Here is a 55935-nt window from a genome sequence, read left to right as displayed (position 1 = left end):
GGCGGTACGTTGAGAGAGATCGGGTGTTGCAGTCCGCAATTGACCCGGACGCGCCCTTCAGGTCCGACCTCGGTCACGATTCCTTGTCTTGACGACCCCGAACCGGTAGATTCGGAGCCGGTCTGTGACATGGCGCGGAGCGGCGGTAAGATGCCCGCGTACTCCAGTTCGTCCCGCATCCCCCACGCCTCGTTGCGGAGGTACGGGGGCGTTGCGGCGTACCGCAACACGATGCTGACGAACCCGCCGTCAAATCGCCCGGTTTCCCCATCCCGATCGGGATAGACGACCAGGCGATCGGCCCGGAAGATCGTCGCCGCACGGGCGACGTATCCAAGTTTGCGAGTTGCCTCGCGTTTGTCCTCGGCTTCCCGGCAGATTGACGACGGCACGAGTACGCTGACAGTCATACCGAAACGCTTCGACGCCGCGTCACTAGACTGTAGCGATGTATTGCGGAGAGGGTCTTAAAAGAATAGCGGATTCGATCCCGGCTGTGAACGCCTCACACCCCCGAATTCGTGCTGAACGGACACACATTCGTCCTTGATAACTGGTTGCATTCGATATCCGCGCAAGCCGGAGGGATTTGCCGGATATTCGCTAGATTTATCAGTGTAATTACTCGAGAATCGGCATGCTGCGGCATGCCGAAGGCGGGTCGATTCGCAACCCTTATACATCCGTCCGGCAGTAGATATGAGTGCAGCAGGGCGCTGGTAGTGTAGTGGTATCACGTGACCTTGCCATGGTCACAACCTGGGTTCAAATCCCAGCCAGCGCATTTCTCTGAACACAACATCGCGAGCGTTGCGTAGCAACGCGAGTATTCGTGGTCAGAGAAATCGTCCTGGGTTTGAACGAGAGAAGTCGCAGCCTGTGAGCGAACGAAGTGAGCGAGCAGGACCGTCTTCGCGTTGTTCAAATCCCAGCCAGCGCCCTTCTCCAACGACCAATTCCGGAGCATCGATCGCGTCGGCTCGAGCCGAGTCGCTACTGCCCCGATGCAGCCGAGCGAACCGTCAGCACGGGGATCGGTGACGTTCGTACGAGGTGCTCGGTGACGCTCCCCAGAAGGTATCGCTCGAGACCCGTTCGTCCGTGCGTGCCGACGGCGACGAGATCGACGTCGTGATCCTCGATGTACGAGCGGATCGCTCGAGGAATCGACGGGCCGTATTCGACCGCCTCGGTCACCGACCCGACGCCAGCGTCGGTTGCGAACGCCGACGCGTCCTCGAGGATGTCGGTTGCGGTATCCTCGATCATCGTCGCCTGGATATCGCTCCGAACGTCGACGCCGAGACTCGTGGTCTCGATCGCCGACAGGAGGTGCAACGTTGCACCGTCCGCGTTCGCGATATCGGTTCCGACCTCGAGCGCGTCCCTCGCACAGTCGCTCCCGTCGGTCGGAACCAGGACGTTCCGATACGGATAGGTGACCGAGTCGTCGGTCGGCCTGATCGTTAGGACGGGGACATCGGCTCGTCTGACGACGCGTTCGGTCGTACTCCCCAGCAGGAATCGCTCGAGGCCCCGGCGTCCGTGGGTCGGCATGACAACGAGATCGATGTCGCGCGAGTTCGCATAGTCGACGATCGTGCTGTAGGGCTCGCCCTGGCGGACCTCAGTAACGACAGCTACTCCGCGCTCTTGTGCCCGATCAGCGGCATCTCGAACGATCCGCTCGCCGTCTCGTTCGAGGACATCGACGACGTCACCTTGAACCCTGACAACGCTATCTTTCGTCGTATTCGCGACGTTGAGGATGTGAACCGTCGAATCGTGGGCGGTGGCGATATCCAAGAGGTGGTCGAGCGCGTTCGATGCACCCTGACTCCCGTCGGTCGGAAAGAGGATCTGCGGGAACATAACGGTCTGTCTGACCCCGGGTTACTCTCGAACGTCGAGCGTTCCCTCGTCGGCCGTGCGGGCGTCGCGCCACCAGACGAGTTCGAATTCGATGCTCTGTTTGGCTTCGGTGTCCCCCTCCGACCAGTCCGATTCGCCCTCGAGCTTGAACGTGACCGTCTCCGTCGGGTTCAGGTCGACCGTAGCGCCACCGAGTTCGAGCGTTACATCGTCACCGCTATCGAGTTGATCGGCCAGGTTTCGGAGGTATCGGGCGATTTCCGCCCGTGACTGTTCCGCTTCGGTTTCGAGTTCACCCATGCGAACTAACACGTCGAAGACGGGTATAAACGGAGGGGGACTGCCCACGATGGGAGAGTTTCGGTGCGACGGGTTCGATTCGCTCGGACGGATTGCGTTATGGATTCCCGTCGCAACGGCGACCGTCCTTCGGGTGGGCCGTCGCCGACTGACAGCGGTCCGTCTCAGTCGATGAGTACCGATTCCGGTTCGTCCGTCGAGTCGCCGCTCGCCTCCGCCAGATCCGTGAGGGCCAGTTTCAGGTTCCACTTGTTGGCCTTCCAGAAGGCGTCGAAGATAACGCCGAGAAGGGGGACGGAGCCGATGACGGCGTCGATGCCGACGTTCGCGAGCATCCGAGCGAGCGTCGACCGGGAGACGCCCATTCGAGCGGATTCAGCCACGAGATACAGCGAGACGACCGCTGCTGCGGTATCGCCGGCCCCTGGGAGGATCCCGACGATCGGGTCGAGTCCGATCTTGAAGTCCGTCCCCGGGACCCGGACCCCTTCGTCGAGGGCGTGCGCGACGACGCGCATCCGCTCGATCGCCGCCTCATCAACGGCGGCGGGGAGGTCATCGCGAAGTTTCTCGAGTTCCGAACTGAAATCGTCCGTTGAACCGGTTGCCATATTGTCGGATTGGGTGCGTGTGTGGATAAGCCCGCGGGCGGCCGTGGCAAGCGGTTCGCAGATCGATCAGTCGCCATCGCCATCCGAATCGGTCCGAGAGTCTCGTGGCCTTCACAACCGGTTGGAGCGCTCGATCCAGTACACACGAATCACGTCTGTAGGGGTCGACTATCGAAGCCCCCCGTTCGAACAACCACCTCCACTGGCGAGTGCGACGAAGCGGCCCGTCACGCGGAGGTCGGGGAAGCGAGATCGCCGCGACGGGAACTGTACTATGGAGTGAGGGGTCGAGTTTGACCGGAAATAATCGATTGTCGTTGCAAAAGCTCGTATTGTCGCGAGTGTCATCGCTGTGACGCTGGCGATGAGACGCGCAACCAGCCGCTAGCAGTGGTATTTGACGTATTATACTAATAGAGGATGGTATCTCACATATACATACTATTGTCGGCGACGAGTGGCTTTTATACTATGAGTAACTACAGTCTAATACACGATTGAACGATCAGATATAGCAATGCAAACTGAACTCTCACCCGCAGACGGCACGGACGATCTCCAGTACGACCAGCCAAACGATCGGTACGTCTTCCACCACGATGTCGACGGCACCGCCACCATTACCACCACGATCGTCCACGCGCTCGCATCGATCGCGGACACCGACGTCTCGCAGGGGGAATTCTCCCTGTACGATAGCGTCGACCCGGACGCACTCGACCGTATCTTCAGCCAGAAGGCGGACGGCTCCGATCGTGCGGGCGGCCACGTCGCGTTCACCGCCCTCGAGCACGAGGTGTACGTCTACGCGAACGGCGACGTCATCATCTACCCGCCCGCGGAGACGCCCCGGACGCCGACCACGAACTGACCGCCGGCGGTCACTGCCCCGATCCCGGTCCCACTGGTCGTTTTTCTCCGCACACACTGCCGACTGACCGTGAGCACCGCATCCGTTCGGCGCTCACGAGCAGTTGACGGAAACCCGGTGAGATGATCCGTCGAACGCGGTATTTAGGTTCCGCCCGGCTATCAGTGGTCCGTATGACGGTAGTCGCACTACTGAGCGTCGCACCAGTAATCGAGGACAGCATGGCCGACGAGGTCGCGAAGGCCGTCGACGCCCTCGAGGCGTACGACGTCACCTACGAGACGAACCCGATGGGAACGGTGATCGAAGCCGAGACGACGGACGAACTCTTCGCGGCCGCGCAGGCGGCTCACGACGCCGTCGATGCCGACCGCGTGAGCACGGTCCTGAAAATCGACGACAAACGGACGCGGGACGTCGACGCCGCGGAGAAGGTCTCGGCCGTCGAAGAACAGCTCGGGCGACCGGCCCGAAATCGCGAGATGTGAGACGAGGCCGTCTGTCGGAACCGCAATCCGAGGTACAGAACAGGGCAGTCCTGTCAGACACCGGTCAGACACGAACTGGCAAACGGTTTTACTACGGAGGGTGAATTCGGTGCCATGGAAAGTCTCAATCGAATGGCGATCGAGTTGGTCGACGAGGCCCTCGACTACGCCGAGGAGTTGAATATCGGGGGCTACGACCTCGAGAACGAATCGACGGTACTCGACTTCGGCCTCGAGTTCGACGGCGGTATCGAGGCCGGGCTCCTGTTGACCGAAATTCAGACGGCGGGGATGGCGACGCCGAGCTACGAACTCGGCGAGCTCGGCGACGCGTCGATCCCCTTCGTCGAGCTCTCGACGGATCAGCCGGCGCTCTCGTTGCTGTGTTCCCAGAAGGCGGGCTGGGAGGTACTGACCGAGGACTTCGAGGGGCTCGGCAGCGGTCCCGCTCGGGCGCTGGTGGCCGAAGAGGAGGAGTTCCGCCGCATCGGCTACACCGACGCATTCGATCTGACGGCGCTGGCCATCGAGACGGAGGCGGATCCGACCGAGTCCGTGGCCGAGCACGTCGCCGAGCGCGCCGAGGTCGAGACGAGCAGCGTGTTCCTGCTGGCTTATCCGACCGCGAGCCTCACGGGGAGCATTACGAACGCCGCCCGCGCGGCCGAACTCGCGACCTTCCGGCTCTCGGAACTGGGCTACGACCCGCTCGACATCGTCTCCGCGACCGGGCGTGCGCCCGTCGCGCCCGTCGCGGGTGACGAGCGGACGGCCATCGCGCGGACGAACGACGCGATTGCCTACGGCGGGCGCGCACACCTCACGGTCCGCGAGGACGCCGATATCTTCGACTCGGTGCCCTCGAGCGCCGCCGAGGATCACGGCCGGCCGCTCGGCGAGGTCTTCGACGACCTCGAGTGGGATTTCTCGGAGGTGCCGTCGGATCTCTTCGCGCCCGCGGCGGTGACGATCGACGTGATCGGCGGGCCGACGTACGTCCACGGCGAAACGGACGAGGACCTGCTCGTCGACTCCTTCGACCTGTAGCCGTGCGATTCAAGCCGGTCCCCGAACCGCCCGCGGATCTCGCCGCGGTCGAGACAATCCGCCGCACCCTCCCCGCGGCCGCCGGCGACGCCGACGACTGCTGTCAACTCCTCGTCGACGAGACGCCCCTCGAAACGCGCGACGAGGCGGCGACGTGGCTCACCTTCCTGCGCGCGCTCGAGCTCGCGACCGAGGAGCCGGCGGGCTTTCGCCGCCGTGATCCAGGCTCGAGTGCGGAGACCGATTCGGACACCCCATCAGCGCTCGAGCCCGACCGGCTCCGTCGAGCGTTTCGAGAGCGGGTGGACGGAGCCGACGCAGTGCTTTCAGCGCTCGAGCGAGCCGACGGCTCGCTGACCGCTAGTGAGATTGCCACAGCGGTCCGCGAAGAGCGACGACAATCCGGTGAACGTGGACGGCGTCCGATCCGCGCCGAAGAGAAGCAGCGCGAACGGATCGAACGGCTGCTCGAGTGGGCCGTTCTGCTCGATCTCGCAGAGAAGACGGAAGACGGGTATCGATCCGCGCCCACGCGTGGGTAGGCGCGGGAAGAAGACCCTATTTGTCGGAGAGGCGGCCGGGCGACCACTCGCCGTCGAACTTCTGGTGCGTGAACGGTTTCGCGTCCTCGCCGGCGTAGGTGGCGACGAGCTGGCCGTCGCCCTCGAGGTGGTACTTGTAGGTGGTCAGTCCCTCGAGGCCGACGGGGCCGCGGGCGTGGATCTTGCCCGTGCTGATGCCGACCTCGGCGCCGAGACCGAACCGGTAGCCGTCGGCGAAGCGGGTCGAGGCGTTGTGGAAGACGCTCGCGGAGTCGAGACTCCGCATGAAGGTGCTCGCGCGCGCTTCGTCCTCGGTCACGATCGACTCGGTGTGCTTCGAGCCGTGGGTTGTGATGTGATCGATCGCGGTCTCGAGCGAGTCGACGATCCGGATCGAGACGATGAGGTCGCCGTACTCCGTGTCCCAGTCCGCATCGGTCGCGGCCTCGACGTCGACGATCTCGCGGGTGGCCTCGTCGCCCCGAATTTCGACGTCGGCGGTCTCGTAGCGGTCCGCGATCGCGGGAAGGAACGCCGTGGCGATATCGTCATGGACCAGCAGCGTCTCGACGGCGTTGCAGACCGCGGGGTACTGTACCTTCGCGTCGTAGGCGATGTCTTCGGCCATCGAGAGATCGGCCTCGTCGTCGACGTAGACGTGGCAAATTCCCTCCGTGTGGCCCAGCACTGGAATGCTCGTGTTGTTCTGGATGTAGCTCACGAACTCGGAGCTGCCCCGGGGCATGAGGAGGTCGATCGCTCCGTCCATCTCGAGCAGGGCGTCGACGTCCTCGCGGGCCTCGACGTGCTGCGCCCAGCCGTCGGGGATGTCGGCGTCGGCCGACGCCGCGGCCGTTTCGATGATCTCGAAGAGGATTCGGTTCGAGTGCAGGGCCTCGCTTCCGCCCTTCAGAATGACCGCGTTCCCCGATCTGAGTGCGAGCGCGGCGATCTGGACGAGCGCGTCGGGGCGGGACTCGAAGACCGTCCCGACGACGCCGATCGGGGTGGCGACCTTGTAGAGCTCGAGGTCCTCGTCGAGTTCCCGGGCCGAGAGCGTCTTTCCGAGCGGGTCGTCCTGCCCGGCGACGCTGCGGACCATCTCCGCGATGCTCTCGATCTTCGACTCGGAGAGCTTCAGTCGATCGACGAGGGCTTGCGTGTACTCGCCCTCTGCGAGTAGCCGCTCGCCTTCCTCGACGTCTCTCTCGTTTTCCGCGAGGATCTCGTCGGTTCGCGCTTCGATCGCGTCGGCGATCTCGTGCAGCGCCCCGCTCCGCTCCGCGTCGGACAGTTTCGCGAGCTCGAGGGCCGCGGTCTGTGCTTGCTCGACGTCTCGTTGGATGTCGGTCTCAGTCATCGCGCACACCGTTGATGGGAAGGAATAGGGTCCCCACGGGCTTGGCAGTAGCGATCTTCGCGAGGACGTCGGGCTCGGTTGACTTCGCGATGACGGCCGGAATTCCGTGCTCGCTGACGTCGCGCGCGCCCTCGACTTTCGTCTGGATGCCGCCGAACCCGTCGGACGTGCTCTCGGAGATAATCTCCTGGACCGTGTCGTAGTTGGTGCCGACCGCTTCGATGCGTTCGGCGTCGGAGTCGTGCTTCGGGTTGCCGGTGTAGACGCCGCCGACGTCGGTCAGCGTGACCAGGAGGTCTGCGTCGATCCCGATCGTCGTCGCCGCCGAGAGCATGTCGTTGTCGCCGATCCGGATCTCCTCGGTCGCGACCGCGTCGTTCTCGTTGATGATCGGAACGACGCCCCACTCGAGCAGCGTCTCGATCGTGTTCCGGAGGTTCGTGAATCGCTCGGGGTTCTCGAGGTCGTGTTGGGTCAGCAGTAGCTGGGCGACCTTCCGGTCGTAGCGCGCAAAGCTCTCGGTGTATCGGTGCATGAGGTGGCTCTGCCCGACGGTCGACAGCGCCTGGGACTCCTCGACGGTGCCGGTCGACGCCCCGACCCGGCCCGTACCGGCCCCGATCGCACCCGACGAGACGAGGATGACCTCCTTGTCGCGAGAGAGGAGGTCCTCGAGGTCGTCGACGAGCTTGTCGAGTTTCTCGTCGTCGAGATTGGAATCCGCGTCGGTCAGGGAGTTCGTCCCCGCCTTGACGATCACGCGGTCCGCATCGGCCGCCAGCCGTCGCGCCTCGTCGACGGCCGACTCCTCGAGTCCCTTACGCATCGTCCTCACTGTCGAATTCGGCCGCGAGTTCAGCCGAGCGCTCTTCGGCCGCCGTCACCGCCGCGGCGACGTCGGCGTCGGCGTCGCTGTCCCAGAGGACTTCCATCCCCTCGATGGTCGTCCCGTTGGGCGAACAGACGGCGTCGATCAGTTCCTCGACGCTCCGGTCGGCCCGGAGGACGGTCTCGGCGGCCCCCTTGAACGTCTGGGCGGCCAGCGTCTCGGCGTCGTCGGGCTCGAGGCCGCCCTCGACGCCCGCGTCCGCCATCGCCTGGATGAGATAGAAGACGAAGGCCGGGCCGCTCCCGTTGACGGCGGTCGCGATGTCCATCTTCGCCTCGTCGATTTCGGCGAACTCACCGACGTCGTCGAGCAGTTCTCGCACCTCGTCGGTGACGCCCTCGGCGGTCACGGCGGCGGCCATGTCCCCCGTCTCGGCCGCGAGATTCGGCATGATCCGAACGACGTTCGCGTCGGTCCGCGCTTCGACGTAGTCGGTGGAGACGCCCGCGGCGATCGAGAGCAGCGTCTGCTCGGGCGAGAGATCCAGCTCTTCGAGAACCGCGCCGACGATATCCGGTTTGACCGCGACGATCACGACGTCGGCCTCGGCCGCCTCCGAAACGTCCGAGGTCGTTCGATCGACGTAGTCGGCGACCGACTCGAGTGCCTCGGGATCGAGATCGCACGCTGTCACCGTGTGGTTCCCGGCCCGCCAGAGCCCCTTGATCAGGGCGCTCCCCATGTTGCCACAACCGATAACGCTCGTCTGTACCATCTTATCTAGGGTGTGGAGGCGAGGCGGACATACCAACTTTGGTTTCGATCGGCCGCCGCGATATCGATCGGTCCGCGTCTTCGCTCGAGGTTACCGGTGACCGGCGACCTTTAAAGAAGACCGCGTTTCCGAGGGGTCACGCTGAGGCGTCTCGGTCGCGACGCTCCGGTAGAGATCATGCGTGGTGTTTCCTCACAGGCGACGGGGCGACCGGGACGGGGCGATCGCTCGCTCGAGACGATAGCGCGATGCGATCGGCCCGCGACGGAGGGGCGATGATCGGCGATGCAGACGGAATACTACGATCGGGAGCGGTACGATGTCGGTGACGCCGTCCTCGAGCGCCACCGTTCGGCGGCGGAGACGGTCCTCTCGCGCGATCGGTACGGCCACCTGATCGACGGCAAATGGGTCGATGCCGCCGACGGCGAGGAGGGACGGGCGATCGACGCGACCACGGGAGAGCCGCTCGCGACGGTCCAGGTCGGCTCCCCAGCGGATGTCGATCGGGCCGTCGAGGCCGCGCGGGCAGCGTTCGAGGGAAGCTGGGGCCAGCTCTCCCCCAGACAGCGCGCCGACCGCCTCGCGGAGATCGCCGACCGACTCGAGGATCGCAAGACGGAGATCGCGAAACTCGACAGTCTCGAGGCGGGGAAGCCGAACCTCCACGCGCTGTTCGTCGACTGCGAGGTGTTGATCGAGCAGTTCCGCCACTTCGCGGCGCTCGCGCGGTCGACCGACGAGGGCCGGGTCGTGCCGACGGGCGACGAGAAACACGTCTTCACGCGCCGGGAACCGTACGGCGTCGTCGGCGCGATTTCCGCGTGGAACTTCCCCGCGATGTTCGTCGCGTGGAAGCTCGGCCCGGCGCTGGCGACCGGCAACGCGGTCGTCCTCAAACCGTCCGAGCGGGCTACGCTCTCGTCGCTCGAGGTCGCGCGGGTCTGCGATCGCGTCCTCCCGCCGGGAACGGTCAACGTCGTCACCGGCCTCGGCGAGGACGTCGGCGCGGCGATGACCGCGCACGACGATATCGACAAACTGAGCCTGACCGGCTCGCACGCCTCGGGCGTCGCCACCCTCGAGAGCGCCGCGCAGACGATCACGCCGACGTCGCTCGAACTCGGCGGGAAGAGTCCGAACATCGTCTTTCCGGACGCCGACCTCGAGCAAGCGATCCTGGGGACGATCGTGAGCATCTTCTTCAACTCGGGACAGCAGTGTACCGCGGGGTCACGGCTGTACCTGCACACGGAGATCCGCGAGGAGTTCCTGGACCTGCTCGAGAGCACCGTCGACAACCTCGGCGTCGGCGACCCCCTCGCGCCGACGACCGACGTCGGGCCGATGATCGATCACACCCACCAGTCGTCGGTTCGCGAGTACGTCGACGACGCCGTCGCCGAGGGCGCGACGCTGCACATCGGTGGCGAAAACGCCGCGGTCGACGACGACCTCGAGGGGGCTCCGTTCGTCCAGCCGACGGTGCTCACCGACGTGGGCGACGACGACCGCGTCGGCTGCGAGGAAGTGTTCGGTCCCGTCCTCTCCGTCTTCGAGTGGAGCGACCGCGACGAGGTTCTCCGGCGAGCCAACGACACGTCGTACGGGCTCGCCGCGGGTGTCTGGACGGCGGATCTGAGCACGGCTCACGAGTTCGCGGCCGAACTCGAAGCCGGGACGGTCTGGATCAACACCTACAATGACCTCTTCGATCCGGCACCCCACGGCGGCTACAAGGAGAGCGGCACGGGCCGAGAGCTCGCCGAGGAGGCGCTCGAGGACTACTCACAGGTGAAGACGGTCAAAGTGAACCTCGGCGGCGTTCCGAAGATGGGCTGAACGCCCGGTTTCGGCGGAACTCGGTTCCGGCGAGACTCGGTTTCGATGCGGTCAGGGTCGACCGGAATCCGCTCCGGATTGCCTCCGAAACGGCGATCGGACTCCCTCTCAGCGACAGCCTTCGCAGAGTATATAATTATTAATCATTATATTTATGGCAGAGGCCGTCGTTCGAGTAGCCGTGAAAGCAGTAGTCTTCCAGGGTGCGAACGAGCCCCTCGAGATTCGGGACGTCGATCGACCGGAGTGCGAGGAAAACGGCGTCGTCGTCGAAACCGAAGCTTGCGGCATCTGTCGGAGCGACTGGCACGCCTGGCAGGGCGACTGGGACTGGATCGGGTTGATGCCCACGCCAGGGCTGATCTTCGGACACGAGCCCGTCGGCCGGGTCGTCGAGGTCGGCGACGGCGTCGAGCGCTTTAGCGAGGGCGACCTCGTCACGAACCCGTTCAACCTGAGTGACGGGACCTGTCCGTACTGTCGGGAGGGTCGAGCGAACATCTGCGAGAAATCGGTGCCGATGGGCTTCGTCCCCTTCCAGCAGGGTGCGTTCGCCGAGGAGTACCCCGTCCGGAACGCCGATCAGAACCTCGTGACGGTCCCCGAATCGGTCGATCCCGCCGAGGTCGCGGGGCTGGGCTGTCGGTTCGCGACCGCGTTCCACGGAATCGTCCACCGCGTGGACGTCACCCCCGGCAACTGGGTCGCGGTCCACGGCTGCGGCGGCGTCGGCCTCTCCGCGGTTCACATCGCCAGCGCGCTGGGCGCGAACGTCATCGCGATCGACGTCGTCCCAGAAAAGCTCGAGTTAGCTCGAGAGCTCGGTGCGATCGAGACGGTCGACTCCGAGCGCGTCGACGACGTTCCCCAGACCGTCAAGTCACTCACCGAGATGAGCCGCGGCGTGGACGTCTCGATCGACGCGCTCGGGATCGCGGAGACGGTCCGGAACTCGATCGACTCGCTCTGCAAGGGCGGCCAGCACCTCCAGATCGGGATGACAACGTCCGAGGAGGGCGGTGACGTTTCCGTCCCGGTCGATACGATGGTCACCGACGAGCGCGAGTTCTACGGCTCCTACGGGATGCCGCCCAACGAGTACGACGACATCTTCCGGATGATGGACGGCGGGAAGATCGATCCGGGGAAGATCGTCACGGAGACCTGCGCGCTCGAGGACGTTCCCGACGTCATGGACCGACTCGGCGAGTACGAGACGATGGGGATCCCGGTCTGCACCGAGTTCTGAACCGGTTGATATCGCTCGAGTCGTCTCATCCGAGACGCGCGACCGGCCTGTAGATACATACGAACGGCTCTCGAACCGAGACGGTATGGCCGCAATCGAACTCGAGGGACTCACGAAGGACTACGGGGAGGTGCTCGCCAACGACGATGTGACGTTCGACGTCGAGCGGGGGGAGATCTTCGGCTACCTCGGCCCGAACGGTGCGGGGAAGACGACGACGATCCGGACCCTGCTGGGGTTCATTTCGCCGACCGCCGGCTCGGCGCGGCTGCTGGGTCGCGACATCACCGACGAGGGGGACCTCCTCGAGGCCAAGCGGCGACTCGGCTACCTTCCCGACAGCCCGGCGTTCGACGAGACGGCGACCGGGCGCGAGATCCTCGAGCTGCACGCGTCGATCAAGGGCGACGAGCGCAGCGGGGAACTGCTCGAGCTGTTCGACCCGCCGCTCGATCGGCCGGTGCGGGAGTACTCCCGGGGGAACGTCCAGAAACTGGGGCTCGTGACGACGTTCATGCACGATCCCGAGCTGGTGATCCTGGACGAGCCGACGAGCGGGTTAGATCCCCTGTTACAACAGCGGTTTGCGAAGTTCCTCCGCGCTGAACGAGAGCGCGGGCTCACGGTGTTTTTCTCCTCGCACATCCTGAGCGAGGTGCGAAAGCTGTGCGACCGCGTCGGCGTCATTCGGAACGGGCGGCTCGTGACCGTCGAACCGGTGGAATCGCTCCTCGACAGGAGCGGCAAGTTCGTCCGCCTGCACGCCGCGGAGTCGATCCCGAGTCGCGCCCTCGAGATCGACGGCGTCCACGGTCTCGAATCCGAGCGCGGTGCCGGGTCGAGCGCCGGAACGAGCGCCGGATCGAGCGACGGGACCGAATACGCGTTCACGTTCACCGGCGATATCAACACCCTGCTCGAGCGACTTCGGGAGTACCGACTGCTCGATTGCACGATCGAGGAAGCGCCCCTCGAGGAGGTTTTCATGCGGTTTTACGGCGACGAGGGGACGGACGCCGGCTCAGCTGCTGGCGATCGAGTCCCCGCCGGTACCGGCGCGGCGGACGACGGTGTCGGGGGTGACGGCGATGTTTGAACTGACGCGATACGACGGTCGTCATCGGGTTCGCGGGGGAATCTATCTCTCGATCGGGTTGTCCCTGCTCGCCGCGATGGTCATCTGGGTGTACCCGTCCTTCGAGGCCGAGGTCGATCTCGATCAGCTGCTGGCCGCCTATCCGGAGCCGATCCTGCAAGTGATGGGCGTCCAGACGATGGCGAGTCTGGGCGGCTTCCTCTCGTTCGAACTCTACACGTTCGGGTGGATCATCCTGCTCGGCCTCTATCTGGCCTACGCCACGGCGGGGGCGATCGCCGACGACGTCGATCGCGGTCGCATGGACGTCCTGTTGTCGATGCCGATCTCTCGATCTCGAGTGGTCGCCGAGCGCTTCGCCGCGATGGCCGTTCCGATCGTCGGCGCGAACGTGCTGCCACCGATCGTCGTCTACGTCGGCGCGCGACTGATCGACCACCCCCTCGCCGTCGCGGACGTGCTCGCGGTCCACCTGCTTTCGATCCCCTATCTGTTCGCCTGCGCCGGGATCGGCCTGCTCGCGTCGGTCGTCTTCGACCGGGCCGCGATCGCCCAGCGAGTGGCCCTCGGCGTTACCTTCGCGCTGTTTCTGTCGGAGTCGCTGTTGTCCGGGACTGACGCCGAAGCCGTCGGGGCAATCGCACCCATGCGCTACTACGATCCGAACGCGATCCTGCTCGAGGGGACCTACGACCTCGCCGGTGCGGGGGTTCTCGTCGCCATGACTCTCGGCCTCCTGATCGCGGCCCAACTCTGGTTCAGCCGGAGCGACATTCCGTGAGACTCGCGGAGCCGACGGCCGCGGTTCTGATTCACGTCCCGGCAGTCCGATTCGCTCGGTCGATACGACCGCACCGCGCCTCGGCCGAGTCAGCTGACTTCTCCGATGCGCTATTACGAGCCGTCCACCAACGGTCGGATGATGCGTTCCACCGAGTGGTTGCAGCGCCACCAGCTCCTCGTCTACGCGGTCGCGGTCGCACTCGCCGTCGGGATCGGTGTGGGGCAGCCGTCGGCTGCGCCGCTCTTCGAGCGACTCATCACCCCCGTTCTGGCGGTGTTGCTGTACGCGACCTTCCTCGAGATCCCGTTCGGCCGGTTTCGCGATGCGTTCACCAACGGTCGGTTCATGGCGGGGGCGCTCGGACTGAACTTCCTCGTCGTCCCGGTCGTCGTCTACGGGCTCACCCGGTTTCTCCCGCGTGACCCGGTCGTCCTCGTCGGCGCGTTCATGGTGTTGCTGACGCCCTGTATCGACTACGTGATCCCGTTTACGGAGCTCGCCGACGGCGACGCCGAGCAGATCACCGCCGCGACGCCGGCGCTCTTGCTCCTGCAGTTGCTCCTCCTGCCGCTCTACCTCTGGCTGTTCATGGGGAGTCGGATCGCGACGGTCGTCGATCCCGAACCGTTCCTCGAGGCGTTCCTCTTTCTCATCGCCCTGCCGCTGACGCTCGCGTGGCTCACCGAACTGGGTGCGACGCGCTCGGAGATCGCTCGCGGATGGCAGTCGGCGATGGGGTGGCTTCCCGTCCCGATGATGGGCGCGACCCTGCTGGTCGTGATCGCCTCACAGCTCCCCCGCGTGCAGGATTCGATCGGGCGGATCGCGGCGGTCGTCCCGGTCTACGTCGCGTTCCTCGTCGTCATGCCGATCGTCGGCCGAGTCGCGGCCGGCGTGCTCCGACTGGAAACCGGTGAAAGCCGCGCGCTCGTCTTCACCGCCGTGACGCGGAACTCGCTGGTCGTGTTACCGCTGGCGCTCGCGCTCCCGGCGGGCTACGAGCTGGCACCGGCGGTCGTCGTCACGCAGACGCTCGTGGAACTGACGGGCATGGTCGTCCTCACTCGAGCGGTGCCGGCGTGGCTCGTCCCGGAACCCCCGGGACCGAAATCGGCCCCTGCTATCGCACCGGACGAGTGACTCGCGCGTTACGGCGACCGGCCGTCCGGGTACACCGTGTGCTCGATGAGCGTCTCGACGCCGCGCCGGAACCGTTCCGAGGTCGCGTTCGGCGAGATGTCGAGTCGCTCGCCGAGCTCGGCGAGCGAACACGACCGCGGGATGTCGAGGTAGCCGGCGTCGACGGCAGCGACGAGCGCTTCACGCTGCCGGTCCGTGACCCCGTACTGCAAGCGAGAGCCGTCAGTGAGCACGTTCCCGTCTTGCAACTGCTGAAGTTCGACACCGATGTCCCGATCAACGAAGAAGGCGTGAAACCGCTCGAGCGCCTCGTCACTGGGGAACGCGGCGCGAAAGAGCCATCCCTCGTGCGTCGCGGTCACCTCCCGTAAGACACTGGCTTCTTCGATCACAGTCGGATAGACGCTCGCCTGCTCCCCGTCGTCCGTCAACTCGAGTTGGTAGAGCCGGCGACCGTCGAACTCGACCACCTGCAAGGGGGGTTTGACGGTCGGATCGGCCTCGAGGCCCGCGTCGAACGCAGCCATCTCATCGTCGCCGTCGACCCAGACGAGCATCTGGTGAGTCTCGTCTCTGGTAATATCTGACTGTTCCCACGTCACTTTCGTATTCGGAGCGCGCGACAGCGTCTCTCGGAGAATAGGGTAGTCGATCACGAGCGTCGCAAGTAGCATCGCCATGAGATATCACTGATACGTGTCAGTAGCGCTTCTCAGTTTCGGCCCGGATCCTGACGAACGATCGTGACCGTCGTAAAAATGCCGTGAATACTTACGCCTCGCCCCTATCCGATGGGACCGTTACTTGGGAGGTAATGACTGACCAAGACGGAGCGGAGAGCGAGGACCCCGCCCCGATCGATTCGTCTTTTACCGCGTTGAGTGATCCCTCCCGTCGGTCCCTCTGTCGGTACGCGATGCGGACGGAGACGGAGCGCGTTTCGTCCGAGGAACTCGTCGACTACGTCGTCGAACGAGCACCAGAGCCGGTCGCGGCGGACGCCGACCGGCAAACCATCGCGTTGGAACTCCATCACGTCCATCTGCCGAAGCTGGCCAACGCCGGACTGATCGAGTACGATCGGCAAAATGACGTCGTTCACGTCGATCGCGCGACGATCGCGGACCGCCTCGAGCGAGCCCGTGACACGATCTCAGATTTACAGGACGCGTAAGGTATCGGGACGACGACGTCAGACCACGTCGCCGCGCACCGTCACGCCGTCCTGTCGCTCGCGCCAGGCATGGAGCTCTGTGGCCGCCGCTTCGGACTCGTCACCGTCCAGCCCGAGCATCTCGAGCGCCGCGGAGAGCGTCGGCAGGGCGAGCTCGCTCTCGCGGAGCTTCCGGAACGCCTCCTCGCTTCTGGTGCCGTCGGCCCAGAGACAGACGCCGCGGGGATCGAGCAACTGCGTGTAATCGTCGCGCAACTGCGCCCCGCGAAGCCGCTGGGTCACGTTGTCCTCGAACGACGAGTTACAGACCTCGAGGTGGATCGGCTCGTCGTCCCCGAGGAGGTGGGCCGCGAGACACTGCTCGGGGGCGGCGTGACCGTTGGCGTTTGCCCGCAGGTGCTGGGGGTACTCGCGAGCCCAGTCGGCACGGACGGTCTTGCCGACGCCCTCGATGCCGTGGGAGTTCCGAAACTGAGTCTCGGGATCCGATTCGTCACCGTCCGCGCTCGAGGCTGATGGCTCGCTGTCGTCGCGCAGGAGGATGTCCTTCGTCACGTAGACGTCCAGTCGCTCGACGGGATCGAGGCCGAGCGCCACGTCGCCGAGGGCCCACACCTCGCGAACTGGCACCGGCATCCGCTCGTCCTCGACGGCGTCGACCAGCCCCTCGAGACGGTCGACCGCGCGCTCCCGTTCGAATCCACTCATTACGCGATTCTGGGGTCTCGAGTCGCAAAACGGTTTCCCGTTCGCGCCTCGGTGCCCGACGGAGGAGCCGAATGGACGCGGCCAGAGTCCGTGCGTTTACGCTCCTTTGGATCGGTCCGTCGTCACGTAGACGGCCTTCCGGACGGTCGCGTGAACGGTCCCGTCCCCGTCGACGAGTTCGACCGTGTAGTGGCGATCGACGGAATCGGGTTCCGCGGCCGCGAGTTCGGCGCGAATCGCCTCGATCTCCTCGTCGGTTATCGAAAACGTTGCGTACAGCGTCTCCCGACCGGGCTTCTTGAACCGGATCTCGGCCTCCCTGTCCCAGACGACGTAGCCGTCGCCGAGGTTCTTCAGCAGCATCATCATGTAAAACGGGTCGACGGCGGCGTACATGCTCCCCCCGAAGATCGTTCCCACGTAGTTCTTCGTCCGCCAGTTCAGCGGGAGCTTCACGCGGACCTCCGTCCAGTCGGGAGCGATGTGGGTGACGCGAGCACCGGTTCCGCGGTAGGCCGGAAAGAGGTTGAACCCGATCCGATAGAGACGGGCGCGCACTGACTCGAGCATGTCCACTTCTTGCAGGGGTCGCCGAAAGCCGTTTACAAACGCCGAGCACGTGTTCGACCGTTGGATCCGACGCTACCGGCACCACTTGTTTGACATCCTCACCACGGCTAAGGCCGTGGGATTCCTCCCGTGGGGGTCTCGGCTCATGCTACCACCACGTGAGCGACTTTCTCCTATGCGTGGATACTCCGGTTTGTGTGCTCCTCGTTGGGACGGTGAGAGTGTGATGTCTCCGACCATGAATGGTCGTCCCACTTGAGGCACACGGGCCGTGCCATCGGCCGGGCTACAGTTTCGTGCCGTTGACGAGACACAAAGTGTCTCGTTCGCCAATCAAAACTCGGAGAGTTCTGATGACGTCTCAGGAACGTTTCGCTCGCTACGAGGTCCGCGTGACCCTCGAAACCGCAGGGACATGTGAGCGTATCTTGGTGCCGAGTCGTGTCCTCGGTCGAACCGCAGTTCGGACACATCTGCGACGTCCAGGCTTCCGAGCGAACCTCGACCGTGATACCGTACTCTTTGGCTGTACAGGCGAGGCGATCGATGAACTTTCGGAATGCCCAGAAATTGTGCAGTTTCTCGTTTGTTTGGACCGACCAATGTGTCTCGAGGATGTCGGTTAGGTCACCAACGTACACCGTCGAAACACCCTCGGCGTACAGCCGTTCGATCAGATCGCGGGCGAGCGCCTCTTGGGCGTGGTCGCGTCGTCGCGTCCGCTGTCGATGCAAGCGGCTGATCCGCTTGCTTGTTCGGTGCTGATCGTCCAACCTCGATTGGAACTCGGAGATTCGCTGTGTGGTTTCGCGAAACCGCTCGAACAGATCGCGACCTTCGTACAGGTACTGCTCGCCGGGCGTCGTTGTACAGGCAACGATGTTGTTCGCACCGATATCCAGAGCAGCCGATTCCTCGGCTAATGGTGAATCCAGTCGAGAATCGTCGACAGTAACTGGCTGAAAGGCCCTAAATTGGTCCGAACGTTTGTCGTAGTACAGTTCTAATCGGCCCTGCTTTCCGTCCCACTTTGGATCGCCAGCGACTTCGAGACGTAGGCGTTCGTAATACCCAAGCCCGTATTTCTCTTTCAGGTCCTAGCCGACCGGAATCTCGAGACGAGATCGATCTCCCATCTTGAGCGTGTACTGATCGTTGCGGATGTAGGTCCGCAACTCCCGGCCGTCGTTTTCGTTGCCCCAGTAACCAGGAGTTCGGGCATCTTCGCCGTTTTCTGTGGCAGCGAAGAATGACTTCCAGGCGCTCCGATTCTTCCGGATCACCTGTTGGGCAGTGGCGCTCCCGAGAACACCGACGTACTTCTTGCGGTAATCCTCGGTATCCCAGACGCTTTCGCCATCGAAGTACTGCTGGCGTCGTTCGTAGGTGAGCTCGTTCCAGAGACTAGCGGAAGCGTCCAACAGTTCGCGGAGCAGCTGCTCGTCCTGTTCGGAGCGAGCACGTACCGCGAGGTGTTGGTTCGCTTCATTCGCCGTAACGTCTATAACGTCTGTATGTCTATTAAGTCTTATACGTCCTAACATAGACCTCTCCCACGCAACGCATGGTCGTGTGAAAGACTTCGCCGAAGAACGGGATATTACGCTCACTGAGGCGTATGAACGACTCTTGAATGCAGGTATCGACGCCGCAGAGACCCCAGACGAGTCATAGCGATTGTTCGGTTCACTGTGCCTATCGCTTAGGCCCACGACTAACGTCGTGGGCTTCCGCTGTCTAATTGTCACACACGCAGATTTTTACCGTTTCCCGGCGAACGAAACCCCATGCGACACCGGATCTTCAACGAGGACGGCGACGAAGAACTCGTCTTCGTCATGGGCTGGGGCAACCGCTGGACCCACGAGAACGTCAGCTGGCTCGTCGGGCAGTTGACCGAGGCCGGCTATCGGGTCCACGCGTTCGAACTCCCCACGAACATCGATGACTTCAAAGCCGACTGGCTCGAGCCGGTCGCCGAGTACGTCCGCGACCTCGAGGGGTACCAACTGCTGGGCCACAGCGCGGGTGCGCTCGTCGCACAGGCCCTAGACGGCGCGGACAACCACGTCTACCTGAGTCCCTGGTGGGGGTACGGCGACGCGTTCCCGGAGCCGCTGCTCGAGGCGGTGGCGAAACTGCCGACCACGTTCCCGTGTCTCCCCGTCGGCGAGATGGATCGATCGGCGCTCGGCTCGAAGGCCACCGACCACCAGATCGCGACGACGCCGTCGTGGGTCTCCCCGGCGTTCGTCCGAGAGACGCGCCGCGCGCAGGACGAGCTACTGACGATCGATCACGACGCCGTCGTCTTCTGTTCGCTGCGGGATCCGGTCGTCAGCCTCCGGGCGATCGGCGAGCGCGTTCCCGCCGAACACGTCGTCCTGTACGACGGCGGCCACGAACTGTTCTCGTCCGGGAGCCGCGAGCGACACGTCGACACGCTGCTGGCGGCCCTCGCCGACGGTGCCGAAGCCGTCGAGGAACCCGAGGACGCGGACGAGGAACGACCGCAGGTTACCGCCTGAGCGAGTGGACCAACTGTAACGGTTTCCACACCGATCGAACGGTCCGCGGTTCGGAGAGCAACGTGAGCGAAAATCGCACCCCCGCCGTGCTCGCGTGTGCACTGCCGATTAGGGGCTCCGATACTGACCGCGGTCCCGATTACTCGAGGCCGTCAAGGTAACGTATCGCAGGCGGCGCGGTCGTAATACATCGTCGCGGACGCCCCGGCACCTCGCCAGACGAAACCGTGATTGGCGGGGGACGACAACGCCCCGCTAATGGACTGTAACCGGTGCAACGAGGAGGCGATCATGCACGCCGCGTACTCCGGAGACCACCTCTGTCCGGACCACTTCCGCGAGTCGGTCGAAAAGCGGGTACGTCGCCGGATCCGGCGGGACGATCTCGTCCCTCACGATATAACGCCGGAGAACCCACAGACCTGGGTTATCGGCCTCTCGGGCGGGAAGGACAGCGTCGTTCTCACGCAGATTCTCCACGAGACGTTCGACGAGGATCCCCGCATCGAACTCGTCGGCCTGACGATTCACGAGGGGATCGAGGGCTACCGCGACAAGTCGGTCGAGGCCTGCGTCGAACTCAGCGAGGAGCTCGGGATCCGCCACGAACTCGTCAGCTACGAGGAGGAGTTCGGCGTGCGAATGGATGACGTGGTCGAGGACGACCCCGAAAACATGGCCCCCTGTGCCTACTGCGGCGTCTTCCGGCGAGACCTCCTCTCGGAGTACGCCGAAGCGCTCGAGGCCGACCTCCTCCTGACGGGCCACAATCTCGACGACGAGGCCCAGACCGCGCTGATGAACGTCCTCGAGGGCGACGTCGAACAGATGGCGAAACACTTCGACGCCAGCCTCGGCCCGCTGGGAGACCGCGAGGAACAGGATGAGTTCGTCCCCCGCGCGAAGCCGCTTCGGGACGTCCCCGAGAAAGAAGTCGCTCTCTACGCCCACGTCAACGACCTCCCGGCTCACATCACCGAGTGCCCCCACGCCAGCGAGGCGTACCGGGGGGAGATCCAGCAACTCGTCTACGACCTCGAGGAGAACCACCCCGGAACCCGGCACTCGATCCTCTCGGGATACGAGGAACTGGCGGAAATCGCCGCCGAAAAGTACGCCGGTGACGACGGTGCCGACCTGCAGGAGTGCGTCGAGTGTGGGTCGACGACGACCCGAGAGGTCTGTCGAAAGTGTTCGTTACTCGAGTCGCTCGCCTGATCCAGTACGTTCGAAAACCTGCGCGTTTAGCGCGTTTACATCGCGTTTTCGTCGAATTTCCGTTCAGTGACTCGCCGCTCAGTCGTCGGTGGTCGAAAAAGATCGTTTCGGAAAGCGAGACGTGCTGACGGTTCGGGTGAGTGCCGTTAGCGAATCACGTCGACGCCGTTCTGTCGGTCGACGGTTTCGCGGCCGCCGTCGCTCTGCGCGCCGTATTCTTTGCCCGTCTTTTCGACGTTGTTGCTCGCGTCGAAGTCGGAATCGTTCAGGCCCTCAATGCTCTGTCGAGATTTGTCAGCCTGCTTCTGGGTGGTCGGTCCGAGCACCTGTGCGCTCTGGACGCCGGTCATGATCGCCATGACGCGAACCTTGCCCTTGTAGCTCTCCTGAATTCGGGCGCCCCAGATGACGTTTGCGCTGGCCTCGAGGCGCTCGGTAATGTTGTCCGCGATTCCCTCGGCCTCTTTCAGCGTGAGGTCGGGGCCGCCAGTGATGTGGACGAGCCCACCGGACGCGCCACGGTAGTCGACGTCCAGTAGCGGGTGGTTCATCGCGTCCTTGACGACCTCGTCGGTCTTGTTCTTGTCCTGGGTCTCGCCGACGAGCATCACCGCGACGCCGCCCTGGTTCATGATCGTGGACATGTCCGCGTAGTCCAGGTTGATCAGCGAGGGCTGGGTGATCGTCTCCGAGATACCCTTGACGGTTTCGGCGATGATCTGATCCATCACCGAGAACGCCTTGCCGATCGGCAGGTTCGGGACGTAATCGAGCAGTCGGTTGTTGTCGAGGACGATGATCGAGTCAGCCTGTTCGCGTAGCTTCTCGAGGCCTTCCTCGGCTTTCACCGTGCGGGCGCGCTCGACGTTGAACGGCGTCGAGACCATCCCGACGACGATCGCACCCTGCTCTTTGGCGATCTTCGAGACGACGGGGGCGGCACCCGTGCCGGTGCCACCACCCATCCCCGCGGTCACGAACACGAGGTCCGCATCGCCGAGGACCTCCTTGATCGTTCCCTGGGCCATCTCGGTCGCGCGCTCGCCCATCGAGGGGTCGCCGCCAGCGCCGAGCCCGTTCGTGAGCGATTTGCCCACGAGGATCTTCGTGTCGGCCTCGATCATCTTGAGGTGCTGTTTGTCCGTGTTGATCGCCACGGTGTCAGCACCGTCGACACCGATGTTGTACAGTCGGTTGATGGTGTTGTTACCGGCACCGCCCGCACCGACGATGACGATTCGGGGCTCCCCGAACTCGTCGTCATCGTCCATCGAGGCGTCCATCTCCCGGGCTTCTTCCTCCGCGTTCTCCAAGGCGTCCTGAACGATATCCTGCATCGTTACACCTTGGCCCAGTTGCGTTTGCCGGATTGGTCTGTGGGGCCGTCCCCTTGTTCATTTATCATCTCACGGACGGCCGACCGAATCGCTTCGCTCCGGTTCGGGAATTCGCCCGAGTCGACTAATTGCTCTACTTCATCGATCTGCTGTTTCGGGATTCGCAGTGTCACACGCTCCATGGTTGTATTCCCCGTTTGGGGTAAGACGGTGGCGCGCCCCTGTCAGACGCGGCGTGTCTTACGTTTGAACCGCCCGTCATCGGGCGATTTCCCGTCTTTTCGACGAGTGTAAGACAATCCGTCTTACGCGAATAACCCGATGTTCGGCATATATAATAAAGCTTTCGTCGACAGTGACTCTCTTCGTCTTACACCGGTCAGAACTGCGTACTGTCGGACTCGAGGACATCCGCCGCGGGCGTCCGACGGCCGCAGCTGGGACAGAACGACCAGTCGGATCGGACCTCGTCGCCACACTCACAGAACAATCGGCGGGAGGCCTTCTCGCCACAGTTGGGGCAGTACATGTGCTCGCCGTCGAGCCGGTCGCCACACTGGTTGCACTGCCGTCCGCTGTCTCGTCCGTCGGGGGACTGCGTCTCCGCGCGTTCGCGAGCCCCCGCCGTCTCCCCGTCGTTCGGAGTCGGATCGCGCGCACCGGTCTGGCGCTGTCCGCTCGACTGCGAATTCTGCTCGCCCGACTGGACCGCCGCCCCCTCGAGCGAGATGGAGACGTTGACGTCCTGTGGGTCGGGAGACGGCGTCGGATCGCGTGCGCGAGAGTCCACGCGATCGATGCCGAGTTCCCGGAGTCGATCGTCCACACGCGTGCGAATCAGTTCGTCGATCACGCCCGCCTGTACCCGGTCCGATTCCGGGCGGTCCTCGCCGCCTGCAGCCTCGTCGCTCCCCTCGAGGTACGATCTGAGCGCCTCTCGCATCGCTTCGCTCTTGGAGGCGTCGAGCTGCTCGAGTTGCTCGACGAGGTCGTCGTCCGCGCGGAACGTGATCTTGCTCATGGCCGAAGTACCTCCGTGTTATCACCCCTCCTATATCAATCATTCTGCCGTTCAGCCTCAGTTACACGTTCGTCCAGTCTCGAATAATAACCCTTATGTGTACCACGGCGGCTACGTTTGGGTGCCCGCCCTTAGCTCAGACTGGTAGAGCAGTCGACTGTAGATCGACTTGCCCCCCGTTCAAATCGGGGAGGGCGGACTTTTACTGCGACCAACACCGCGAGCGGAGCGAGCGGTCTGGTCGCAGTAAAAGTGATTCCCGAGCCGATTTTGAACATGGAAGTCGCACGCCCACGCAGCCGAGCGAAGCGAGGCGAGTCGGAACGTCTTCCATCTGTTCAAATCGGGGAGGGCGGTTTTCTCCTAAAAACGTCGTGAGCAGTGGAGGGCGGACTTCCGTCCTCGTCGATTCCGAGCAGCCACCGGATAGCCCGCATTCCTTCGATTTCAGCCCTCTCGAGACGGCCACAAATTCTGAACCGAACACGGATCGTATCGGGGTCCGCACCGTTCTCGAGGAGAATAGCAAACTCCTCGAGAGCGTGGGCTCCGATTCGGTGGGAACGAGGACCCTACTTGTCTGGGTGATCGTGCCGCCGATGCGGTATACCGACGGTTAGGACACCGTCAGCCGGGAGCGAACGCAGTCGCCTCGCGGTCCTCGCCGATTTTCTTTCGGTTGGGTTCCCGTTCGGTATCCGATCGACGGCCTGCAGCAACTCACTCGTCGATGAGTTGGTTCGCGCGGACGATGATATAGAGCAAGACGAGTCCGGTGCCGACTGCGAGGATGAACTGGCTCGCGAGCATGTACAGAAAGCCGAGTCCGGAGGTCAACCCCAAGAGGCCGCCAAAGACGGCCCGAAAGAGGAGCGGGACGAGAGCGACCAACACGATGGCTCCGATGAGTCTCGTCAGGGGGATCGCTTCTTCGATAAGCGGATCAGTATCGAGCTCTCCGGTGTCGGGATCGAAGAACGGTCTGGAGGGCGGCATCTGCTAGAGATGACTGTCTCGTGATAATATATTTTTCGACCGATAGTATCCGAGAGAGCCGCTTGTACTGATGGCGCTTCCGGTGTACAGTCGTATGACTCGCGCGCAGCGAACGCGTCTTACAGGCACTAAGTGAGAGGCGGATCGACCGTCGCTTCCGTCGTTTACACAGAGATTCCGAGTATTTCGTTTCCCACTCAGTGGCGTGACCCGTGCGGTTTCCAGAGCACTGCCAAGACCGGCCGGGGAGATTGTAACGTCTCGAGTCGCTGCTCCTCGCTACAGCGGTGGTCCGCCTGCTCGTCGTGAACGCCGTCGGACGCCGCGTTCGATCCGAACTCGAGTCGGCCCACCGATCGATCCCAGTGACGTCGCGGGCGAGTCGATGGTTCGGCAGTGTGCTCGAGTGGCTGTCGTAGCCGCCGGTCAATTCGCTTTTGGATATCGCCAACTCCAACAACGTATATAAGTGAGAGTAGAGCTATAATGGAACTTAGACTTCTGTCTACGTAGACAAGTATTCATCACCGTCCCTGAGAACCAATTCTTGCAACGAGCGTTCCAAGAATAACTAAAACCATCACAATTCCCCCTTTTGCTAGCAATGGATATGTAACATCGATTCTCCTTAGAAGAGATGATTGTAGACGGTAGAGGGGTTCTCCTTGACTAATAGCAGTAGTCGGATTGATAGTTGCAGATAGAATTAACAAGCCGGTGAACGCAACGGTTCCGCTTATAGCGAGAACGATAGCCCATTCGTCGAGTCCGCGCCTGTTCATAGAAGAGATGATGTAGTCAATAATAAAAATAGTTCTGAGGTTCTAAGTGACAATTTTAACATACCCAAAATATGTAGGAGTCAGACAAGATGTTCATTAACCACTCGTCGAATAGCATCGGAAATACTATATTTTCAGCTAGTATTGTCCAAGACGCAACCAATTGGAAACTGCAAACCTGAACAAGTAGAAGGTCACGACAGACGAGATTAGTCAACTACGGATAGCTACGACAATAATTCCTCGTTCAGGCGCCTGTGGACGTGACTGGCATTAGTTCCCCTCAGAGTCGAATTTTGATTCTTCGTTCTCGGTTGTCTCATCGACCAAGGATTCCGTTGCATCCTCACTTGTATCAAACTCGCCGTCGAGATACGCTTCGCCGCGCTCCGTAATTACATAGACGCCATTTCCGAGATGGGTAAGCAAATCGTGCTCTGCGAGCGTCCGAAGACGCCGAGAGATGTGGGATTTCGAAACCCGCACGTAGCCGCTCTCCTCGAGTTTCTTCGGCGAACCGGAGTCCTCGTTTCGAATGTACTCGAGTATACGGTCGTCCCAGATCGTCATCCATGACCCAGATTTTCGCATTCCTGTCTCCCTTACACCGTTTGCTCCCCTATTTGCCCCGTATAGTGCCTTTTAGACACGAGAATACATTTATGCAATATCAGGGCATTAGTGGCCAGTGTGGAGCGACCGACTTGGCGAGGATGACTCTCGTCAGTTAGTGAGACCGAACGGCGTTGCACCGCCGTCCGGCCGAAGCTCCGTGATCCACAATGAATCTCGAGCGTTCCGTGGGACAAAAATCCCACACACGGCAGGAGGTATCGCCAGCACAAAGATTTGGGGTTCGCCGTCGCTGTAACACTCGAGCCCCAACCCCCACTAACACCCCCTCGACAGCGCGGGAGGTGATCCCAATTGCTCCCTGACTCGCGACCACCGACGTGGATCGAACTCACCGCCTTCCAGCGCGACTGTCTCGAGGCCATCGCCCGCCGCGAGCGGACCGGACGGCCCTGCGACGAGCGCGGAATTATCCACGCCCTCGAGCGCCGGTATCCAAGCGTCACCCGAACCCGACTCGAGCCGAACCTGCGGACCCTCGTCGGTCGCGGCCTCCTCGCGAAACGCGCGGGAGCCGACGACCGGCCGACCTATGCCCTGACCGACGAGGGGCGCGCCCTTCTCATCCAGCGCGCCGAGCGCTTCGCGGTCACCTGCGGGATCGGTGCGACCGATCGCGACGCCGGGGCCGGAGCCACCTCGAGCGGACTCCGAAGACGGACACTCGAGACTCGAGACGAGAAGGCGAAACGGTGTCCCGACTGCGGCGCGACGGTGCCCGAACGCGATCCGCTGGTCGGCTGGTGGTGCTGTGACGACTGCGGGATCCTCCTCGACGACGACGGCGAGCGGCTGACGTGACGATCGACTGCCGTCGGCCGGCGCATTCGAACTCCGCCCGCCGTCCGGGCGGTCGAACCCATCTCGGAAGCTGACTACCACGGACACCAACCTGTACGCCCTCGTTTCAGCGCCGGTCCGGCGGACAGTGCATCCCTACTGCGGCGGAACGTTCTCGAGGAGACGACCGTCACACAACGCGATGGAGCGGCGCTGACGCTCGCATCTCGGAGTGGCTACCCGACCGTTGCCGTGACCGGGAACGGGGTTAACGGAGGTCTTTCAGGGGTAACCGGGTCGAAACAATGTGTCGGTGCGCCGTCCGCTGGCAGTGAGACCCCTGTGAGGATGTTCAACCGATCAGTTCAGGATTCGCGATCGCCGGCGAGGGACCGAACGGACGAGCGCGAATCGACGACGGCCGTTCGCCTCGAGGGAGTCACCCACCGCTACGGCTCGAGCGGGGGCCGGTTCCGATCGGGTGACGAGCGCACGGTGACCGCGCTCCGCGACGTCTCCTTCGACGTCCCGACGGGGACCATCGTCGGGCTCGAGGGACCCAGCGGCAGCGGGAAGTCGACGATCCTGCACGCGGTCGCGGGGCTACTGGTGCCGACGGAGGGCAGCGTGGAACTGCGCGACACCGACCTCGCGGCGCTGTCCGACGGGGAGCGAACCCGGATGCGGCGACACCACATCGGGATCGTGTTCCAGCGGTTCCACCTCCTGCCGTCGCTGTCCGCCCGCGCGAACGTCGCGTTGCCGCTCGTGCAGGCGGGCGTTCCTCGGTCCGATCGGCGGGAGCGCGCGACTGACCTGCTCGAGGCGGTCGGCCTGGGCGACCGCACCACGCACCTGCCCGGCGAACTCAGCGGCGGCGAGCGACAGCGGGTCGCGATAGCGCGGGCGCTCTCGACGGACCCGGACGTGATCGTCGCCGACGAGCCGACGGGCGAACTCGACACGGCGACCGGCGGGGACGTCCTCGAGCTCCTGACCGATATCGGGCGCGACCGGGCGGTGCTGGTGGCCTCGCACGACGCGGCCACGCTGTCCGTCGCGGACCGCGTCATCACGCTTCGCGACGGGCGGGTGGACGATGTCCGATGAGACCGACGAGTTACCCGAGGGCGTCGAGACGCGGCGACGAACGCGGTGGTCGGGCCTCGTCGGACTGACGCTCACGAGGTGGCGCCAGCGGGCGACGGGAACGACGGCGGGCCGGATCGCGTCGACCGTCGGTGCCGTCGCACTGACGATCGCGTTCCTGCTCGTCGTGACGGGCATCGCGCTGGCGCTGGCCGACGGCGGCGCGACGAGCAGGGACGACGCGGACGTCCGTATTACGCCGACCGAGGGGAGCACGCTCTCGTCCGTCGACGGGGTCGAAGGCCCCCGACTCGGAGCGACGAACGAACGGGCCGACACGATCCGCTCGCACGACGGCGTCGAGCACGCGTCGCCGGTGCTCGTCGAGACGGCCCGACTCGAGTCGACCGACGGAGACCCGCGGACCGTCCGTCTCGTCGGCGTCGTTCCCGACGGCGAATCGCGGACCGTCGCGGGACTGCTGACGGACCGCCTCGAGTCCGGCGATTCCCACTACGCGAACGGATCCTACGACGGCCCGCGCAACGGCGAGATCGTGCTCTCTCGCACCGCGGCCGACCGACTCGGCGCGTCCGACGGCGACGAACTGGCCGTCTCGAGGGGGCCGATGCGGTCGAACGAGACGGCGGTAACGGTGACGGTAGCGGCCGTGGGGGACGGCGGTGGCGGCGAGGGCGGTGAGGGTGGCGCTCCGGTCGCGCTCGCGCACGCGAGCGAACTCCAGTCGCTTTCCGGGGCCGCGGACGGCCAACTCGCCGATCGGGTGTTAGTCTGGGGCGAGACCGACGCCGCGCAGTCGGCCGCCACCGGCGCGTATCCCGACGCATCGGTCGAGGTCGCCGGGACCGCCGACCCCACCGCGCTGTTCGAGGACGGGCTGGCGTTCGCGACCAGCGTGATCGCGCTGATCGTCGGCGTGACGATCTGTGCCTCGTTCGTCGCGACGACCATGGGCATGACCGTCGACGAGGACCGACGGACGCTGGCCGTCCTCGAGTCGATTGGCGTCCCCACCCGCGGCCGACTTGCCGTCGTCGCGATCTCGACGGGGATCACCACGTTCGTCGGCTCGCTCGCGGGAATCGCCCTCGGCGCGGGGGGGATCATGGGCGTCAACGCGATCGCCAGCGCGACCATCGCGCCGGGGGCAGTCGCCCAGTTTCATCCGTTGTTCGTCCCGTACGCGATCGCCGTCGCCCTCCTCTCGGGACTGGTCGCCGTTCCCTACCCGCTCGCGGTGGCCGCGCGAACGTCCGTCCTCTCGGAGGTGGGTCGATGAGCGTCGGCGGTGCAATCGTTCGAACGCGAGCCGTCATCGGACTCGCGCTCGCCCAACTTCGGCGCTCGCCCGGTCGGACCGTCCTCACCGTGCTCGCGGTCACCCTGGCCGTCCTCTCGGTGACCGTCCTCGCGAGCCTCGGCGTGGGCGTCGTCGAGAAGGGAGAGCAGGGACTGGACAGCGCCGATCGGGACATCTGGATCTCTCGCTCTCCGGTCGATCCGGCGGCCAGCGGGACGGAGAACCCGATCTCCGGCGCTCACGGCACGGCGGCTCAGCTCACCGCGCGGGACGATATCGCCTCGGCCTCTCCGATCGCGATGTACGACGTCTACCTCGGAACGGACCCGTCAGACCTCCAGCGCAGACCCGCGGTCGGCGTCCAGGAGACCCACGACGGCTTCGACTTCGAGGCGGGCCAGGGGTTCGAGGTCGACGAGGAGACCGCCGCCAGCCCCCCGCCCGACGAGCCCCAACGCGACGAGATCATCCTCGATCCACGGGTCGCCGATGAACTGGGCGTCTCGGTCGGCGACACGATCTACGTCGGGACCAGCCGACACACGGCGGAGACGAACGAGCTCACCGTTATCGGGATCTCGGGCTACTACTCGCAGTACCTCGGCTCGCCGGCAGTGACGGTCCCGCTGGGCGACCTGCAGGCCATCGCCGGCACGTCGGGGACCGATCGGGCGACGTACCTCACCGCCGACGTGGTGGACGACGCCGACCGCGACGCCGTCGCGGCCGACCTCGGCGAGGCGTATCCCGAGTACGACGTTCGGACCAGCGACAATCAGGTACAGTCGATGCTCGAGGAGCGCACGATGGTGCTCGCGAGCGGCGCGACGCTGGTCGGGCTCGCCGTCCTCGGCGGGATCGTCCTGACGGCCAACCTGTTCGCGCTCGTGGCCCACCAGCAGCGCGAGGAACTGGCGGCGCTTCGCGCGATCGGCCTCTCTCGCCGGCTGCTCGCCGGCACGATCGGCACGCAGGGACTCGTCATCGGCCTGCTCGGCGGCCTGCTCGCCGTCGCGGTGACGCCGCTGGCCGTGATCGGGTTGAACCGATTCTCGGCGTCGGTACTCGGTTTCGAGCGACTCCTCCGGACGCCGCCCGAGATCTACGCCGGCGGGTTCGCGCTCGCGCTCGGTGCCGGAACGATCGTCGCGATCGTCGCCGGCTGGCGCGCCGGCCGTTACGCCCGAATCGAACATCTCCAGGCCTGAGAACCTCGAGGCCTGAACCCGAGCCAGCGATGCCGATCGAGCCCCGTCGGCGGTGCCGGCTTTCGCACGCCGAACCCACTTGCCAGCAGGTCCCGTACATCTCGTGATGCGACTACGAACACCTGGTCAAGAACAATCGCCCTCGGTGGCGTCCGGATCGGAATCGACGGCTGACGCTTCCTCGACGGGCGGCCTCGTCAAACACCTTCTCACCGCCGTCGGGATCATCGCGTTCGCGTACGCCGTGTCGCGGCTTCTGGACTCGAGGGAGTCGATCCCCGCAGTCGATGAAATCCAAGAGCGAGCCGCGGAGACCGTTCCGGACGAGGTCCAGAGCCGGGCCGTCGACGCCGTCCCCGACGACCGGATCGAGACGATACGGAACCGAACCGGTCAGACCGTTCCCGACGATATCACAGAGATCTCAATCGACGGGCCCAGGAGCGAAGCGTCCGAGGCCGAGCCCAATCTCGAGTCGTCCACCGACACGATCGAGAGCAGCGACGAGTCCGACGTGACGGGGCTGAACGAGGACGATACTGACGAACTCGACGAAGGGGGAACGGACGAGGACGATGACGACGCGGTCGGCGCGGAGTCCGATAGCGATCAGGATGCGGGACTCGAGGAGTGAGTCGTCAGGCGGTGAAGGCGACAACGAGACGAGAGCGTGACGAGAGCGAGAGGAAATCGGAACGAGAGCGTGACGAGAGCGAGGAGAAATCCACGACATCGGTCGCGGGTAACTGGCCGGAAACGTGGTCCTTATCCGCCGTTCGTCCCTAGCGCGTTTCGATGACTGACGGGGACGTCGCGGCGTTTACGCACCTCGGGGCGACGGTTCGGGGAGCGCTCTCCGAACGCGGTTTCTCGCAGCCGACGGCGCCACAGCGACTGGCGATTCCGCCGCTGTCGGCCGGCGAGAACACGCTCGTGATCGCGCCCACCGGAAGCGGCAAGACCGAGACGGCGATGTTGCCCGTCTTCGACCATCTGGTTGCGGACGACGGTGAGCCGAGCACACCGAGGCGATCCTCGTCGGAGAGTCCCGCCGACGGCGGTCCATCGGAGGGGTTCGGCGTACTCTATATTACCCCGCTACGGGCGCTCAACCGCGACATGCGCGAGCGACTCGAGTGGTGGGGCGACTACCTCGGTCTCGAGGTCGACGTTCGCCACGGCGACACGACCCAGTACCAGCGGGGGAAACAGGCCGAGGAGCCCCCGGACGTGCTGATCACGACGCCCGAAACCGTGCAAGCGATGCTCACCGGCAAGCGGCTGCGGGAGGCGCTCGCGGACGTCTCTCACGTCGTGATCGACGAAGTGCACGAACTCGCCGCCTCGAAGCGGGGCGCGCAGTTAGCGATCGGCCTCGAGCGACTCCGGGACCTCGCTGGCCCGTTCCAGCGGATCGGCCTCTCGGCGACCGTCGGCGATCCGGGCGAGGTCGGCCAGTTCCTCACGGGCGGTCGCCCCTGCGAGATTCGCGAGATCGACGTCGGGAGCAACGTCGACGTGACGGTCCGCGAGCCCGCGGTGACCGAAGAGGACGAACGGCTGGCCGGCGAACTCATGACCGAGGCTGACACGGCCAGTCACGTCCGGCTGATCCGTGACCTGGTCGAGGACCACGAATCGACGCTCATTTTCGTCAACACTCGCCAGACCGCCGAAGCGCTGGGTTCGCGATTCAAGGAACTCGACCTGCCGATCGGCGTCCACCACGGCTCGCTCTCGAAGGAGGCGCGGATCGACGTCGAGGACCGGTTCAAGGCCGGCGGGATCGACGGGCTGTTGTGTACATCTTCGATGGAGCTCGGCATCGACGTGGGGCAGGTCGATCACGTGATCCAGTACAAGAGCCCCCGACAGGTCACCCGCCTCCTCCAGCGAATCGGTCGCGCGGGTCACCGACAGGACGAGGTCTCGAGCGGCACGATCGTCACGACGCGGCCCGACGACACGTTCGAAGCGCTTTCGATCGCTCGCCGGGCCCGCGACGGCGAGGTCGAGCCGGCGGCGATCCACGAGGGGAGCCTGGACGTGGTCGCGAATCAGCTGCCGGCGATCGTCCAGAGCCGCGGCGACACGTACGTCGACGACGCCGTCGAGACGGTCACGCGGTCGTATCCCTTCCGGACCGTCCCAGCGGAGACGATCCGCGAGATCATTTCTGAACTCCACCGGAATCGAATTCTCTGGTTCGACGAGGCCGAGGATCGCATCGAGACCACCGGCGGCACCTGGCAGTACGTTTACGCCAATCTCTCGATGATCCCGGACGAGGAAACCTACGAGGTCCACGACATCGCCTCTGGGGGCCAGATCGGGACCTTAGACGAGCGCTTCGTCGTCAACTTCGCTCAGCCCGGCGAGGTGTTCATCCAGCGCGGCGAGATGTGGCGGATCGCCGAGATCGACGACGAGGAGGCTCGAGTCAAGGTCAGCCCGATCGAGGACCCCGCCGGTGAGGTCCCCTCGTGGATCGGCCAGGAAATCCCCGTCCCCGCCGCGGTCGCGGGCGAGGTCGGCGAAATTCGCGCAGTCGCGGAACCACAACTCGAAAGCGGTGCCGACGCCGCCGCGGTCGGCCGCGAACTCGCTCACCGCTATCCCGCCGACGAGTACACCCTGACCGAGGCCTGCGCGCAACTCGAGGCCCAGATCGACGCCGACGCGCCGATGCCGACGGCGGATCGACTGGTCCTCGAGCGACAGGGTCGAACGATCGTACTCAACGCCCCCTTCGGCCACACGGCGAACGAGACGCTCGGTCGGATTCTCTCTGCGCTGCTGGGACAGCGCGCGGGGTCCTCGGTCGGCCTCGAGACCGATCCCTACCGGATCGAACTCGAGGTGCCGAACTCGATCGCGACGAGCGACGTGCTCGCGGTGCTCGAGGAGACCGATCCCGACCACGTCGAGGCGATCGTCGAACTCGGGCTCAAGCGCTCCGACGCGCTGGCCTTTCGGCTCGCGCAGGTCTCCGCGAAGTTCGGCGCGCTCAAGCGCTGGCAGAATCAGGGATCGGGTCGCATCTCGAACGACCGCTTGCTCGCCGCGCTCGAGGACACGCCGATGTACGAGGAGGCGATTCGAGAGGTGTTCCACGAGGACCTCGACATCGAACGCGCGAGTTCGGTGCTCGAGCGGGTCCAGTCGGGGGACCTCGAACTGGTGACCCACCGCGGGCGCACGCCGGTCGGACTGGGCGGTCGTTCGTCGGGCGGCAAGGAACTCCTCGCACCCGAAAACGCCGACGCGAGCGTCATCAAGACGGTCAAGGAGCGAATTCAGGACGATCGCGTCATCCTGCTGTGTACCCACTGCACCGAGTGGAAGGTGAAAACGAAAGTCAAGCGAGTGCCCGACCAGCCCGAGTGTCCCGAGTGCGGGTCGACGCGGATCGCCTCCCTGAACCCGTGGGCCGACGAGGTCGTGCAAGCGGTCCGGTCGCAGGAAAAAGACGACGAGCAACGAGAGATGACCGAACGCGCGTTCCGGGCCGCAGGCCTCGTCCAGAGCCACGGCAAGCAAGCTGTCATCGCGATGGCCGCACGCGGCGTCGGACCGCACAACGCCGCCCAGATCATCAACAAACTCCGCGAGGACGAGGCCGAGTTCTATCGGGACATTCTCTCGAAGGAGCGCGAATACGCACGGACGCAGGCGTTCTGGGACTGACCGGAGAGCCGGAACCTCACCGACGGTCCGATCGAGGACCTCGATGCCGTCCGACTCCTGCCCGACCGACTGACTTCCACCGATCACTACCCGTTCCACAGCCCTTATCTACGCGACACCCAAACTCGGCTCAATGGATTCCGGCCCGTCAAATGATCCGTCCGCGGCTGCGGACGAGTCCGAAACCGGTTCGTTCCCCGACCGGATGGCGGGGCTACTCGAGGCGGCGGACATCGCCCGTTTTCGAGCGACGCCATCCGGGACGATCGTCGATGGTAACGACGCGTTCACGCGGCTGACGGGCTACGCGCGGACCGAACTCGACGAGCGGCCGTTCGACGCCCTTTTCGACGACGGAACGTCCCTCGAGTCACTCGTTTCGGAGCTCGACGAAGGGAGTACGTCGCCGACGTCGACGCCGGTTTCGATTCGAACGAAGACGGGGAGCGTCCCCTGTACGGTCCACCTCGATCGACGGCCGCGAGACGACGCCGATCAGGAACCGACGATCGACGGAATTGTCCGCCGACGGCGCGCCCCCGCTCGCTCGGCGGCGGCGGCGTCCGACTCCGATCTCACGTACGGCCGAACCTTCGAGGCGCTGGCGAACGCGCTCCCAGACGGCATCATCGTCCTCGATACGGACAGCGACATCCAGTACGCCAACCCGGCCGTCGAACGCATTCTCGGCCACGATCCCGACGAACTCGTCGGCTCGAGCAAGGTCGAGATTATCCCAGAGAGACTGCGCCAGACCCACCTCTCCGCGCTCCAGCGCTACCTCGAGACCGGCGAGCGAAACATCAACTGGACCTACGTCGAGCTGCCGGGCCAGCACGCGGACGGCCGCGAGGTCCCCCTCGGGGTCTCGCTCAACGATTTCACCTTCGACGGCGACCGCTACTTCGTCGGCCTCTTTCGGGACATATCGCCGCGCAAAGAGGCCGAACGGACCCTGACGGAGAAGGTGGTCCAACTCGAGTCGGTTTCGTATCTCGGCCGACACGCCCTCGAGAATCCGGACGTCGACGACATGCTCGAGAAAGCGACCGAACTGGTCGCGTCGGCACTCGACGCGGAGTACGCGATCGTCTTCGAACACGACGCGGACGGCCCCGACGGCGAGGTGCTTCGGCTCCGGGCCGGTACCGGCCTCGGTGTCGTCGAGGACGAGACGACGCCCGCGGCGGATTCGATCGCCGCCGCCGCACTGACAGATGACGGCCCCATCGTGATCGAGGACCTCGAGAGCGACCCGCGGTTCGACGGTCCGTCACTGGTGCCCGACCGCGACGTCCGGAGCGGGATCACCGTCGCTATCGGGCCCAAGAGCGATCCGTGGGGCGTCCTCGACGTCTACGACACCGATCGTCGGGAGTTCGCCGACCACGACGTCGACTTCCTCGAGAGCGTCGCCACGATCATCGCGACGGCGATCGAGCGCCAGGGGTACGAGCGACGCCTCAACGAGACGGTTTCGGAACTCGAGGCGTCGAACGAGCGGCTCGAGCAGTTCGCCTACGCCGCCTCCCACGATCTGCAAGAACCCTTGCGGATGGTCTCGAGCTACCTCCAGTTGATCGAGCGCCGGTACGCCGACGAACTCGACGCGGACGGTCGCGAGTTCATCGACTACGCGGTCGACGGCGCAAACCGCATGAGCGAGATGATCGACGGCCTGCTCGAGTACTCCCGGATCGACTCGCAGGGCGACCCCTTCGAACCCGTCGATCTCGACGCCGTGCTCGAGGATGTCCTGACGGATCTGCAGATGATGGTCGAGCGATCCGACGCCGAGATCGCCGCCGAGCCGTTACCCAAGGTCCAGGGCGACCCACATCAGCTCCGCCAACTGTTCCAGAACCTGCTCTCGAACGCGATCGAGTACAGTGGCGACGAACCGCCGCGGGAGGATATCACCGCCGAGCGGAGCGGCGGAACGTGGGAGATTTCGGTCCGCGACGAGGGGATCGGCATCGATCCCGACGAGCGGGATCGCGTGTTCCGGGTATTCCAGCGACTCCACAGTCGCGAGGAGTACGAGGGGACGGGAATCGGACTCGCGCTCTGTCGCCGCATCGTCGAGCGCCACGGCGGGGAGATCTGGGTTGACGCCGAACCCGGCGAGGGCTCGACGTTCACCGTCACGATTCCCGTCAACGGATCGCGGTAGCGACTCGAGGGAGGGCCGCCGTTCCGACCCGTCGATCCGTAACGGCCATACGCCTCGCTCGCGTCATTTCGCCCATGAAATTCGCGCCGGGGGCCTGGAAGTACGCCATCGTTCCACTGCTCGCCGCCCCGTTTGCACTTCTCATTAGCGTGACGGCGAGCCTCGTCGCGCTCGCGGCCGGTGCCGGGACCCTCGCGTTCTTTCGCGATCCCGAGCGCTCCCCGCCGCCGACGGGCGTCGTCTCGCCGGCCGACGGGAACGTCTCCGTTCTCCGCGAGGAAGGCGACCGAGTTCGGCTGGGCATCTTCATGAACGTCTGGCACGTCCACGTCGTCCGTTCTCCCTTCACGGGCCGAGTCACCGACGTCGAACACGTCTCCGGGGCGAACCGCCCGGCCTTCTCGAAGGAGTCCGACCGAAACGAGCGCGTCCACGTCCGCCTCGAGACCGACTCCCCAAACCTGCCGTCCGACGCGGGCGACGACGGGGCCGCAGCGATCGCGGACGACGGCGGGGAGCCCGTCGGAGACGACCGCGGAGAATCGGCCACCGACGACCCAAATGCACACCCTGACGAACCCGCCCACGACGCCGACGTCACGCTCATCGCCGGCGCGTTCGCCCGCCGCATCCACCCCTACGCCGAGCGCGGCGACGACCTCGAGCGAGGCGAACGGATCGGTCACATCGCCTTCGGCAGCCGCGTCGACCTGCTCTTTCCGCCGGCGGTCGACCTCGAGGACGTCACCGTCGATATCGGGGACTCGATGACCGCCGGAGAGAGCGTCGTGCTCGAGTCGTCGGCCGGCACCCTGGCTGGCGAGTTCGACCTCGAGACCTGATTCGGCGATTCTTTATCCGATATCGAGCGGCCAACGCGACCGTGATCGAACTCGACTGGGAGATCGACCGGATCGAGGGAGTGACGCTGGTTTCCGCGACCGTCGCGACCACCGCGACGACGCCACAACGAGTCCGTCTCGAGAGCCGACTCGACGGCCCTCTCTGGCATCCCGGTCGCGGACCGCATCCAGATCCCGAGTGGACCGACGCGGGCTGGGACGGGATCGTGGAACCGAACCAGCACCGCGGTATCGGCTTCGCGAGTCCCGCAGCGCCCGCTGACCCGCCGCTCGAAGTGGTGTCCGCTCGGCGGGCCTCGACCGATCGGTCGGCGAGCGAGGCCGACGCGCTCGCGTCACTGACCGAGTGGAAACCGACGCCCGACGTTCTCGAACGGCAGCGATGATCGTCGCCGTCAGCGGCGGCAAAGGCGGCGTCGGTAAATCGACGATCGCGTTGAACCTCGGTCGCGAGCTGGACGCGGTCGTCGTCGACGGCGACCTCACGACCGCCGACCTCCCACGCGGTCACGGCCCGAACCTCCACGATGTGCTCGCCGGTCGCGCCGACCCGCTCGAGGCGATCGACCGCCGCGATGCGGTGCGCGTCCTTCCGTGCGGGCGAACCCTCGCCGGCGCTCGCGCTGTGGACCTGACCGCGTTCGCGCGAGTGATCGACCGGATCGAACGCGAGTTCGGTCGCGTCCTCGTCGACTGTCCCGCCGGGCTGGCGCGTGACGTGGGCCAACAACTCGCATGCGCCCAGCTGACCGTCCTCGTGACGACGCCGACCGAGCCGGCCCTGACCGATGCGCTCCGGACGAAGCGGCTCGCCCTCGATCTCGAGACGCCGGTCGCAGCCGTCGTCCTCAACAGGGCTGACACTGCGGCCATCGATCGGATCGGTGACCGCGTCGAGCGGTACTTCGGCGCGCCGGCGATCGGGCTCGAGGAACTGCCGGCGGTCGCCGACGCGCAGGCCCACCGGCGTCCCGTTCGCGACGTCCATCCCGACTGTTCGGCCGTCGACGCCGTTCAGACGGTCGCCCAGCGGATCGAACGCTGCGAGAAACGGCTGACCGATCGAATCGGTGTCCGCTGATCGGTACGATACCGGAGATCAGGTATGAGTCGGCTACTTCTCAGAGAGCGAGTCAGAACGCGTCACTAGTCGGGGCGACCGTCTCCTCTCCGAACTCGAGTTCGATCGCTTCCGTGGTCGCCCCGTCGGCTCTATACTTCGGAACCGACAGATAGTGTTCGACGTTCGCCCCTGTCTCGGGCGTGACCGCCGTTATCTCGAAGACCGCATCGGCTGCGTGCGTCGTCACTGTTCGATTCGACGGAATCGTGTGACCCTTTAGACAGTGTAACAGGCCGATGCTCCCGGTTTCGACCAGTTGCTCCTTGAGGTCGTCGAGAAACGACACGTACTCGTCACGACCGTCCCGCTCGAGCGCGTTCACGGGATCGACGACCAGCGTGGACGACGCCGGGAGTTTATCGGCCATCGATCTCGCCTCAGCGAGCCCGTTCTCATCACTGAGGCGGCGGACCGTCGGATTTCCCGTCGCCGTCGGAACGGACTCGAGCGCTCGCTGAACGTTGGCCGACGACCGTTCAGTCGACAGATAGAGCGTGCCGCGGACGGCAGTCGCCTCGGAGAGAAACCGTTCGGAGCGACTGGCCGGGGCCGCCACGACCGCGACCATGGATCCCGGTTCCAGCCCGCCACCGAACGCCCGATCGAGTGGATCGTACCCGGTCCGCAGCAGATCGTCGTCGTACGGAGGAGCCGATCCATCCATCGCGGTTCTCGTCGCTATCGTCGCCGCGATCTCGTCGTAGGCCGCTCGAGTCGCCTCGTCCGTCAGCGGTGCCGTTCCGTCGGGCACCCGGCCTAGAACCGGCACGTCGGTCCACGACCTGACCGTCTTCGGGACGCTCTCGCATCTGTTTACCACCGTTCCGACAATCGGCACCTCGAGTCGGCGGGCCATCTCGATCGTCGTTTCCGCGGCGGAGATGCTGCGCTCGCTATCAGTCGTGACGACGATCACTCCCTCGGCTGCCGAGAGCGGTTCGACGACATCGATCCCCGCCCCCGACGGACAGTCCACGAAGGTTCGGACGGCGTCGGACTCGAGGCGGTCGAGCGCCACCTCGAAGTTCACCTCGTTCGACGATTTGGGGGCCGACAACAGCCCGACGTTCGACGTTCGGGGACTCCGTTGGACGACCGATTCGACGTCGGCGTCGGACTCGAGTGCGGCGAGCGTCGGCGTCCGATCAACGCCGCCCGCAACGTGCAAGTTCGGCAGTTGGCAATCGGCGTCGATCGCGATCGATGTCGTTCCACGTCTCCCGACGGCCTCCGCGAGCCCAATCGTCGTTACCGTCTTTCCACAGCCGCCCTTCGCGCCGGCGATAGCGATCATACCGACAGTGGTGCGGCATCCTTTTTGAACCTCCGTCAGGTCCTGACGGTTGGTCTCTGGTTGTCTGGATGGCTGTTGCTCGAGCGGCGAATCCGACGATAGTCAACTACTACTCCGTGATCGATCCCGTTCGACGCTGGATTTCTGCTCGAGACAGTATCCTAAAAATTATACTTTGTTGAAGTAAAGTAACCGTACATAACATGGGTCGGAAATCGATTCGGACGCGCCGGAACTGGTTGGCGAGTTGTGCGAGCGTTACTGCGGGGCTTGCAACGCTGGCTGGGTGTACGAATAGTGACGAGACGAGTGACGAACCTGAAAACAGCGAGGAACTCCCACCTACCAGGTGGCCGATGTACGGGGTTGACCCACAGAATACTGGCCATCATCCGACGGCGACTGGACCGAGTGGTGAAGAGGTAGAACTGCGGACCGTCTTTGAATCGGAAGGAGTGATTAGTAACAGTCCGGCAATCGTTGACGGGACGTTGTACGTCGCTGCAGACAACCATCTCCACGCAGTCGACCTTGCGACTGAGGAACTCGAATGGAAGAAACAGGTAACTGATCTACGCGGTGCCTATCCGACGGTGTCTGACGAGAAAGTATATGCTGGGACGGAAAATGGAATTGTCGCGATTAACCGAAATAGTGAGGATATCTCATGGAGGAAGGACGTGGGAATTAGCAGTATCAACCCGGTACTAGCTGGCAATTCGGTAGTTGGTACGGAAAATATGATTTTATATCGTTTCCATCCTGAAACTGGTGCTGAAACTATACTTCACGATCTGCGAAATCACAACGGTGGACGTCCCTATACAGATATTCCAGCTTATAACAACGGGATTGTCTACTTTGCGGGAGGGCACTTTCTTTATGCGGTGAATGCTGAAAGTGGAAAAGTCGAATGGACATTCAAAAACCCGGAAGGAAAATCCTTGGGAGATAGCAATCCAACAGTTGCTAATGGAACGGTCTATATCGGGGGCAAAAATCAACGATTATACGCGATTGATGCCGATAATGGCACAGAAGAGTGGTCAGAGAAGATTAGTGCAAGTGTGGAATGTAGTCCGTCAATAGCAGATGGAACGATCTATTTCGGCGGGGCTGGTGCTGGAGGTCAACAGTTCTTTGCTATTGATATTAAAAATCAGGAATACATTTGGGAACCACAGGACTTGCGATATAGTATACGCTCAAAACCAGTAATTGTTGACGGAATGGTTTACGTCACCAGTTATCAGGACATTTTTGCATTTGATTCGGAAGACGGTACTATTAAATGGGATTTCAAAAATCTTGGAGAAGAAGTGGGAGATTCTTTAGGCTCATCATTGGCTGTCTTTGATGGGTCTCTCTATGTATCTACAACAGATGGAAAGATCCACACTATATCTGGGAAAAGTAGCCCTCATATTCTGACATAAGGTTCCTATGAGAAAATTCGACAGAAGATCGAACATATAAAATATTGATAGTCAAACTGGAAGGTTTCCTTCAGTCATGCCAGACACACAACCCACACTATCAGTACTCTTGAAACTAGAGCCGGTATTGGCCCAAGCAACTGAGCAATTTTCTCGTGGGGAGTTTGAATTCTTATATCGCCATGTATCACCGACTCCCGGTGATCCCTTAGCCATCAGTTGTGGGCTTGGAACAACGATCGGAATTACAAGAGTATTATCGAACGAGATCGGTTCGATAGATCCGATTGTAAGTTCGTTTTCCTCGGTCCGAGTTGGCGTTTCAATCGTTACGTCTGTGTCTTCCCGAACATAGGTCATCTCGCTGCTGCTTGTTGGATCACCACTATTAGCACGTACCTCGAACCGAGCGTATTCTCCTTGTACTTCAAGGTAATATGCATCAAGCTGCAAGTAGAACAATGATGGCCACGGCATGAGAGGGAAACCTGGATGACCGATACCGTCGAAGTATCCAGCACCCAACGGTGCATGGTCTGTCTCATTGGCAGTATCGATAGCGAGCACATCGCCACCTTCTGGTCTGACTGCTGGGACATCAGTTCGATTAACAGTTTCTAGTGAAAGATACGTTGGCGATGCCTCGACCTGATAGTTCATATCCTCCATCAATGGTGAACTCTCGAGCGATACTCGTGCATCTTCAGGACGCGTTTCGGGATCCATCATCTGATCAACGAATTTCATTGGACCCCCGAGGAGATCATTGCTAGTATCGAGAAGACCGCCAAGGAGACCATTAAGTATGGCATTACTCTCACCGAGTGTATCGTCGTGCCAGCCGCTAATTCGTCCGATATTATCGTAGGTGTCCTCAAAATATTGCTTCCGAACCTCTGCACGGAGGAGATCGGCTGTATTGTCGTATGGTTCGGAGACGTTTTGATACACTAACTCGCCTTCCAAGCTACTTACATTCCTCTTGATTTTCTTGAGCGGACTTGGCTTCTCAAGCATATTCCAGAGGTCGGTTTGATGAGGCTCCACGGTTGTCACGACCTCGTAGTGTGTCTGATTAAGTTCGGCTAGCGCCCACTGATACAGTTCATCTTTGTTCTGCGGTTCGACATCGAGATTCGGAGATGAAGAGTATGTAATCGCCTTGCCAAAATCTCTTTCCGTAATTATCGAGTTGCTTGAGCTCTCAATCTTCCGTTCGAGTTCTTGTTCCTGCGACTGCACAGATATCGAACTCAGGTCAAGTGTCTCTTTGACTGCTTTTGTCTCGACACCTTCGAAGTTCTGAATGATACCATCCTTTTCCTCCCAGGAATCTTTCTCAATTAGCGATTTAATACCGCGAGACCCACGCTCAGTCCCAATATCCTCAGATACAAAATCACCATCAATCTTGTAATTGGAACTATACGTTATATTCTCCTTCCAATTCCAGGACGAGTATGACGATTTGTTTCCATTCTCATGTTTCCATTCCCCCTTAACGCCAATCGTATTCTTATAGTTAATATCGACTGTAGCGAGATCCCGATCATCAAATCCAGTAGCATCGTTATTGGATACGATATCGATTGAGACATCAGCCTTCGCCGGTGAGATACCAGCATGATAGGTAATGTTAACTGGTCCAGACCAATTTCCAGGATTTTGGGCCCATTCGCTTGGTGGAGACGGGTCTGGTAAGTCATTTTGTTTAAATGGCCCTACTTCGCTTGCTCCCAAGTCGACAGTATATATTTCTCCAATGACTTTGTTTATAATCGCTTCATTAGGACCTCTTTCCCTGAAAAGCCGTTCAATATTATCTAACGTTCCGCCTCCGTTAGTTCGAAAATCTCCCAGATCATCGGCTATATCTTGATTTTCCAAACTACCTGAATAGTAATTGCGGAGGTAGTTATCAGAAAATCTATTTGATTTCATCAGCGAGTCATTGAATTCCGATTCCACTTGCTCCATAGTCATTCCACTCGCCATCTGCATATACGCGACATCGGCGAACGGATGCGCTTGAATCTCGACATCAGTCTCGACGTTGTCCTCGAGCATCGTCAGCACAATATCCTGTACAGTCGGCGGATCCGGAAGTTCCCCGTCCTGATCGATCAGATCGCTATCACAGAGATTCGTCCGATTAGAGAGATTACTCGCCTCGCCGCCCGGGAGGAAGTCCGAGGTTTCGATGTCGCCCGCGCTCGAGGCGAGATCGCCGGCCATACAGAGCGTCGGCAAGAGCATGGCGCGGTCTTTGTACGGGTCGGTTGTACCGAAGGTTTTCTCCTGCAGTCCGAAGACGGCGTCGTTGACCATCACTTCGGTGTGCTCGTTGGGTGTGAGATTGTGGAAGGCGCGATCACCGCTGCTAAGTCGGTCGTAGTAGGCTTTCCCCCACGCGTACGGGTACATCCGAGCGGCGAAGTACCGCCCGAAACCGTCGTACTGGCCGTCGCTTTCGAAAAAGCCCGTGTTGAGCTGTGATTGGAACTCATCGGTCCGGTCTTTGAGCTGGTAGAGCGGCGTGCCGACAGTCACCGACAGCTCCCGTCGCTCGGTAACTGGCTGACCCTCCGTTTCGTCGACGGTGAGTTCGATGCCGTCGACCGCGACGGTGAGAACGCCCGATTCGCCTTTCTCGAGCGAAACGCGATCGATCGCCGCCTCGAGGTCGTCGCTGTCGCTCCAGTCGATCCGTTCGACGGAGGCCTCCGCGGTCGTCTCTCCATCGAATTGCTGGTGGGCGCTCGCGAACGACTCCGAAACCTCTCGGTAGATGAGGAGTTTCAGGTACTGGTCGAAGACGGCCTCGTCGTCATCCATCGCGGCGCTGACGGAAGCAGCTGCCCCGTCGGTCGACGTGACGGGGGCGCCGGCGGCATCCTCGGTCGCGCGGACGACCGCCTGCCGCAGTTCGGCGATCGCAACCGACTCGGCACGATCCATGGCGAGCGCCTGATCGGTGTCGACGTCTGGGGTTTCTCTGGACTCCAGCACGCCGACGATCGCGATGCTACTGACCAGTAGCAGTATGGCGATCAGGGCGAACGGAATCCGGGCTCGGTCGTCGTCTGCGATCGAAACTGTGTGTGGTCTGCGTGTCATACGTACCAGGTTTGAATCGTAATCGTGACCTCGTCGGTCGATACTTCGTCGGCGAGCAACGCCGCGGTCTCTTCGTCGCGTCGCTCGCCGTCGTAGCGCTCCTCGATCGCCGCGATTTCGTCTGCCAGCGCCGTTTGCAGGTCCTCCCCGAGCCAGTGTCCCAGCCCGTTCCGGCCGAACGTGTCCGCGTTTGCAACCCCGCGAACCACCTGTGCGTTCGCTTCGACCGCGTCTGCCTCCTCGCGCTTGAGCGGGCCGTGGTGAGCCGGCGCCGTCGTCTCAGTGAACTCGTACTCGAGCGGTTTCACCAGCTGCTCGTACTGTGAAACGGTGAGTTCGTGGGAGAGCCCCTGACTCTCGAGGGATCGCTGGGTTGCCGCGGGCGGGAAGTAGCCGTCGACGATCGCGTTTCCGATCACCGTTCCGGCCGCTTCGAACGACGCGTTCTCCGGGCTCTCGACGAGGTCGGTTCGATCGCCAAGATAGTCGTTCCAGTACGTATCGGCGTTCAGATACGCGAATTCGACCTCGTTCGAATCGACGGCAGAAATCCCGCTCGAGGCCGTCAGCGTGACGCTCGAGACATCCTCGTTCGGCGGCGGTCGTTCGCCGGCCGTCGCCGTGCCGTTGATCGCCGCGTCGTCGTAGGGTTCCCACTCAGCGGTGACGTAGAAATGGCGGTTCGACCCGATGAGAGCGCTTTCGACGGACGCACCGACGGCCGTTTCGAACTCGTCGCCTGTAGAGCGAATTCGAGTGCCGTCGACGTGGACGTTCGCGACGGCCGCGTCCGCGAGGAGTCCGGTGGCCGAGCCGTACTCGGTTCGGTGGTACTCCCCCTCCCGATCTGCGATCGGCGCAGCGTCTTCGAGACTGTACTGAACGCTGATGGTCGATTCGCCGAGGAGTTCGGCCGTCCGGTCGGCTCGGTTCTCGTCGAACTTGTCGTCCGAGTTGTGCAGGTGAATCCCGATCAGCAGGACGCTGGCGCTAACGAGCAGGAGGGCCATCGCGACGTCCATGACCGTACTCACGGCGCGGTCGGCGCTCATCCGTTCCACACCCCAACGAGTAGCGTTCCACCGCGGACCGCACCGGGTCTCGTGGCGACAGCGATGGGACGGGTGGCAACGCCGGCCTCGGCCGGCGGCCCCTCGAGTTCGCCGCTCTCGAGCGGATCGCGATTCGGCTGCCCGTCAGTTCCGAACAAAGCATCGGCGACGACGGTCTCACGGCCGTCATCGACGACCGTCACCTGCACGTAGACGTTCCGTCCGTGAGGGAGCGACGCCGTCTCGATCAGGTCCTCGAGTTCGTCGTGACCATAACTGCGAACGACGCCGTCGGTCTCGATGTCCCCTTTGATCCGAGTCACTGCCGTCTCTTCGGTCGTCCGGTCGGTGGTTCCGGGAAGCGTATCCGTCAGATATAGGCCATAGAGTCCGATACCGACGATAAGCGCCGAAACGGCGACGAGCGCGGCGAGCGGCTCGGTCTGCCCACGCTGTCCGTTAGGCGCTGACGAGCGTGACATAGAACGACTCCGATTCCCGATTTTTGTTCACGTATCCGCGGGTCTCGAGGTTGGTATCCGTGATATCGATTGTTTCTCCACCGGGACCACAGAGAGGAACCATCTCACTGCCACGGTCGGCCCGAATAGTCTCGTTACAGATGGTCGCGCCCTCGGCGTCGATCTCGACGTCGACTGGAAATTTCAACCAACTGTTCTTATGGAAATCGTACGGTCCAGCGGGTGCGGTTTCTCTCGAGGGAGACGCTTCGACGGATTTCTCGATGTATGTGTCCAGTTCCCTGCTTTCGGCGGTAAACGTCAGTTTCGTGTCCGTGTTTGCCTCGTACGCAAACGTGGCCTCGTGAGTCGTACCAGCTGCATAGATCAGTTCGACTGACGCACGTATCGTCGGAACCGGTGTCGTACTGATCGTTCGGACCCGTAGCTGGTCGTCTGCAGTCCGCCACTCACCCGTGTTATCGGCGTATGCGTCTTCGACATCCTCGAGAAAGTCGTCGAGCGCGTGCGTCTCCGTATCATCGAGCTCCGCCGCGTATTCTTCTTCGAAGGATCGGCCCGCTGTAAGATTCTCGAGGCGTTCGTGCCCCATCACGGGGACGACGTGCCCGTAGCTGAGACTCGCGCGGGAAGTGCCGTGCTCGTTTCGCATCGCGAGCGTTCGGCCGTCGAACTTGATCTCGGTCGCGTCGTGATCGTACGTGGCACTCGCGTTGTACGAGCTTCCAGCGGTTTGTTCGATCATGTTTGCGGCTCGGTTCGTGTCCGGGGGCGGTCCGGTCGGCAGCCCGAGTGCGATACCGGCGACGGCGGCGCTGACGATCGAGACGGCGAGCCAGACGTACCACGCATCGACCGGGGCTTCCAGATCCATGCTGCTGGTGGCCGCGTATTCGTATTTAAATCCGAGTCCGGCTCGAAACGAGGCCGGATCGAGAGCCGCAACGCGACGAGTGGGGACCGAACTGATCAGAGCAAGACGCCGATGACGGCGACGGTCAGGACGTAGAGGATCATCGCCGAGACGAGCGTACGACCGACGTGATACCCGACGAGGGCCCGGTCGAGACCGTGACGAAGCCCGATCGAGAGCGGGGTGATGATGAAACAGAGCGCGATCAGATAGAGACCGACGACGACCGCGAGCGATTCCGCGGGGAATGCAGCGGCTTCCACCTCGCCCGAAGCGATGATATCCTCGCTCGACATCATGGCGGCCATGCCGACGGTCGCGCCGGCGACGAGCGGAGCGAAATACGCCGCCGTGTTGTCGAGCGTCCCGGTGACCTGCTCGAGGTTTCGTTTTGTCTCGGCTTCGACCGCCTCGAGTTCCTCCAGATGGTCGGCCATGGAGACGATGGCACGGCCGGCGGGTTTCCCCTCTTCCGAGGCGATCGCGAGCAACGCGGCAGTCCCTCGAGCCCGGGGGCTTGGAACGTTTCGAAGGGCACCGTAGTGACCGAGAAATGCCTCTCGAACGCCCGTCTGGAGCCGCCGCTGAATTCCGGCGGCGTCTTCGAAGACAGCACCGGTCTCGGCGGGGACGCGGTCGCCAGCGAGTTCGACCGCCGACTCCACGGACTCGCCTTCGGCGACCTGTCGACCGACGATGTAGAGCGCGTCGGTCAGGTGGGCTTCAACGTCGCGGACGTACTGCCGAACCGCGAGGACGGGACGATACGTTGCGACCAATGCGACGCCGACGCCGAGGCCGATTGCCGCGACCGGTGCGAGGTGGCCGGGCCCGGTCGTAGCGATCGTTACGTACCCGCAAACGCTTGCGAGGATTCCCCATAGCAGCCGCAATCGGAGTCGATCGGGCACGTCCGGATGCCCATGGTCGATCGCGGGGGGCGGAAACGCGACCGGTCGTCGGACGAGCAGCCAGAGGCTCGCCGCGATCAGGGTTCCGGGGAGAACAACGTTGTACAGCAGCACGAACAGCCAGATGTTGACGGAATAGCCGACCATCGGCACCGTCGGAACGAGCGAGACGAGCGCGAGCGGAAGCATGATCCCGAAGGCGAACAGCCCGGTCGCCGGTGCGCGGATCGCCGACGTAAAATCCGCCATCTGGCTGCGAGTACCGTTGAGAACGGCCGAGAGCGATCGATCGAGCGTCCGGACACGTTCGGCATCGGGTGCGTCCTGGGCGGCGACGAGCAGATGCGAGGACCGCCGAAGCGCCGGGAACCACTCTGCCCATTCCTCGGCAAACGACAGCAGGCCCGTCCCGGGCGTTCCAATCGATCGATCGATGTGACCGGCGAGACTCGCGGACAACGGGCCGGACCCGGTCTCGGCCGCGAACCGAACCGCGCTCTCCAGTGCCGGCTGTACCTGCATGCGCAACACGGCCCGCCCGACGAGGTTTGGCGTCTCGCCGAGCGCCTCGGTTCTGCGGAACGCCGCCTGCAAGTGCGGCATCGAATGGACGCCGTGAATCGCCGCGATCGGGGTCACGAGTACGAAAAACAGGACGAACGGAATCGGAGCAGCCGTCAGCAACAACGGCAGTGGCACGATGGCGGCAACGATGCCGGCTCCGTATCCCGCTCGGACGATCGTCTCACCCTCATAGCGGGAGTCGGTAAACGATAGCGACTCCGCGAGAGCATCACTGACGGCGACATCGGTCGGGTACAGTGCGGCGAGCGACTGAACGAGAAACGGTACCAACAGCATCTCGAGATCACCCGCCGCCCCAATCGGTAGCCGGTGGCTCACCGCCCTGATTGGGAGCTGGTGGCTCGTCGGTCCGATCGGTGTGAGCCGTCTCGTCGCTCCGAGAGAAGTCTCCTCTCTCGTCTCCGCGACCGGTGTACGCTGTCGCGACCGCCTGTGGGCTCGTTCGGCCGTCGTTCACGAGCGTCGACAGGAGTTCGGTTCGCGAGGAAATCGCCCGCCGAACGGCAGCGTAGTCCTCGGTCGGCCCGGCGAGTCGGTTCACGATCCGACTCTCGCCGCGATCGATCCGCCCCGTCGCGACGGCGCGGTCGCCCTCGAGTTCGTACAGCGGTTCGAATCGGACGTCGTCGCCGGTCCCGACGACTTCCTCGACCTTGGCGAGTCGTCGATCTCGTCCTCCCGGGGCCCGGTAAGCCTGAACGGTCACGACGATGTCCGTCGCGCCGAACGACGACGGTTCGACGCCGAGGTCGGAAACGACCCGCTCGTAGACGTCGTCGGCACCGTCGCCGTGTATCGTTCCCAGCACTGCGTTGGCGTTCGCACCGACCCGCATGGCCTCGTAGAGGACCTGTGCTTCTTCACCGCGGATTTCGCCGACAACGAGGGCTCCGTCGCCGAGACGAAGCGCGGTCCTGAGCGCGTCCGCGGCCGATATTTCGGGACCGTCGCCGGTTCCGGTTCGGAGCGCCTGCACGTCGCGGCCGACCGACTGCAACGCGTCCACCGGGAGTTCGGGCGTATCTTCGATCAGAACCGTTCTCGTTTTCGGGGCGAGTTCGTACAGGAGCGTCCCCAGCAGCGTCGTCTTCCCCGATCCCCGGGTTCCGGCGATGAGGGTCGCGGCGTTGCGTTCGACGGCGACCGAGAGAAACGCCGCGACCGCCGCGGGGACGGTCCCGTTCGCGACGAGCGCCGGGAGCGTGAACTCGTCGGCGGGCTGCTCCCGGAAGGCGAAGGCGATTCCGTCTGCGACCGGATCGGTGACGCCCGCGACCCGAATCCCGGTCCCGTCTCCGAGCGAGGCCGTCGCGTCGACCGTCGGACTCGCTCGGGAGAACGCCCGCCCGCTGGTGCGGCGAACCCGCGAGGCGAGCGCTCGCGCACCGTTCGGCGTGAGTTGGACGTTCGTCGGCATCGACTCTCCGTCGACGACGACGCGAATCGGGTTCGCTGCCGCCGGCGACGTGACGTACACGTCGGTGACGCGCGGATCGGCGAACAGGTCCTCGAGAATCCCGTACCCGCTCGTGTGTTTCGTCAGAATAGCCGTCAGGAGCGGGTCGGCCGCCCCGTCGCTGGCGTACTCGATCGCTCGAGAGGGCGCGCGGTCGCCCTCGACGACTCCCTCGGCGATCGCCTCGTATCCCTCGAGGAGCCGTCGCCGATCCGTGTCGGAGAGGGCCGTATCGACCGCGTTGAGGGCGTAGCGCGGAACGTCGCCCGGCCGGCCGTAGATCCGCGCCTCGCTTCCCGTCCGCAGCGACTGGAGGTCTCTGAGATGCGCGCCGTCGTCGATCGTTCGGTCGACGAAGTACTGGCCGATAGTGAGCCCGACGGTGGCGGGCAGGACCGTCTCGTCGCTCTCGAGACCGGTCGCCGCCGCGATCAGCCCCGATTCGACGCCGATATCGGCGATCGGTCCGGCTCTCGTTCGGACCTCCGAAGCGACGGCGATCGGGTCCCGCGCAGCGGCCGCGGCCAGCCGCTCGTCGCGCTCGCCAAGAAGCGAGATGAACCGCCCGGCGGACTCGAGGAGGTCGACGCCGCGGTCGGCGTACCGGCGTTCGAGGCCGTTCGATCTGACGATAATCCGTGTGGCCGCTCGCTCGGCCAGCGCTTCGATCGCCGTTCGACGGCAGGCGGTCGCGTTCTCGAGGTCGCCGTCGCAGTCGGTCGCGTCGAGAACGAGCGTCTCGTCGTCGAACGTTACAGTGCAGCCACACGACGAGGCGGTGTCGGTTCGATTTCCGAACACGCCGCCGAGGCCCAGGTCGTCGATGACCGATCGAAGGCGCGTGGTCCCGTCCGGAGACATACCGATGGTGGCAGCGGCATCTGATTTAAACTCGAGCACGGGTGGCGACGACGATCGGCGTTCGGTTCTCGTCAGCTCGGAGCGACAACACGAGTCGAACCTCACCGGCTCCGTCGAGTTCGACCGATTCGTTGCCGTGTGGGTCGTTCCAGACCACCGGTTCGTCGATTACCCCGGTCCGCGTCGTTCCGTCCGCGAGAACGTACCGAACGGAGCTGTACCGTCCGGTTTCCGCCACAGTGATCTCGAAATGAGTGACGGCATCGGTCGTGAGCGATCCCCGAGGCAATCGCACGTCGACGACTCGCCTGGGGTTCGGATGGTCGTCGGGGGAGATCTCTTCCGTTTCCGCGAGTGACGTCGCCGCATCGTCGATCGCCGCGATGCTCGTTTCGACCTGCCGTTGCGTGTTCAGCGATGCACCCCGCTCGATCGCCGGGACGGCGAGGACGATGAGGGCAATCGCGAGCAAAACGGCAACGACGATCCGGATCACGGGAGCTTCGACCGAAGTGACTCAAATATGCCGCTTCCGGGTTCGTCGTCCTCGGTCGACGCCGATTCCTCGGTCGAGCGGTCGCCGTTCGCCGGGTCCGCGAGTCGGCAGTCGAGTGCGTCCTGCGTGGCTTGCCTTCCGCTCCAAGTGCTACCGGCGCTCGTCGTCGTCGAGTCCGCTCGATCGTCGGAACCGGGGCCGTCCTGTCGGTTCGGGCTCTCGCCTTCGCCGGTCGGTGCTGCGACGATTTTCGTGGCAGTCTGCTCGACGGAGAGCGAGCCAACGGTTTGCTCGTTCGCAGTGACTGGCGGTAGTGCCCCGCGACCGTCTCCATCGGTGGCCGAGTCGGGTGCCGCGGCCGTCTTCTCTCGGATCCCCGATCCGTCGCTATCGGACGGTTCCCCTCCGCCATCTGGTGTCTCAGTTCCACGTTCGAGCGCGACGCCCTCTCGGTCGTCGGGGGCAGCCCTCACACCGTCGGAATCGCCGGTATCGCGAGAGCCGAGGACGCGCTCGAGTTCGTCGATACGGTACTCGAGCCGATCGACAGCTGCGACGGCCCCGTTAGCCCGCTTCTCGACGGTCTCGTTAACGGATTCGACGGAGCCGACGAGTCCGTCGAATGCGTCGATTCGTCCCTCGAGATCGGCGATCCGTTGCTCGTGGGCGTCGATCCGATCGGTGAGAGCCGCGAGGTCCTCGGTGAGGGACGCGGCGTCGCCGACGGCAGCCAGTTCAAGGTCACCGTCGACGACCGCGCGTTCGACGGTCGACAGCCGCCGTTCGATACGTTCGATATCGCTCATGGCGAGCGTTGCCGTCCCTTCCCATTTAAACCCTGATCCGAATCGGGTTCGGATCGGTTGCCTAATTGCGGCTACCACTATCGTTTCGATCGGTAAACCGCTCGTTCACTGCGGATAATTCCGGTGAATCAGTCGCGATTGTTCGAAACGGTCGGACCGATATTTGCGTCGTCGCCGAGAATACGCACCTCCCCCAATGGCGAGCCCACCCTCTCCCACCGACCGTCGATCCGCCGACTCGAGCCCGCCGAGCGAACGTCGTGACGACGAGGATGGCATGCTCGAGCGAGCGACACCGGGGCTCGCCACCCCGATCCGCGCCGCGGGATTCTGGGCGGCGATCGCAATGCCGATTCTGTACGTCCCCGTGCTCGCGACCGGGTTGTCGTCCTCGTTCGACGGCGTTCTGTTTCTCGGACTGATCGTCGGCAACCTCCTCGCGCTGTACGTCGGCCACGCCCATCGCCAGTAGCGGCGCGTGGACTACTCGCTCGAGCCTCGCGATCGAACGTGGCCGAACTCCCGTCGGATCGCCCGTCGTTTGACGAGGCAGAAGCTGACCGCGATGAGACCGAATCCGATCAGCGTCGCGGTATCGACCACTTCGCCGAGATAGAGCCAGCCGACCACCGCGGTGACGATCGGTGCGACGTACGAGACCATGTTGATTTCGACGGCCCCCAGTCGCTCGAGCAGGTCGAAGTAGACGAGAAAGCCGATCGCGCTCGCGCCGAGCGAGAGGTAGGCCAGTGCGCCGATTGCCTCGGGGTGGGTCCACGCGCTCGGCTCGAGCGACTCGCCGATCGCGACGCTGACGAGGTGTAACACGAGCGCGCCGCCGAGCATCGACCAGGCCTCCATCGTCTCGATCGGCAGCGAGGTATCGAAACGGCGGGTGAGGACGCTGCCGAGCGCGAACGCCGCCGCAGCACAGAAAACGAGCCCCTTCGCCACGATGCCGGTCGCGAGTAGGTTCGACGGATCCGGCCGAACGATGACCGCGACGCCGGCGAGGCCGACGACGACGCCGACGGTGCCGATCGGGGAGAGGGCGTCTGCGGGGACGAGCGCTCGAGCGAACCCGGTGCTCAGAACCGGCGAGAGACTCACCAGGATAGCGGCGGCTGCCGCCGTGGTGTGTTGCTGTCCGACGAAGAGGAAGGCGTGGTAGGCCGCGATCAGGAGCACGGCGCCGACGGCGACCTGCCGCCACTCGGCCCCGGTACGAGGCCGCCATCGATCGACGGCGACCGCGGCGTAGCCGAGCATCACGATACCGGCGATATCGTAGCGCAACGCGGCGAACAGGATCGGCGGGATATACGAGAGCCCCGCACTGATCGCGACGAACGCCGCGCCCCACAGCGTTGCGAGCGTCAGAAAGAGAGCGAGATTTCGATACCGGGACACGCTGTCCCGTTCGGGAGAAAATCTCCTATTCGTTTCGATTCGAAACGCCGGGGGCGAGCCGTGGTACAGCGGCTCAGAATATGCGCGCCTCAGAGCGGCGGCCGTTCGCGAATCTCGGGTTCGTCCTCGGTCTGCCGGAACTGCTCGAGGAGGGGTTTGATATCGTCGAATCCCGTTGCCAGCACGATGTCGCCGCTTCGCAGGTCGTATTCGATGATGTCGTAATCCTCGAGTCGCGGCAAGTGGTTGTGGACTAACGAGACGTACACTCGCTGTCTGCGCTCCTTGTCGACCGCGGCGGCGTTGACGTCGAGCTCCCAGGCGGCGACCTGCGCGACCAGATCCTCGAGGTTCGCCGTTCGGTCGTCCGCTAACTGGTAGAGCAGATACCGCCGTTCGGATTCCGCGAGGAGAGCGCACGCCGCTTCCATCCGACTGGCGTTCGTCTGGTTCATACTTCGACCAAGTACTAGGTGGTATTACACCTACCGCCAACACAGATAGGGTCCGGACGATCGGTCGAAACCGGGATCCCCCGCTAATCGGCAGTTCAACTGTTTCAGCATCAAAATACTCGCAATAGTCTTCTTTAACAGATAGTCGCACGTAGTTAGTTTTTCCCGTGGGGGACGTACCCATATCGCGTCGAACGGGTGACTCCCATGTGAAACGGTGCCATCTGTTACCACGGGCGGTATCGTTAAGTGTGCAAATAACCTACGCGTTTCTATGGCCGCTCACGGCCGGCCCGCACTGCGGGACTTGTTCGACGAGTCGCCCACGCCCCACATCGCCCACCCCCCGCGGACCCACCATCGTGATTTCTATGTCGCAACCGACGGGTCCTTCCGAGACTCCGGTGGCGGGCTGGGTGCCGTTATCGAAACGCGCGACGGCACGCGCGTCGCACGCGTCGCGACCGCGGATACGCCGCCGGACAACAACGTTGCCGAGTATCGGGCGTTGCATCTCGGACTTGACGTCCTCGCTGCAAGAGCGCCGCGAGACGCCGCCGTCGGCGTCCTCATCGATCACGACGCGCTCGCCAGCAACGTCAACAACGCCATCCTTGCAACCCGCCATCCCGACGGGAAATCGCCCCGTCCGGTCACCGTCCCGACCGCGACGCAGTATCACTGGCGCGGCATCCGGGCCCGACTCAACGGGTTCGACGAGGTCCGGGCCGCCCGTATCGACAGCGATCAGAACCCCGCACACCCCCTCGCGAACACGCCGGAACGGTACTATCACGTCAACCGGGAGCCCGACCGCTGCGTCCTGCCCGAAACGCCGGAGGCAACCGCCACCGAGTTCCCGCCGCCGTCCCGAGCCGACCGCAACGGCGGCAGTGGTGGCAGCGGCGGCGGTCGCGCCTCGGACTGATCGCGGGCCGACGTGCAGTGGCGCGCGCTGTCCGCCGACCGTGATTTCGGAGACGAGCGCCGCCCGGAACCGCCATCGTTTTCTCACCGCTCGAGCAAGTCGTCTCCGATGAGCCTTCGCGTCGCGGTCGCCGCCCCGTTCATCCAGCACGGCGCGCGTCGCCTCAAGGAAAACGAGGTCGTCGTCGCCCTCTCGCTCGATCGGGACTGGTTCTCCCCCGATCAGGCCAAACGGCTGATCGACATCGCTACCCAGGAAGGCCTCCTCGAGCGCGGTGACGACGGCCTCGAGATCACGTTCAACCCGTCGGAGGTGACGGTTCCGGAGGAGTTCGTCCCCGACGAGGACCTCCTGCGGGAACGCTCCGCGTTCGAACGCGTGCTCGATTCGCTGGTCGCCGAAGGGATGGAGAAACACGAGGCCGTCAGCGCGATCAATACGCTACAGCAGGAACTCGGCCTGACCATCGAGGCCGCCGCGGTCGTCTACGCCCGCCGTCAGGGGATCGACGTCGGCGACCTCGCCCCGATCGCCCGGGAAGCCGTCCTCGACACCGAAGACGGTTAATCCCGCCACCCCGACCGACCGGTATGGTCGACGACCGAATCACCGACGGCCGCCGGATCGCCGAACTCCTCTCGAGCGAAATCGACGGCCGCGAGGACGGCGAACTCGCACACTTCGCCGTGACCAACGCCGATCGGGACGTCGAACCGACGGCCGACGGCGCTCGAGCCTACGACGTCACTCGCCACGACGAGCGGATCGCTCGCGTGTTCGTTCACGACGACAGGGCACACCTCGAGCTCGAGATGGGACAGGATGTCGCGGCCGAAGCCGCATCGGAGGTCGATCTTCGGGTTCGGCCGAAGGCGACAAAACCGCCGCGCACGCTCGTGTTCGTCGAGAGCGGCGCCGAGGTCAAGCGAGCCACGGACGTGTTACAGACCGTGAGCCGTCGACTTGAGGAACCCGACGCGTAGGACGAATCTCTCCTCCTTGACGGTTCCTCGAGCGGTGGCGCGCGCTGTCGGCCGTCCGAGTGCTAGCGAGGGCGACCGACGCCATCGCGCGAGGGATGAGCGAGTGAGCGGAGCGAACGAGCGAATCGGCTGGGGAGGGCGTGGAGATTCCCTGTTGCCACGATAGCAGGACTCGTCGTCTTACTCAACTCCATCAGCGTACCCGATCCCATACACGTATCGACGCATTACTGATTGAATTCTATTCGGTGAGACGATCTTCTGATAGTTCTATAACGACTTCTCCTGGCAACTAGGAGGGCCTCATCCTCCCCAGCCGATTCGCTCACTAGCGTTCGCTCATCCCTCGCGCAACGTCGTGCCGCGGTTCATTGGCATTCACCGCGGCCCAGCGCGCGCCACCGCACGCCAGTTGACCGGTCTCGAGTGACATCCCCTTCCCCTGTACTGAACAATCCCGGGGAAAGCGCGAGGCTCATCTAGAGAAAACGTCCGTCAGGACGAAGCGGATCTCACGGAATCCGTTTCACTCGAGGCCCGAGACGAGTCCCGGAAGCGCCGATGCGATCTCCCGCTGCTCGACGTGCGCGATCGCGCGCGAATCGAGCTCTGGACCGTCCTCGAGCAGCACCTGAATCGCTCGCATCCCCGCCTCGGTCGCGCCCCGAATATCGGCCTCGACCTCGTCGCCGACGTAGACCGCGTCGGCGGGGTCGACACCTAGCTCGCCGGT

55 protein-coding genes, 2 tRNA genes and 1 pseudogene (2 of these 58 running past the window's edge) are annotated in these 55935 nt (G+C 63.6%); 29 read left to right on the top strand and 29 right to left on the bottom strand.

Going from position 1 to position 55935, the window contains the following annotated elements; genetic code table 11:
* Positions 1–410, bottom strand: partial view of a putative RNA uridine N3 methyltransferase gene (locus CP556_RS11945; RefSeq protein ID WP_098725823.1) — the 5' end (the start) only. 466 nt of this gene lie to the left of the window's left edge; only the first 410 of its 876 coding nucleotides appear in the window; the start codon lies at positions 408–410; its stop codon lies off the left edge, out of view.
* A gap of 303 nt (positions 411–713) precedes the next feature.
* Between CP556_RS11945 and CP556_RS11940 the strand changes: the two genes are divergently transcribed.
* Positions 714–784: transfer RNA gene (locus tag CP556_RS11940), tRNA-Gly, on the top strand.
* A 209-nt stretch (positions 785–993) separates the two neighbouring features.
* On the opposite strand, the gene CP556_RS11935 is transcribed toward CP556_RS11940, so the two are convergent.
* From CP556_RS11935 to CP556_RS11925, 3 genes are all read right to left on the bottom strand, one after another.
* On the bottom strand, positions 994–1872 hold the full coding sequence (locus tag CP556_RS11935; protein ID WP_098725822.1) for a universal stress protein: 879 nt from the start codon (positions 1870–1872) through the stop codon (positions 994–996).
* A 21-nt stretch (positions 1873–1893) separates the two neighbouring features.
* A complete protein-coding gene (locus CP556_RS11930; protein WP_098725821.1) occupies positions 1894–2172 on the bottom strand; it encodes an amphi-Trp domain-containing protein in 279 nt (92 codons plus the stop codon).
* A gap of 164 nt (positions 2173–2336) precedes the next feature.
* A complete protein-coding gene (locus tag CP556_RS11925) occupies positions 2337–2783 on the bottom strand; it encodes a DUF4112 domain-containing protein (RefSeq protein ID WP_098725820.1) in 447 nt (148 codons plus the stop codon).
* A 517-nt stretch (positions 2784–3300) separates the two neighbouring features.
* Between CP556_RS11925 and CP556_RS11920 the strand changes: the two genes are divergently transcribed.
* The 4 genes from CP556_RS11920 to CP556_RS11905 all read left to right on the top strand — a co-directional run bounded on the left by CP556_RS11920 (position 3301) and on the right by CP556_RS11905 (position 5731).
* Complete coding sequence (locus tag CP556_RS11920; protein ID WP_098725819.1) at positions 3301–3654, top strand: HalOD1 output domain-containing protein; 354 nt, start codon at positions 3301–3303, stop codon at positions 3652–3654.
* A gap of 173 nt (positions 3655–3827) precedes the next feature.
* The gene (locus tag CP556_RS11915; RefSeq protein ID WP_098725818.1) at positions 3828–4142 is read left to right on the top strand and encodes an MTH1187 family thiamine-binding protein; all 315 of its coding nucleotides are present in this window, start codon (positions 3828–3830) and stop codon (positions 4140–4142) included.
* A 114-nt stretch (positions 4143–4256) separates the two neighbouring features.
* Positions 4257–5189 carry a methenyltetrahydromethanopterin cyclohydrolase gene (gene mch, locus CP556_RS11910; protein WP_098725817.1) on the top strand — a complete coding sequence of 311 codons (933 nt, stop codon included), beginning with the start codon at positions 4257–4259 and terminating at the stop codon, positions 5187–5189.
* 2 nt (positions 5190–5191) lie between these two features.
* Positions 5192–5731 (top strand): double winged helix-containing putative transcriptional regulator, encoded by a 540-nt coding sequence (locus CP556_RS11905; RefSeq protein ID WP_098725816.1) that lies wholly within the window; start codon positions 5192–5194, stop codon positions 5729–5731.
* Between the two features lie 16 nt (positions 5732–5747).
* On the opposite strand, the gene CP556_RS11900 is transcribed toward CP556_RS11905, so the two are convergent.
* The 3 genes from CP556_RS11900 to proC are packed head-to-tail and all read right to left on the bottom strand — an operon-like array spanning position 5748 to position 8695.
* A complete protein-coding gene (locus tag CP556_RS11900) occupies positions 5748–7091 on the bottom strand; it encodes a glutamate-5-semialdehyde dehydrogenase (RefSeq protein ID WP_098725815.1) in 1344 nt (447 codons plus the stop codon).
* Complete coding sequence (gene proB / locus CP556_RS11895) at positions 7084–7917, bottom strand: glutamate 5-kinase (protein WP_098725814.1); 834 nt, start codon at positions 7915–7917, stop codon at positions 7084–7086. Before proB ends, CP556_RS11900 begins: the two co-directional genes overlap by 8 nt.
* Positions 7910–8695 carry a pyrroline-5-carboxylate reductase gene (gene proC / locus CP556_RS11890; protein WP_098725813.1) on the bottom strand — a complete coding sequence of 262 codons (786 nt, stop codon included), beginning with the start codon at positions 8693–8695 and terminating at the stop codon, positions 7910–7912. The genes proB and proC overlap by 8 nt, the downstream gene beginning before the upstream one ends.
* 285 nt (positions 8696–8980) lie before the next feature.
* Here proC and CP556_RS11885 point away from each other — a divergent pair, with 285 nt between their 5' ends.
* The 5 genes from CP556_RS11885 (at position 8981) to CP556_RS11865 (ending at position 14806) form a co-directional block, all read left to right on the top strand.
* Complete coding sequence (locus CP556_RS11885; RefSeq protein WP_098725812.1) at positions 8981–10537, top strand: aldehyde dehydrogenase family protein; 1557 nt, start codon at positions 8981–8983, stop codon at positions 10535–10537.
* A gap of 181 nt (positions 10538–10718) precedes the next feature.
* Positions 10719–11786: a zinc-dependent alcohol dehydrogenase family protein gene (locus CP556_RS11880; protein ID WP_098727388.1), complete on the top strand. Its 1068-nt coding sequence runs from the start codon at positions 10719–10721 to the stop codon at positions 11784–11786.
* Positions 11787–11871: 85 nt separating this feature from the next.
* Positions 11872–12882: an ABC transporter ATP-binding protein gene (locus tag CP556_RS11875; protein WP_098725811.1), complete on the top strand. Its 1011-nt coding sequence runs from the start codon at positions 11872–11874 to the stop codon at positions 12880–12882.
* Positions 12875–13663, top strand: a complete 789-nt coding sequence (locus CP556_RS11870; RefSeq protein WP_098727387.1) for an ABC transporter permease — start codon at positions 12875–12877, stop codon at positions 13661–13663. Before CP556_RS11875 ends, CP556_RS11870 begins: the two co-directional genes overlap by 8 nt.
* 141 nt (positions 13664–13804) lie before the next feature.
* On the top strand, positions 13805–14806 hold the full coding sequence (locus tag CP556_RS11865; protein ID WP_098727386.1) for an arsenic resistance protein: 1002 nt from the start codon (positions 13805–13807) through the stop codon (positions 14804–14806).
* A gap of 8 nt (positions 14807–14814) precedes the next feature.
* On the opposite strand, the gene CP556_RS11860 is transcribed toward CP556_RS11865, so the two are convergent.
* Positions 14815–15480: a helix-turn-helix domain-containing protein gene (locus CP556_RS11860; protein ID WP_098727385.1), complete on the bottom strand. Its 666-nt coding sequence runs from the start codon at positions 15478–15480 to the stop codon at positions 14815–14817.
* Positions 15481–15620: 140 nt separating this feature from the next.
* Here CP556_RS11860 and CP556_RS11855 point away from each other — a divergent pair, with 140 nt between their 5' ends.
* Positions 15621–15980: a DUF7344 domain-containing protein gene (locus CP556_RS11855; protein ID WP_098725810.1), complete on the top strand. Its 360-nt coding sequence runs from the start codon at positions 15621–15623 to the stop codon at positions 15978–15980.
* An 18-nt stretch (positions 15981–15998) separates the two neighbouring features.
* Here the strand turns inward: CP556_RS11855 and CP556_RS11850 are convergent, their stop codons facing one another.
* From CP556_RS11850 to CP556_RS11840, 3 genes and pseudogenes are all read right to left on the bottom strand, one after another.
* On the bottom strand, positions 15999–16688 hold the full coding sequence (locus tag CP556_RS11850) for a DUF7095 family protein (protein ID WP_098725809.1): 690 nt from the start codon (positions 16686–16688) through the stop codon (positions 15999–16001).
* Between the two features lie 96 nt (positions 16689–16784).
* Positions 16785–17258, bottom strand: coding sequence for a DUF4442 domain-containing protein (locus CP556_RS11845; RefSeq protein ID WP_098725808.1), 474 nt, complete (start codon positions 17256–17258; stop codon positions 16785–16787).
* Between the two features lie 173 nt (positions 17259–17431).
* Positions 17432–18747, bottom strand: a pseudogene (locus tag CP556_RS11840) (RNA-guided endonuclease InsQ/TnpB family protein).
* A gap of 298 nt (positions 18748–19045) precedes the next feature.
* Here CP556_RS11840 and CP556_RS11835 point away from each other — a divergent pair.
* Positions 19046–19786, top strand: coding sequence for an alpha/beta fold hydrolase (locus CP556_RS11835; protein WP_098725807.1), 741 nt, complete (start codon positions 19046–19048; stop codon positions 19784–19786).
* Between the two features lie 258 nt (positions 19787–20044).
* Entirely contained in the window at positions 20045–21004 is a 960-nt protein-coding gene (gene ncsA, locus CP556_RS11830) for a tRNA 2-thiolation protein NcsA (protein WP_098725806.1), read from the top strand.
* A 146-nt stretch (positions 21005–21150) separates the two neighbouring features.
* Here the strand turns inward: ncsA and ftsZ are convergent, their stop codons facing one another.
* The 3 genes from ftsZ to CP556_RS11815 form a co-directional block, all read right to left on the bottom strand.
* Positions 21151–22341 (bottom strand): cell division protein FtsZ, encoded by a 1191-nt coding sequence (ftsZ, locus tag CP556_RS11825; RefSeq protein ID WP_098725805.1) that lies wholly within the window; start codon positions 22339–22341, stop codon positions 21151–21153.
* Between the two features lie 2 nt (positions 22342–22343).
* A complete protein-coding gene (locus tag CP556_RS11820; protein WP_098725804.1) occupies positions 22344–22523 on the bottom strand; it encodes a ribbon-helix-helix domain-containing protein in 180 nt (59 codons plus the stop codon).
* Between the two features lie 197 nt (positions 22524–22720).
* Positions 22721–23362: a double zinc ribbon domain-containing protein gene (locus tag CP556_RS11815; protein WP_098725803.1), complete on the bottom strand. Its 642-nt coding sequence runs from the start codon at positions 23360–23362 to the stop codon at positions 22721–22723.
* A gap of 125 nt (positions 23363–23487) precedes the next feature.
* Between CP556_RS11815 and CP556_RS11810 the strand changes: the two genes are divergently transcribed.
* Positions 23488–23561, top strand: a tRNA-Tyr gene (locus CP556_RS11810).
* 521 nt (positions 23562–24082) lie between these two features.
* On the opposite strand, the gene CP556_RS11800 is transcribed toward CP556_RS11810, so the two are convergent.
* The 3 genes from CP556_RS11800 to CP556_RS11795 form a co-directional block, all read right to left on the bottom strand.
* Entirely contained in the window at positions 24083–24358 is a 276-nt protein-coding gene (locus tag CP556_RS11800; protein ID WP_098725801.1) for a hypothetical protein, read from the bottom strand.
* Between the two features lie 524 nt (positions 24359–24882).
* Positions 24883–25140 carry a hypothetical protein gene (locus tag CP556_RS25300; protein ID WP_141551671.1) on the bottom strand — a complete coding sequence of 86 codons (258 nt, stop codon included), beginning with the start codon at positions 25138–25140 and terminating at the stop codon, positions 24883–24885.
* A 273-nt stretch (positions 25141–25413) separates the two neighbouring features.
* Positions 25414–25731, bottom strand: coding sequence for a helix-turn-helix transcriptional regulator (locus CP556_RS11795; protein WP_098725800.1), 318 nt, complete (start codon positions 25729–25731; stop codon positions 25414–25416).
* 336 nt (positions 25732–26067) lie between these two features.
* Between CP556_RS11795 and CP556_RS11790 the strand changes: the two genes are divergently transcribed.
* The 10 genes from CP556_RS11790 to CP556_RS11745 all read left to right on the top strand — a co-directional run bounded on the left by CP556_RS11790 (position 26068) and on the right by CP556_RS11745 (position 37975).
* A complete protein-coding gene (locus CP556_RS11790; RefSeq protein ID WP_098725799.1) occupies positions 26068–26574 on the top strand; it encodes a PadR family transcriptional regulator in 507 nt (168 codons plus the stop codon).
* 327 nt (positions 26575–26901) lie between these two features.
* Positions 26902–27663, top strand: a complete 762-nt coding sequence (locus CP556_RS11785; protein ID WP_098725798.1) for an ABC transporter ATP-binding protein — start codon at positions 26902–26904, stop codon at positions 27661–27663.
* Positions 27653–28942: an ABC transporter permease gene (locus CP556_RS11780; RefSeq protein ID WP_098725797.1), complete on the top strand. Its 1290-nt coding sequence runs from the start codon at positions 27653–27655 to the stop codon at positions 28940–28942. The genes CP556_RS11785 and CP556_RS11780 overlap by 11 nt, the downstream gene beginning before the upstream one ends.
* The gene (locus CP556_RS11775) at positions 28939–30171 is read left to right on the top strand and encodes an ABC transporter permease (RefSeq protein ID WP_098725796.1); all 1233 of its coding nucleotides are present in this window, start codon (positions 28939–28941) and stop codon (positions 30169–30171) included. The genes CP556_RS11780 and CP556_RS11775 overlap by 4 nt, the downstream gene beginning before the upstream one ends.
* A 106-nt stretch (positions 30172–30277) precedes the next feature.
* Positions 30278–30805: a hypothetical protein gene (locus CP556_RS11770; protein WP_141551670.1), complete on the top strand. Its 528-nt coding sequence runs from the start codon at positions 30278–30280 to the stop codon at positions 30803–30805.
* Between the two features lie 161 nt (positions 30806–30966).
* Positions 30967–33858: a DEAD/DEAH box helicase gene (locus tag CP556_RS11765; protein ID WP_098725794.1), complete on the top strand. Its 2892-nt coding sequence runs from the start codon at positions 30967–30969 to the stop codon at positions 33856–33858.
* A 133-nt stretch (positions 33859–33991) separates the two neighbouring features.
* Positions 33992–36031 carry a PAS domain-containing sensor histidine kinase gene (locus tag CP556_RS11760; RefSeq protein ID WP_098725793.1) on the top strand — a complete coding sequence of 680 codons (2040 nt, stop codon included), beginning with the start codon at positions 33992–33994 and terminating at the stop codon, positions 36029–36031.
* A 74-nt stretch (positions 36032–36105) separates the two neighbouring features.
* A complete protein-coding gene (locus tag CP556_RS11755) occupies positions 36106–36873 on the top strand; it encodes a protein sorting system archaetidylserine decarboxylase (protein WP_098725792.1) in 768 nt (255 codons plus the stop codon).
* Positions 36874–36914: 41 nt separating this feature from the next.
* Positions 36915–37280 carry a DUF7857 domain-containing protein gene (locus tag CP556_RS11750; RefSeq protein ID WP_098725791.1) on the top strand — a complete coding sequence of 122 codons (366 nt, stop codon included), beginning with the start codon at positions 36915–36917 and terminating at the stop codon, positions 37278–37280.
* Positions 37277–37975 carry a MinD/ParA family ATP-binding protein gene (locus CP556_RS11745; RefSeq protein WP_098725790.1) on the top strand — a complete coding sequence of 233 codons (699 nt, stop codon included), beginning with the start codon at positions 37277–37279 and terminating at the stop codon, positions 37973–37975. The genes CP556_RS11750 and CP556_RS11745 overlap by 4 nt, the downstream gene beginning before the upstream one ends.
* 52 nt (positions 37976–38027) lie before the next feature.
* Here CP556_RS11745 and CP556_RS11740 read toward each other — a convergent pair whose 3' ends face one another.
* Positions 38028–39311, bottom strand: a complete 1284-nt coding sequence (locus CP556_RS11740) for a DUF7125 family protein (protein ID WP_098725789.1) — start codon at positions 39309–39311, stop codon at positions 38028–38030.
* A gap of 356 nt (positions 39312–39667) precedes the next feature.
* Here CP556_RS11740 and CP556_RS11735 point away from each other — a divergent pair, with 356 nt between their 5' ends.
* Positions 39668–40747, top strand: coding sequence for an outer membrane protein assembly factor BamB family protein (locus CP556_RS11735; RefSeq protein ID WP_176548174.1), 1080 nt, complete (start codon positions 39668–39670; stop codon positions 40745–40747).
* 51 nt (positions 40748–40798) lie between these two features.
* Here CP556_RS11735 and CP556_RS11730 read toward each other — a convergent pair whose 3' ends face one another.
* From CP556_RS11730 to CP556_RS11695, 8 genes are all read right to left on the bottom strand, one after another.
* Positions 40799–43864, bottom strand: a complete 3066-nt coding sequence (locus CP556_RS11730) for a DUF7286 family protein (RefSeq protein WP_098725787.1) — start codon at positions 43862–43864, stop codon at positions 40799–40801.
* Positions 43861–44916, bottom strand: coding sequence for a DUF7284 family protein (locus CP556_RS11725; RefSeq protein ID WP_255291449.1), 1056 nt, complete (start codon positions 44914–44916; stop codon positions 43861–43863). The genes CP556_RS11730 and CP556_RS11725 overlap by 4 nt, the downstream gene beginning before the upstream one ends.
* On the bottom strand, positions 44913–45398 hold the full coding sequence (locus tag CP556_RS11720; RefSeq protein WP_098725786.1) for a DUF7285 family protein: 486 nt from the start codon (positions 45396–45398) through the stop codon (positions 44913–44915). The genes CP556_RS11725 and CP556_RS11720 overlap by 4 nt, the downstream gene beginning before the upstream one ends.
* Positions 45376–46272 (bottom strand): DUF7283 family protein, encoded by an 897-nt coding sequence (locus CP556_RS11715; RefSeq protein WP_098725785.1) that lies wholly within the window; start codon positions 46270–46272, stop codon positions 45376–45378. The genes CP556_RS11720 and CP556_RS11715 overlap by 23 nt, the downstream gene beginning before the upstream one ends.
* Positions 46273–46367: 95 nt before the next feature.
* A complete protein-coding gene (locus CP556_RS11710) occupies positions 46368–48083 on the bottom strand; it encodes a secretion system protein (RefSeq protein WP_098727383.1) in 1716 nt (571 codons plus the stop codon).
* A 7-nt stretch (positions 48084–48090) separates the two neighbouring features.
* Entirely contained in the window at positions 48091–50124 is a 2034-nt protein-coding gene (locus CP556_RS11705) for a type II/IV secretion system ATPase subunit (protein ID WP_098725784.1), read from the bottom strand.
* Between the two features lie 25 nt (positions 50125–50149).
* Entirely contained in the window at positions 50150–50620 is a 471-nt protein-coding gene (locus tag CP556_RS11700) for a DUF7311 family protein (RefSeq protein ID WP_098725783.1), read from the bottom strand.
* Positions 50617–51426: a DUF7310 family coiled-coil domain-containing protein gene (locus tag CP556_RS11695; RefSeq protein ID WP_098725782.1), complete on the bottom strand. Its 810-nt coding sequence runs from the start codon at positions 51424–51426 to the stop codon at positions 50617–50619. The genes CP556_RS11700 and CP556_RS11695 overlap by 4 nt, the downstream gene beginning before the upstream one ends.
* A gap of 196 nt (positions 51427–51622) precedes the next feature.
* On the opposite strand from CP556_RS11695, the gene CP556_RS11690 reads away from it, so the two are divergent.
* Entirely contained in the window at positions 51623–51898 is a 276-nt protein-coding gene (locus CP556_RS11690; RefSeq protein ID WP_098725781.1) for a DUF8028 family protein, read from the top strand.
* A gap of 11 nt (positions 51899–51909) precedes the next feature.
* On the opposite strand, the gene CP556_RS11685 is transcribed toward CP556_RS11690, so the two are convergent.
* Positions 51910–52836, bottom strand: coding sequence for a DMT family transporter (locus tag CP556_RS11685; RefSeq protein WP_098725780.1), 927 nt, complete (start codon positions 52834–52836; stop codon positions 51910–51912).
* Positions 52837–52925: 89 nt separating this feature from the next.
* Positions 52926–53291 carry a DUF7344 domain-containing protein gene (locus CP556_RS11680; RefSeq protein ID WP_098725779.1) on the bottom strand — a complete coding sequence of 122 codons (366 nt, stop codon included), beginning with the start codon at positions 53289–53291 and terminating at the stop codon, positions 52926–52928.
* 274 nt (positions 53292–53565) lie between these two features.
* Between CP556_RS11680 and CP556_RS11675 the strand changes: the two genes are divergently transcribed.
* The 3 genes from CP556_RS11675 (at position 53566) to CP556_RS11665 (ending at position 55202) form a co-directional block, all read left to right on the top strand.
* Complete coding sequence (locus tag CP556_RS11675; protein ID WP_098725778.1) at positions 53566–54219, top strand: ribonuclease H family protein; 654 nt, start codon at positions 53566–53568, stop codon at positions 54217–54219.
* Positions 54220–54327: 108 nt separating this feature from the next.
* Positions 54328–54786, top strand: a complete 459-nt coding sequence (locus tag CP556_RS11670) for a DUF2240 family protein (protein WP_098725777.1) — start codon at positions 54328–54330, stop codon at positions 54784–54786.
* A gap of 23 nt (positions 54787–54809) precedes the next feature.
* The gene (locus CP556_RS11665; protein ID WP_098725776.1) at positions 54810–55202 is read left to right on the top strand and encodes a DUF7993 family protein; all 393 of its coding nucleotides are present in this window, start codon (positions 54810–54812) and stop codon (positions 55200–55202) included.
* A gap of 526 nt (positions 55203–55728) precedes the next feature.
* Here the strand turns inward: CP556_RS11665 and CP556_RS11660 are convergent.
* On the bottom strand, positions 55729–55935 hold the 3' portion of the coding sequence (locus CP556_RS11660) for an HAD family hydrolase (protein ID WP_098725775.1). It continues 453 nt past the right edge of the window; 207 of the gene's 660 nt are visible here — the last part of the coding sequence; its start codon lies beyond the right edge, outside the window — the gene reads right to left on this strand; its stop codon occupies positions 55729–55731.

It is taken from the genome of Natrinema sp. CBA1119 (assembly GCF_002572525.1).
In the GTDB taxonomy this organism is placed as follows: domain Archaea; phylum Halobacteriota; class Halobacteria; order Halobacteriales; family Natrialbaceae; genus Natrinema.
This window is presented reverse-complemented; position numbering and strand designations above follow the sequence as displayed.

Bases quoted from the DNA above. Each gene is read 5' to 3' on its own strand.
- CP556_RS11740 (WP_098725789.1), bottom strand. From the start codon at position 39,311: ATGATCGCTATCGCCGGCGCGAAGGGCGGCTGTGGAAAGACGGTAACG.
- CP556_RS11675 (WP_098725778.1), top strand. From the start codon at position 53,566: ATGGCCGCTCACGGCCGGCCCGCACTGCGGGACTTGTTCGACGAGTCG.
- ncsA (WP_098725806.1), top strand. From the start codon at position 20,045: ATGGACTGTAACCGGTGCAACGAGGAGGCGATCATGCACGCCGCGTAC.
- CP556_RS11935 (WP_098725822.1), bottom strand. From the start codon at position 1,872: ATGTTCCCGCAGATCCTCTTTCCGACCGACGGGAGTCAGGGTGCATCG.
- CP556_RS11875 (WP_098725811.1), top strand. From the start codon at position 11,872: ATGGCCGCAATCGAACTCGAGGGACTCACGAAGGACTACGGGGAGGTG.
- CP556_RS11705 (WP_098725784.1), bottom strand. From the start codon at position 50,124: ATGTCTCCGGACGGGACCACGCGCCTTCGATCGGTCATCGACGACCTG.
- CP556_RS11865 (WP_098727386.1), top strand. From the start codon at position 13,805: ATGCGTTCCACCGAGTGGTTGCAGCGCCACCAGCTCCTCGTCTACGCG.
- CP556_RS11925 (WP_098725820.1), bottom strand. From the start codon at position 2,783: ATGGCAACCGGTTCAACGGACGATTTCAGTTCGGAACTCGAGAAACTT.
- CP556_RS11855 (WP_098725810.1), top strand. From the start codon at position 15,621: ATGACTGACCAAGACGGAGCGGAGAGCGAGGACCCCGCCCCGATCGAT.
- CP556_RS11735 (WP_176548174.1), top strand. From the start codon at position 39,668: ATGTACGGGGTTGACCCACAGAATACTGGCCATCATCCGACGGCGACT.
- CP556_RS11800 (WP_098725801.1), bottom strand. From the start codon at position 24,358: ATGCCGCCCTCCAGACCGTTCTTCGATCCCGACACCGGAGAGCTCGAT.
- CP556_RS11730 (WP_098725787.1), bottom strand. From the start codon at position 43,864: ATGACACGCAGACCACACACAGTTTCGATCGCAGACGACGACCGAGCC.
- CP556_RS11820 (WP_098725804.1), bottom strand. From the start codon at position 22,523: ATGGAGCGTGTGACACTGCGAATCCCGAAACAGCAGATCGATGAAGTA.
- CP556_RS11770 (WP_141551670.1), top strand. From the start codon at position 30,278: ATGCGACTACGAACACCTGGTCAAGAACAATCGCCCTCGGTGGCGTCC.
- CP556_RS11920 (WP_098725819.1), top strand. From the start codon at position 3,301: ATGCAAACTGAACTCTCACCCGCAGACGGCACGGACGATCTCCAGTAC.
- CP556_RS11870 (WP_098727387.1), top strand. From the start codon at position 12,875: ATGTTTGAACTGACGCGATACGACGGTCGTCATCGGGTTCGCGGGGGA.
- CP556_RS11765 (WP_098725794.1), top strand. From the start codon at position 30,967: ATGACTGACGGGGACGTCGCGGCGTTTACGCACCTCGGGGCGACGGTT.
- CP556_RS11930 (WP_098725821.1), bottom strand. From the start codon at position 2,172: ATGGGTGAACTCGAAACCGAAGCGGAACAGTCACGGGCGGAAATCGCC.
- CP556_RS11680 (WP_098725779.1), bottom strand. From the start codon at position 53,291: ATGAACCAGACGAACGCCAGTCGGATGGAAGCGGCGTGCGCTCTCCTC.
- mch (WP_098725817.1), top strand. From the start codon at position 4,257: ATGGAAAGTCTCAATCGAATGGCGATCGAGTTGGTCGACGAGGCCCTC.
- CP556_RS11670 (WP_098725777.1), top strand. From the start codon at position 54,328: ATGAGCCTTCGCGTCGCGGTCGCCGCCCCGTTCATCCAGCACGGCGCG.
- CP556_RS11715 (WP_098725785.1), bottom strand. From the start codon at position 46,272: ATGGATCTGGAAGCCCCGGTCGATGCGTGGTACGTCTGGCTCGCCGTC.
- CP556_RS11850 (WP_098725809.1), bottom strand. From the start codon at position 16,688: ATGAGTGGATTCGAACGGGAGCGCGCGGTCGACCGTCTCGAGGGGCTG.
- CP556_RS11915 (WP_098725818.1), top strand. From the start codon at position 3,828: ATGACGGTAGTCGCACTACTGAGCGTCGCACCAGTAATCGAGGACAGC.
- CP556_RS11780 (WP_098725797.1), top strand. From the start codon at position 27,653: ATGTCCGATGAGACCGACGAGTTACCCGAGGGCGTCGAGACGCGGCGA.
- CP556_RS11775 (WP_098725796.1), top strand. From the start codon at position 28,939: ATGAGCGTCGGCGGTGCAATCGTTCGAACGCGAGCCGTCATCGGACTC.
- ftsZ (WP_098725805.1), bottom strand. From the start codon at position 22,341: ATGCAGGATATCGTTCAGGACGCCTTGGAGAACGCGGAGGAAGAAGCC.
- CP556_RS11835 (WP_098725807.1), top strand. From the start codon at position 19,046: ATGCGACACCGGATCTTCAACGAGGACGGCGACGAAGAACTCGTCTTC.
- CP556_RS11785 (WP_098725798.1), top strand. From the start codon at position 26,902: ATGTTCAACCGATCAGTTCAGGATTCGCGATCGCCGGCGAGGGACCGA.
- CP556_RS11710 (WP_098727383.1), bottom strand. From the start codon at position 48,083: ATGCTGTTGGTACCGTTTCTCGTTCAGTCGCTCGCCGCACTGTACCCG.
- CP556_RS11815 (WP_098725803.1), bottom strand. From the start codon at position 23,362: ATGAGCAAGATCACGTTCCGCGCGGACGACGACCTCGTCGAGCAACTC.
- CP556_RS11795 (WP_098725800.1), bottom strand. From the start codon at position 25,731: ATGCGAAAATCTGGGTCATGGATGACGATCTGGGACGACCGTATACTC.
- CP556_RS11725 (WP_255291449.1), bottom strand. From the start codon at position 44,916: ATGAGCGCCGACCGCGCCGTGAGTACGGTCATGGACGTCGCGATGGCC.
- CP556_RS11885 (WP_098725812.1), top strand. From the start codon at position 8,981: ATGCAGACGGAATACTACGATCGGGAGCGGTACGATGTCGGTGACGCC.
- CP556_RS11760 (WP_098725793.1), top strand. From the start codon at position 33,992: ATGGATTCCGGCCCGTCAAATGATCCGTCCGCGGCTGCGGACGAGTCC.
- CP556_RS11755 (WP_098725792.1), top strand. From the start codon at position 36,106: ATGAAATTCGCGCCGGGGGCCTGGAAGTACGCCATCGTTCCACTGCTC.
- CP556_RS11860 (WP_098727385.1), bottom strand. From the start codon at position 15,480: ATGCTACTTGCGACGCTCGTGATCGACTACCCTATTCTCCGAGAGACG.
- CP556_RS11690 (WP_098725781.1), top strand. From the start codon at position 51,623: ATGGCGAGCCCACCCTCTCCCACCGACCGTCGATCCGCCGACTCGAGC.
- CP556_RS11720 (WP_098725786.1), bottom strand. From the start codon at position 45,398: ATGTCACGCTCGTCAGCGCCTAACGGACAGCGTGGGCAGACCGAGCCG.
- proB (WP_098725814.1), bottom strand. From the start codon at position 7,917: ATGCGTAAGGGACTCGAGGAGTCGGCCGTCGACGAGGCGCGACGGCTG.
- CP556_RS11900 (WP_098725815.1), bottom strand. From the start codon at position 7,091: ATGACTGAGACCGACATCCAACGAGACGTCGAGCAAGCACAGACCGCG.
- CP556_RS11745 (WP_098725790.1), top strand. From the start codon at position 37,277: ATGATCGTCGCCGTCAGCGGCGGCAAAGGCGGCGTCGGTAAATCGACG.
- CP556_RS11695 (WP_098725782.1), bottom strand. From the start codon at position 51,426: ATGAGCGATATCGAACGTATCGAACGGCGGCTGTCGACCGTCGAACGC.
- CP556_RS11665 (WP_098725776.1), top strand. From the start codon at position 54,810: ATGGTCGACGACCGAATCACCGACGGCCGCCGGATCGCCGAACTCCTC.
- CP556_RS25300 (WP_141551671.1), bottom strand. From the start codon at position 25,140: ATGAACAGGCGCGGACTCGACGAATGGGCTATCGTTCTCGCTATAAGC.
- CP556_RS11845 (WP_098725808.1), bottom strand. From the start codon at position 17,258: ATGCTCGAGTCAGTGCGCGCCCGTCTCTATCGGATCGGGTTCAACCTC.
- proC (WP_098725813.1), bottom strand. From the start codon at position 8,695: ATGGTACAGACGAGCGTTATCGGTTGTGGCAACATGGGGAGCGCCCTG.